The 41,043-nt window shown below is 62.6% G+C and carries 45 protein-coding genes, 1 tRNA gene and 2 pseudogenes; 21 read left to right on the top strand and 27 right to left on the bottom strand.

The annotated features are described in order from the left end of the window. From EI28_RS13355 to EI28_RS03990, 4 genes are all read left to right on the top strand, one after another. Window positions 1-152 (top strand): 4Fe-4S binding protein (locus tag EI28_RS13355; RefSeq protein ID WP_082223076.1); only part of this gene is annotated, 152 nt, incomplete at its 5' end. Between the two features lie 47 nt (window positions 153-199). Further along, window positions 200-1,216: an aspartate-semialdehyde dehydrogenase gene (gene asd, locus EI28_RS04000; protein ID WP_048112847.1), complete on the top strand. Its 1,017-nt coding sequence runs from the start codon at window positions 200-202 to the stop codon at window positions 1,214-1,216. Between the two features lie 13 nt (window positions 1,217-1,229). Then, entirely contained in the window at window positions 1,230-1,505 is a 276-nt protein-coding gene (gene albA / locus EI28_RS03995) for a DNA-binding protein Alba (RefSeq protein WP_011844294.1), read from the top strand. Window positions 1,506-1,700: 195 nt separating this feature from the next. Continuing rightward, window positions 1,701-2,144: a hypothetical protein gene (locus EI28_RS03990; protein WP_048112845.1), complete on the top strand. Its 444-nt coding sequence runs from the start codon at window positions 1,701-1,703 to the stop codon at window positions 2,142-2,144. Between the two features lie 50 nt (window positions 2,145-2,194). Here the strand turns inward: EI28_RS03990 and EI28_RS03985 are convergent, their stop codons facing one another. The 3 genes from EI28_RS03985 to EI28_RS03975 are packed head-to-tail and all read right to left on the bottom strand — an operon-like array spanning window position 2,195 to window position 4,732. Next, a complete protein-coding gene (locus EI28_RS03985) occupies window positions 2,195-2,866 on the bottom strand; it encodes a TIGR04282 family arsenosugar biosynthesis glycosyltransferase (protein ID WP_048112844.1) in 672 nt (223 codons plus the stop codon). Further along, complete coding sequence (locus tag EI28_RS03980) at window positions 2,866-3,651, bottom strand: methyltransferase domain-containing protein (protein ID WP_048112843.1); 786 nt, start codon at window positions 3,649-3,651, stop codon at window positions 2,866-2,868. The genes EI28_RS03985 and EI28_RS03980 overlap by 1 nt, the downstream gene beginning before the upstream one ends. Window positions 3,652-3,658: 7 nt before the next feature. Then, entirely contained in the window at window positions 3,659-4,732 is a 1,074-nt protein-coding gene (locus EI28_RS03975) for a radical SAM/SPASM domain-containing protein (RefSeq protein ID WP_197018462.1), read from the bottom strand. An 87-nt stretch (window positions 4,733-4,819) separates the two neighbouring features. Between EI28_RS03975 and EI28_RS03970 the strand changes: the two genes are divergently transcribed. Next, window positions 4,820-5,512: a TIGR04283 family arsenosugar biosynthesis glycosyltransferase gene (locus EI28_RS03970; protein ID WP_048112841.1), complete on the top strand. Its 693-nt coding sequence runs from the start codon at window positions 4,820-4,822 to the stop codon at window positions 5,510-5,512. A 42-nt stretch (window positions 5,513-5,554) separates the two neighbouring features. Here EI28_RS03970 and EI28_RS03965 read toward each other — a convergent pair whose 3' ends face one another. From EI28_RS03965 to EI28_RS03950, 4 genes are all read right to left on the bottom strand, one after another. Continuing rightward, window positions 5,555-6,679, bottom strand: a complete 1,125-nt coding sequence (locus EI28_RS03965; RefSeq protein ID WP_048112839.1) for a DUF373 family protein — start codon at window positions 6,677-6,679, stop codon at window positions 5,555-5,557. Between the two features lie 55 nt (window positions 6,680-6,734). Further along, entirely contained in the window at window positions 6,735-7,595 is an 861-nt protein-coding gene (locus EI28_RS03960; protein WP_048112837.1) for a coiled-coil protein, read from the bottom strand. 358 nt (window positions 7,596-7,953) lie between these two features. Beyond that, entirely contained in the window at window positions 7,954-9,078 is a 1,125-nt protein-coding gene (gene ftsZ, locus EI28_RS03955) for a cell division protein FtsZ (RefSeq protein ID WP_048112835.1), read from the bottom strand. Window positions 9,079-9,089: 11 nt separating this feature from the next. Further along, window positions 9,090-9,269 carry a type II toxin-antitoxin system ParD family antitoxin gene (locus tag EI28_RS03950; RefSeq protein WP_048063790.1) on the bottom strand — a complete coding sequence of 60 codons (180 nt, stop codon included), beginning with the start codon at window positions 9,267-9,269 and terminating at the stop codon, window positions 9,090-9,092. A gap of 272 nt (window positions 9,270-9,541) precedes the next feature. On the opposite strand from EI28_RS03950, the gene EI28_RS03945 reads away from it, so the two are divergent. The 3 genes from EI28_RS03945 to EI28_RS03935 all read left to right on the top strand — a co-directional run bounded on the left by EI28_RS03945 (window position 9,542) and on the right by EI28_RS03935 (window position 12,373). Then, window positions 9,542-10,465, top strand: a complete 924-nt coding sequence (locus tag EI28_RS03945) for a histidinol-phosphate transaminase (RefSeq protein ID WP_231476572.1) — start codon at window positions 9,542-9,544, stop codon at window positions 10,463-10,465. Further along, window positions 10,453-11,058: an NTP transferase domain-containing protein gene (locus EI28_RS03940; protein ID WP_048112830.1), complete on the top strand. Its 606-nt coding sequence runs from the start codon at window positions 10,453-10,455 to the stop codon at window positions 11,056-11,058. The genes EI28_RS03945 and EI28_RS03940 overlap by 13 nt, the downstream gene beginning before the upstream one ends. 85 nt (window positions 11,059-11,143) lie before the next feature. Next, window positions 11,144-12,373: a TIGR00300 family protein gene (locus EI28_RS03935; protein WP_048112828.1), complete on the top strand. Its 1,230-nt coding sequence runs from the start codon at window positions 11,144-11,146 to the stop codon at window positions 12,371-12,373. Here EI28_RS03935 and EI28_RS03930 read toward each other — a convergent pair. Next, window positions 12,370-13,356 (bottom strand): archaeosine biosynthesis radical SAM protein RaSEA, encoded by a 987-nt coding sequence (locus EI28_RS03930; RefSeq protein ID WP_048112826.1) that lies wholly within the window; start codon window positions 13,354-13,356, stop codon window positions 12,370-12,372. The two genes, EI28_RS03935 and EI28_RS03930, sit on opposite strands and share 4 nt — an antisense overlap. A 28-nt stretch (window positions 13,357-13,384) precedes the next feature. Here EI28_RS03930 and EI28_RS03925 point away from each other — a divergent pair, with 28 nt between their 5' ends. After that, the gene (locus tag EI28_RS03925; RefSeq protein ID WP_048112823.1) at window positions 13,385-14,470 is read left to right on the top strand and encodes a hypothetical protein; all 1,086 of its coding nucleotides are present in this window, start codon (window positions 13,385-13,387) and stop codon (window positions 14,468-14,470) included. 39 nt (window positions 14,471-14,509) lie between these two features. Beyond that, window positions 14,510-14,594, top strand: a tRNA-Ser gene (locus EI28_RS03920). A gap of 52 nt (window positions 14,595-14,646) precedes the next feature. Here EI28_RS03920 and EI28_RS03915 read toward each other — a convergent pair. Then, entirely contained in the window at window positions 14,647-15,321 is a 675-nt protein-coding gene (locus EI28_RS03915; protein WP_048112821.1) for a flavodoxin family protein, read from the bottom strand. 406 nt (window positions 15,322-15,727) lie between these two features. Between EI28_RS03915 and EI28_RS03910 the strand changes: the two genes are divergently transcribed. The 4 genes from EI28_RS03910 to EI28_RS15265 are packed head-to-tail and all read left to right on the top strand — an operon-like array spanning window position 15,728 to window position 18,885. Further along, the gene (locus EI28_RS03910; protein WP_052379658.1) at window positions 15,728-16,855 is read left to right on the top strand and encodes an iron ABC transporter substrate-binding protein; all 1,128 of its coding nucleotides are present in this window, start codon (window positions 15,728-15,730) and stop codon (window positions 16,853-16,855) included. A 28-nt stretch (window positions 16,856-16,883) separates the two neighbouring features. Beyond that, window positions 16,884-17,954: an iron ABC transporter permease gene (locus tag EI28_RS03905; RefSeq protein ID WP_048112817.1), complete on the top strand. Its 1,071-nt coding sequence runs from the start codon at window positions 16,884-16,886 to the stop codon at window positions 17,952-17,954. Next, the gene (locus EI28_RS03900) at window positions 17,951-18,718 is read left to right on the top strand and encodes an ABC transporter ATP-binding protein (protein ID WP_048112816.1); all 768 of its coding nucleotides are present in this window, start codon (window positions 17,951-17,953) and stop codon (window positions 18,716-18,718) included. Before EI28_RS03905 ends, EI28_RS03900 begins: the two co-directional genes overlap by 4 nt. 38 nt (window positions 18,719-18,756) lie before the next feature. Beyond that, on the top strand, window positions 18,757-18,885 hold the full coding sequence (locus tag EI28_RS15265) for a hypothetical protein (RefSeq protein WP_255342064.1): 129 nt from the start codon (window positions 18,757-18,759) through the stop codon (window positions 18,883-18,885). Between the two features lie 26 nt (window positions 18,886-18,911). Here the strand turns inward: EI28_RS15265 and EI28_RS03895 are convergent, their stop codons facing one another. The 4 genes from EI28_RS03895 to recQ form a co-directional block, all read right to left on the bottom strand. Next, a complete protein-coding gene (locus EI28_RS03895; RefSeq protein ID WP_048112814.1) occupies window positions 18,912-19,316 on the bottom strand; it encodes a pyridoxamine 5'-phosphate oxidase family protein in 405 nt (134 codons plus the stop codon). A 93-nt stretch (window positions 19,317-19,409) separates the two neighbouring features. Beyond that, window positions 19,410-19,655 carry a hypothetical protein gene (locus tag EI28_RS14690; RefSeq protein WP_231476571.1) on the bottom strand — a complete coding sequence of 82 codons (246 nt, stop codon included), beginning with the start codon at window positions 19,653-19,655 and terminating at the stop codon, window positions 19,410-19,412. Then, window positions 19,652-20,326, bottom strand: a complete 675-nt coding sequence (locus EI28_RS03890) for an endonuclease/exonuclease/phosphatase family protein (RefSeq protein WP_231476570.1) — start codon at window positions 20,324-20,326, stop codon at window positions 19,652-19,654. Before EI28_RS03890 ends, EI28_RS14690 begins: the two co-directional genes overlap by 4 nt. Before the next feature lie 136 nt (window positions 20,327-20,462). Beyond that, complete coding sequence (gene recQ, locus EI28_RS03885) at window positions 20,463-22,277, bottom strand: DNA helicase RecQ (RefSeq protein WP_048112812.1); 1,815 nt, start codon at window positions 22,275-22,277, stop codon at window positions 20,463-20,465. Between the two features lie 107 nt (window positions 22,278-22,384). Here recQ and EI28_RS03880 point away from each other — a divergent pair, with 107 nt between their 5' ends. Then, a complete protein-coding gene (locus EI28_RS03880; protein WP_048112810.1) occupies window positions 22,385-22,564 on the top strand; it encodes a hypothetical protein in 180 nt (59 codons plus the stop codon). A gap of 812 nt (window positions 22,565-23,376) precedes the next feature. Here EI28_RS03880 and EI28_RS03875 read toward each other — a convergent pair. The 3 genes from EI28_RS03875 to EI28_RS14685 are packed head-to-tail and all read right to left on the bottom strand — an operon-like array spanning window position 23,377 to window position 25,660. Further along, on the bottom strand, window positions 23,377-24,066 hold the full coding sequence (locus tag EI28_RS03875) for an endonuclease III domain-containing protein (protein WP_048112856.1): 690 nt from the start codon (window positions 24,064-24,066) through the stop codon (window positions 23,377-23,379). After that, window positions 24,066-25,451 (bottom strand): NAD+ synthase, encoded by a 1,386-nt coding sequence (locus EI28_RS03870; protein ID WP_231476573.1) that lies wholly within the window; start codon window positions 25,449-25,451, stop codon window positions 24,066-24,068. The genes EI28_RS03875 and EI28_RS03870 overlap by 1 nt, the downstream gene beginning before the upstream one ends. Before the next feature lie 26 nt (window positions 25,452-25,477). Next, complete coding sequence (locus EI28_RS14685; RefSeq protein WP_231476569.1) at window positions 25,478-25,660, bottom strand: nitrilase-related carbon-nitrogen hydrolase; 183 nt, start codon at window positions 25,658-25,660, stop codon at window positions 25,478-25,480. 163 nt (window positions 25,661-25,823) lie between these two features. Between EI28_RS14685 and EI28_RS03865 the strand changes: the two genes are divergently transcribed. Both EI28_RS03865 and EI28_RS15405 read left to right on the top strand, forming a co-directional pair. Then, complete coding sequence (locus EI28_RS03865) at window positions 25,824-27,239, top strand: ATP-binding protein (protein ID WP_048112808.1); 1,416 nt, start codon at window positions 25,824-25,826, stop codon at window positions 27,237-27,239. A gap of 9 nt (window positions 27,240-27,248) precedes the next feature. Continuing rightward, on the top strand, window positions 27,249-28,496 hold the full coding sequence (locus tag EI28_RS15405) for a GNAT family N-acetyltransferase (RefSeq protein WP_082223073.1): 1,248 nt from the start codon (window positions 27,249-27,251) through the stop codon (window positions 28,494-28,496). On the opposite strand, the gene EI28_RS03855 is transcribed toward EI28_RS15405, so the two are convergent. After that, window positions 28,484-28,672, bottom strand: a complete 189-nt coding sequence (locus EI28_RS03855) for a hypothetical protein (protein ID WP_048112806.1) — start codon at window positions 28,670-28,672, stop codon at window positions 28,484-28,486. The two genes, EI28_RS15405 and EI28_RS03855, sit on opposite strands and share 13 nt — an antisense overlap. A gap of 231 nt (window positions 28,673-28,903) precedes the next feature. Between EI28_RS03855 and EI28_RS03850 the strand changes: the two genes are divergently transcribed. Next, window positions 28,904-29,401: a metallophosphoesterase gene (locus tag EI28_RS03850; protein ID WP_048112804.1), complete on the top strand. Its 498-nt coding sequence runs from the start codon at window positions 28,904-28,906 to the stop codon at window positions 29,399-29,401. A 26-nt stretch (window positions 29,402-29,427) separates the two neighbouring features. Here EI28_RS03850 and EI28_RS03845 read toward each other — a convergent pair whose 3' ends face one another. Then, window positions 29,428-30,720, bottom strand: a complete 1,293-nt coding sequence (locus tag EI28_RS03845; RefSeq protein ID WP_231476568.1) for a hypothetical protein — start codon at window positions 30,718-30,720, stop codon at window positions 29,428-29,430. Between the two features lie 13 nt (window positions 30,721-30,733). Beyond that, a complete protein-coding gene (locus EI28_RS13940; RefSeq protein ID WP_155937238.1) occupies window positions 30,734-30,910 on the bottom strand; it encodes a hypothetical protein in 177 nt (58 codons plus the stop codon). Window positions 30,911-30,983: 73 nt separating this feature from the next. Here EI28_RS13940 and EI28_RS03840 point away from each other — a divergent pair. Both EI28_RS03840 and EI28_RS03835 read left to right on the top strand, forming a co-directional pair. Continuing rightward, window positions 30,984-31,459 (top strand): annotated as a pseudogene (locus tag EI28_RS03840) (pyridoxamine 5'-phosphate oxidase family protein). A 66-nt stretch (window positions 31,460-31,525) separates the two neighbouring features. Next, entirely contained in the window at window positions 31,526-32,494 is a 969-nt protein-coding gene (locus EI28_RS03835) for a hypothetical protein (protein ID WP_052379657.1), read from the top strand. 1 nt (window position 32,495) lies between these two features. Here EI28_RS03835 and EI28_RS13105 read toward each other — a convergent pair whose 3' ends face one another. Beyond that, window positions 32,496-33,017, bottom strand: a complete 522-nt coding sequence (locus EI28_RS13105; RefSeq protein ID WP_052379656.1) for a hypothetical protein — start codon at window positions 33,015-33,017, stop codon at window positions 32,496-32,498. Window positions 33,018-33,130: 113 nt separating this feature from the next. Between EI28_RS13105 and EI28_RS03825 the strand changes: the two genes are divergently transcribed. Further along, window positions 33,131-34,063: a Clp1/GlmU family protein gene (locus EI28_RS03825; protein ID WP_048112798.1), complete on the top strand. Its 933-nt coding sequence runs from the start codon at window positions 33,131-33,133 to the stop codon at window positions 34,061-34,063. On the opposite strand, the gene EI28_RS15400 is transcribed toward EI28_RS03825, so the two are convergent. From EI28_RS15400 to EI28_RS03795, 7 genes and pseudogenes are all read right to left on the bottom strand, one after another. After that, window positions 34,008-34,205, bottom strand: a complete 198-nt coding sequence (locus tag EI28_RS15400; RefSeq protein ID WP_369792243.1) for a DUF1646 family protein — start codon at window positions 34,203-34,205, stop codon at window positions 34,008-34,010. The genes EI28_RS03825 and EI28_RS15400 overlap by 56 nt on opposite strands. Next, window positions 34,202-35,260 carry an SLC13 family permease gene (locus EI28_RS03820; protein WP_369792242.1) on the bottom strand — a complete coding sequence of 353 codons (1,059 nt, stop codon included), beginning with the start codon at window positions 35,258-35,260 and terminating at the stop codon, window positions 34,202-34,204. The genes EI28_RS15400 and EI28_RS03820 overlap by 4 nt, the downstream gene beginning before the upstream one ends. An 83-nt stretch (window positions 35,261-35,343) precedes the next feature. Continuing rightward, on the bottom strand, window positions 35,344-36,351 hold the full coding sequence (locus tag EI28_RS03815) for a phosphate uptake regulator PhoU (protein WP_048112795.1): 1,008 nt from the start codon (window positions 36,349-36,351) through the stop codon (window positions 35,344-35,346). 239 nt (window positions 36,352-36,590) lie between these two features. Next, a complete protein-coding gene (locus EI28_RS03810; protein ID WP_048112793.1) occupies window positions 36,591-37,565 on the bottom strand; it encodes a TIGR00341 family protein in 975 nt (324 codons plus the stop codon). A gap of 782 nt (window positions 37,566-38,347) precedes the next feature. Continuing rightward, window positions 38,348-39,310: a sulfurtransferase gene (locus EI28_RS03805; RefSeq protein WP_082223072.1), complete on the bottom strand. Its 963-nt coding sequence runs from the start codon at window positions 39,308-39,310 to the stop codon at window positions 38,348-38,350. An 842-nt stretch (window positions 39,311-40,152) separates the two neighbouring features. Then, window positions 40,153-40,827: a metal-dependent hydrolase gene (locus tag EI28_RS03800; protein WP_048112791.1), complete on the bottom strand. Its 675-nt coding sequence runs from the start codon at window positions 40,825-40,827 to the stop codon at window positions 40,153-40,155. Window positions 40,828-40,890: 63 nt separating this feature from the next. Beyond that, window positions 40,891-41,043, bottom strand: a pseudogene (locus EI28_RS03795) (response regulator receiver protein); the annotation flags it as partial.

Here is a 41,043-nt window from a genome sequence, read left to right as displayed (position 1 = left end):
AGAAGTGTACCGGCTGTGAAACCTGTGTGGACGTCTGTCCGGCTTCCGCCATCACCATGGAAGACGGCAAGGCAAAAGTCGACGTCGACCTCTGTGTTGATTGTGAAACCTGTGTCGACGAGTGCCCGTCGGAAGCAATCTCCATGGAATAAAGAAACCAACTCTTTTAATACCACCAACACTACAGATATTTTTGTCTATGATTAACGTAGGAGTGCTTGGTGCCACAGGAGCGGTGGGACAGCGCTTCGTTCAGTTGCTGGCGGATCATCCCTGGTTTAATCTCCAGACCCTGACCGCATCTGAGCGGAGTGCGGGAAAGCCGTACGGCAAGGTGGTCAACTGGCGCCTCGATGCGCCGTACCCGGACAACGTCAGCGATCTCGTCGTCACTCCCACAACCGTCGAGAGTCTGAAGGACTGCGACCTCGTCTTCTCGGCACTGCCCGCCGAGGTGGCGGCGTCCCTTGAGACGGAGATCGCCGATGCGGGTATCGGTGTCTGCAGCAACGCCCGCTCGCACCGCATGGACGCGGACGTTCCGCTGGTGATCCCGGAAGTCAACCCGGACCACCTCGGCCTGATCGACGTCCAGCGGGATCGCGGACGCGAGGGGTTCATCGTGACGAACCCGAACTGTTCGACGATCGTCCTTGCGCTGGCCCTTGCACCCCTCCGGTCGTTCGAGTTCCACGACGTGCGTGTGGCGACCATGCAGGCAATCTCGGGAGGCGGGTTCGCCGGCGTCTCCGCCATGGACATCTACGATAACGTCGTCCCCTACATCGGCTCCGAAGAGGAGAAGCTGGAGAGCGAGACGGTGAAAATAATGGGGTCGTTCGACGGTTCCGAGGTAACTCCGGCTTCGTTCGGCGTGAGCGCAAGCTGCCACCGGGTCCCCGTCATCGACGGACACACCATTGCGGTCTGGGTCGACGTAAAGGAGCCGGTTGCCGAGGTGAAAAAAGTTTACGCAAACTTTAAGTCCCCCTTCAGCAATCTACCCTTACAGCCGGAGAAGGCCGTTGAGCTCCTCGACCGGCCCGACCGTCCGCAGCCACGGCTCGACCGTAACCGCGGACGGGGCATGACGGTGTCCGTCGGGAGAATCCGCGAAGGGTTACGGTTCGTTGCGCTCGGTCACAACACCATCCGTGGGGCTGCTGGCGCATCCGTCCTCAACGCTGAACTGATATGCTCGAGGAAGTACCTTTAGACGAGGTGGGCTAATGATAAAGGACAACACAGTATTCGTGGGAAACAAACCGGTCATGAACTACGTGCTTGCGGTGGTCACCCAGTTCAATAACGGAGCGGAGGAAGTCGCGATTAAGGCGCGGGGGAAGGCAATTTCACGCGCGGTCGATACGGCGGAGATCGCGCTCAACCGGTTCCTTGCAAACGTGGACAAAAAAGAGATCTTCACGTCGACCGAGATGATCGACACCGATACCGGCAAGACGAACGTATCAAGCATCGAGATTGTCCTCACTCATGCGAAGTGAGATCCCGAAGCACTTTTTTGATACCCGCGAGTAGAGCGTAGCGGCCGGGTGTCGGCGCCCCCTCATCTCGTGGCGGCGCTCCCGGGGAGGAAAAACCTGTCTGACGCGCGTTATCCGGCAGAAGGTCGGTTGTACGGCCGGTTTGGTGCGGCTCAACCATAAAGGCTTTAAGACCCGCACCATATACGCTATACTATGAAGTGGTTGACGGTCGGCATGGCGCTGATGCTGGTAGCTGCTCTCGCTCTTCCCGCCCTGGCGGCGGGTGAGGAGCGACACAGTTACATCACCGTCAAAGACGTCACCGTCCGGCTGGATAAGGCGGATGCCGTCGTCACCATGAACTATACGATAGACGACGGCATCGGGTTCCTCGTTCTCCTCCTTGGAAAATCCGATCTGAAACAGAAGGCACTCGAGATACTGAACTTCGACAACGCCAGCGTCCAGTATCTCGATCTCGAGCGTATCGAGGTGCGCGTGAAGGACGCGTCGAACGACTACGGGCAGGGGTCGTACTGGTTCCCCGCGCACGGTTTCGGCGTGGTCGTGCCCTCGCTCACCGTCATCACTCCCCAGGACGTCAACCACTACAAGAACGTCAGCGAGTTCCCTGACGGACTCGGCTATTTTGCCTGACCGCCGGTAAGCCGGATTGCGGTACCGGTCTTTTTGCCTACCCCGAGGTCCTACGGCAGCCGCCCGAGTTCCGCCAGGGCGCTGCGGGTATGGCGGGCGAAATCGGAGCCTTTCGGGGATGCCGCCACTTCGCGGCAGAGACGAGCCAGGTCGGCCGCCGTGTCGACGTCGTACCAGGGCTTGAGCAGGGAGACAGAGAGGCCCAGGCGTTCGGCGGCTTCGACCGTCCGCTGCGTCACGTGGGCCGAGCTCCAGGGGATGCCCTCAAAGAGGCGGGGAAGACGCTTCCGCATCCCGATCAGGTAGTAGCCGCCGTCGTCGCACGGCCCGATGACGACATCGGCTTCATCGAGTCTCCGGAATGCTTCCGTAATATACCGGCCGGGAAGGGTCGGGCTGTCGCTGTCGCAGAGCACGACCGCCGTTGCCCCCCGCGAAAAGAGTGCGGCCGTAACGTCGTCAAGACGTTCTCCGAGATCCTTTCCGGCCTGGGGGAGCGTGGAGAATCCCGGAGGAACGATCCCGGAGAAAAAGCCGCCCGCAGCAGGAGGCGTGTAGGCCACGAACGGACGGGTCCCCTCAAGAGAGGCGAGGAGCTCGATCGTGTCCAGCAGGAATCCGGTATACAACCGTGCCGCCTCCCATGACGTGAGCGGCGGGACGAGCCTTGTTTTCACCTCTCCCGGAACCGGCATCCGGGCCATAACGGCCGCCGCCCGCATCACACCTTCCTGCCCACGAACCGGCCCCTCCCCACCTTCCCCTCGTCGGCGGCATCCACCCAGAGGCCGATGCCGCGTTCCATAGCCCGGAAGGTATCCGCCCCGAAACGTTCGACGATCCGGCCCTTCAGGCCGCCGTCGAGGGCATCCCGGTAGCGGCGCATGTGCGATGCGAAATCCTCGCTGAGATCCTCGCACTTCCTCACGGCAAACCCGTGCCGACGGAGCAGTCTCGCGTACCCCGGGAGGGTCTCCATGTACGGGAAGAGCATGAAGGCGTTGAGGCTGTGCCGTTCGTCGTCGCTCATGGCCCCGGTCTCTATCCAGTCGGTGAAGGCGATCGTGCCGCCGGGCACCGCCACGCGGCGGCATTCGCGTATCAGCCGGTCCTTATCGGTGACGTAGCACCAGGAGTCCTGGCCCCAGACGACGTCGAAGATCCCCGACCTGAAGGGCATATCGAGAGCGTTACCGAACCGGAAGATGGCGCGGTCGTGAAGGCCGGCGCGCTCCGTGCGTAACACCGCCTCGTTCACCATCCGCCCCGTCGCGTCGAGACCCGTCACCGTCGCGCCGTAGGTGTGTGCCAGGTGGCGTGCCGGCCCTCCGAGACCGGAGAGGACGTCCAGCACCCGTGTGCCTGCGTTCACGCCCGCCACCTCCGCGAGGATATCGGTCTCCCGCTCGCCGCCGACGTGGATCTGCTCCCCCATCAGCATCTCCCAGATGACGCCGACCGCCCCTTCGTAGGCGGCAGTGACGTCGCCGATGTTGATATCGAGCATCTCCCTCTCACCTCCCCGGCGCCGCCCGCCAGCACTTCGGGTCGGGGCCCAGGAGGTCTCCGGTCTCGTAGTATGCCGTCGCCCGGCATCCCCAGCAGACGGCGTTCTGCTCGCACCGGGTGCAGGAGGACGAGTCCGGGCCCGGGTGCCGCATCCCCGAAAAGAGCAGCTCGCTTCGATGCTCTTCGACGATCCGGGGGAGCGGCTGCTCCCTGATGTTCCCGAACCCCTTCCTGATGACCGAGCAGGGCGTAACGTCGCCGTCCACCGTCACGCAGATCACGCTTCCGCAGTAGAACTTGTTGACGTCCATCGTCCCGAACGAGCAGGAGGAACCGGGGTAGCAGATCGCGTCCCGTGCCCGGCAGGCGTCCCGGACTTCCCCGGGCGTCGGCACCCATTCCGGGTGGCGGCACGCCCTGCCGACCGTGCACATCTGCGTCAGGCAGATCGCCGTCCCGACCTCCTCGCAGAAGTAGCGCATCGTCTTCATAAGGTCGTCACCGGCCAGCGGCCGTGCGAACGTGATGCAGTCGACGAGCTCGCCTGCGGGTTTGCCGAAGGCGACAAGGTTCTCGATGCCGCGGCGGATGGCCCGGATCTTCTCCCCGGCATCCCCGTCGTGGAGTTGGGCATAGATACCCGGGTCGAGGGTGTCCAGGTGCACGGAGATGAAACCTCCTTCTGTTACGGCGACAGCGCGCTCCGCGACCTCCGGATCGGCGAGCGGGATGCCGCTCGACCAGATGTTGTTGACAAAACCGAGGTCGCGGGCGTGCTCTGCGAGATCGTACCAGCCCTTGCGGATCAGCGGGTCGCCCCCCAGCCAGTCGACGGCTTTCACGTCCATCTCTGCCGCCGAGGAGAGGGCGGCGGCGATATCGCCGGCGGGGAGATCCCTGACCCGGGCGGCATCGGCCGGAGCGTAGCAGTAGCGGCATCCCTGCGGGCAGGCAAGGGTCGACTCAATCTGCAGCGAGTAGACCCGCTCCTCTTCGAAATACCGCACCGCCTCATCCGTAGCAGGATGAAGGCAGCCCCGGGCGATGACCGTATTGAGATTTTGTCCTCCCGCATCCATGGCAGCAGCCCCAGCACAGCCTACCATAAGCATCATCATATAAGTGGGTGACGGAGATGCGGTCTTTGCGAGAGGAGGTTTTCGCGCATGCTCTCGATCATCACGCCGGTGCTCAACGAGGAAGAGAATATCCCTGCGTTTCTGGCGCATATCGATGATCTCGCGGGTCCGCTCGAGTTAATCGTCGTCGACGGCGGGAGCACGGACGGTACGTGCAGGGCACTCGAAGCGGCAGCGGGGTCGTTCTCCCGTAGACTCGTCGTGCTCTCCTCGCCGCGAGGACGGGCCGTCCAGATGAACGCCGGAGCCCGGCACGCCACGGGAACCGCCCTGCTCTTCCTTCACGCCGACTGCAGGATACCGGCGGATGCCCCGGGCGCGATCGCCCGGGCACTGGAGCGTGAGGGTGTCATCGGCGGGGGCTTTTTACACACGTTCGCGAGCCGCGACCCCCTGCTCTCCCTGACGAGCAGGTTCGGGAACCTGCTGGCGGCGAGGACGCAGACGTTCTTCGGGGATTTCGGTATATTCGTAGAAAAAGGGGCCTTCTTCGAGATCGGCGGATTCGAGCCGCTTCCCTACCTGGAGGACGTGGAATTCTCGCGGGCGGCACGCCGGCACGGGCGGCTTGTCCGGCTCGACCTCCCCATCATCGTATCGCCGCGGCGATACCTCCTGGTGGGGAAATACCGCTTGAGTGCTGTCTATATCCTGGTTATGCTCCTCAATACGGTCGGCATCAGGCCGAAGCGCTTCATCCGCTACGTCGTCGAGAAGTGAGGGGACGAGACGGTCCCGGGTCCGAAGGCCCCTCTCTAGCCTTCAGTGCGACCGGTTCGCGACCGGTTCTCGCTCGTCGACCCACCGGCCCAGGAACGACTGGAGGTAAACGCCGAAAAAGGCGCAGAAAAGACCCCCGATTATCGCGAAGACAATATACAGCGCACCGCTCGCACTCGTTATGGGGAACCCGGAGATCTCGCTGCTGATCGAGAGGATGTAGATGCTTGCCCCGTAGGCGATGGCCCCGATCGCCAGGACGAAGAACGGCAGGGCGACCACCCGCTGGATCGTCTCGCGCTCGTTTAAGAAGACGTCGATGATCTTTCCCACCGACGCCACGAGGCCGGCGGCGGTGAACCAGGCGACGGCACCGTAGATGAACGCGAGCATCTGGATGACGATGCCGAACGGGGAGTAGTATTCGAGGAGGCTTATGAGCCCGAGGATGATCCCGACGATACCGAGCAGTATCGCTGCGATGTAGGATACGAACGTGAACCTCCCGCCGTGGAGCGATGTTTTCAGCGAGGTGATCAGGTACCCGAAGACCTCGTCTATCCCGACGCCCTTGAAGAGCAGGTAGGTGCCGATGACGCCGACGACGACGATGGTCGCGCCCTCGGGGTACCCGAGCAGGTATCCCACGGCATAGAGGAGCATCGCAAGACCGAGCGGGACGAGCACGATCTTCGAGACCTTCGGGTCGTCGAGAAGGCGTCGCAAGATGTAGTACGTCCCCTCGAGGTTCGGCATCTGGTTGACCACGACCCTCCGCACGCTGCTGACCGGCACCCGGGACTGGATGATGGGGAGAACGTACTCGTCCTCGGCACCGTCTGTGACGATGATGCAGGATGTGGAACCCGTTGCGGAGAGGATTGCATCGAGGCCGGACGCCACCCGCCGATCGCCCTCGAGCAGGTTCATGTGGTTGCCGCAGATGACGGCGACGGCGACCTCTTCCCCTTTTTTGGCAAGTTCGTCGTAGAGTTTGATCGTCTCGAAGATCGCGTTGACGTCGGAGTCCTCGGGATCGACCAGGGCGAGCGAGGTCGCCGCATGGAGGCATGCCTCTCTGCCCACGATGGGACCGTCGATCCCGGCTTTGAACCCGAGATCGTCATCGCGATCAACACAGAGGACAAGCGTCCGCTCTTTCGCCATTCAATAGAACATCGCCTCAGATCTATTAAATGATTTGCAGCGCGGTAAAAAAGTATTAGATGAGTTTTGCACGCTGAAGCAGGAGCAGATCGTCGGTGGTGATCTTCTCACCGTCACGGAACTGCTGGAAGACACGCTCCGCCTCTTTCCGGACGGCCTTCTGCTCTTTGGTGACTTTGGTCTTCTTGGTCTTCTTCCGAAGCCCCGAGATAACCTTGTCGTAGTCGCGGAGTTCCTTCTGGCAGGCGATGAACTGCTTGTGCTCCTCGTCCGCAGCCTCCTGGGCTTCGACGAACTGCTGGTGGGACTGATCGGCCTCTTCGCGGGACTTGTCGGCCTTCCTGTAGGACTCCACCATCAGGTCGTGGTGCTGCTGTGCGGCCTCGGCCTTCTCGGTTACTTCCTTGTGGATCTCGGAAGCCAGCCGGCGAAACTCGCGGGCATCGGTGAGTTTCGTCCGCATCTCCTTGTTCTGTTCGAGCTCGGCCTCCTGGTCCTTTGCCGCCGCCTTGAGCTGCTTGATCTTCTCGATCAGTTCGCGCTCCTTATCGGTGCTGTAGACCTCGGTCTGCTGCTTGAACTCCAGGTGCTCGATCTGCTTCTGCAGTTCCTTGATGCCCCGGTTCTGGAGGTTGCCGTGCTCTCTCTTGAAAGACTCGATCTCTTCGAAGAGCGCGTTTGCCTTATCGTTGTATTCGTTCCTCTGGTCTTTCAGCGCCTGGACTTCCTCGTTGATCTTATCCCGCTGCTCCTTGTGCTGCTGCGCCTCCTCGACGAACTCGCGGGTCTGGCCGTTTAAGGTGTTGCGTTCCCGGGCGTTTTTGCTGGCAAGCGCGTTCAACTCGTTGCGCCGGTCTTTGTGTTGTTCAGACTCCGCAAGGACTTTTTTTCTCTTTTCAATCAGATCGTTCAGCATTCTTTACCAATCCTCGACATTCGGTACCTGTCTCATATCCCCGCCAGCAAAAGGCCGCTCCCGTGTGCTGCAGGATGCCGGAGGCTCGTGTAGCGGCTACACCACAAGAAAAGACGTTTCCGGACTCGGCAATCGAGACCGTCGTTCATCTGTCTGCTCATGTGTTCAACCCCGGTACTTTGGCAATCCCAGACCCGGTGGATCTGTGCCCTGCACAATACACCCCGTGCTGGAGGGATTATACAAGAACGTCTATAATTCAAACGTCATCTGTACTCTTAAGTATTTCGTAGGAGCACGGAGCACGCCTCCGTGGAACGATTCCGATTTAAAAAAGGTATAAAGAGGGTAGGGGATTTCAGAGGAAGTCGATGAGGTGCCCGCTCGGGGAGTCCCCTGCTATGCGCCTGCCGGTGGGTGCGCCGGACCGCTTCGAGACCTGTTCGTAGGCGCAGTGGCTTCCGAGGATCTGTGCACTTTTTACGCCGGTCATGACCGCCATGACGCGAACTCTTCCTTCGTACTCGCTGTTCACCCGCGCTCCCCAGATGACGTCCGCGTGGGGGTCGAGTTCGTAGGTCAGGGAGCTTGCGATCTCCTCGGCGTCCTGGAGGGTCAGGTCGTTCCCGCCCGTGATGTGGATGAGGCTTCCCGTGGCTCCGCGGTAGTCGATGTCCAGCAGGGGGTGGTTGAGGCACTCGTGAACGACGCTCTCGGCCTTGTTCTGCTGCTTGCTCTCGCCGACGAGCATCACGGCGACGCCGCCCTTGCTCATGATGGCACGCACGTCGGCGTAGTCGATGTTGATGAGGGAAGGCTCCGTGATCGTCTCGCTGATGCCCTTGACGGTCTCCGCGATGAGCTGGTCCATGACCGAGAACGCCTGGCCGAGCGGGAGGTTCGGCACGTACTTGATGAGGCGGTTGTTGTCGAGCACGATCACCGAGTCGGCAGCGGCCGAGAGCTGTTCAAGCCCCTCTTCCGCACGGAGAAGCCGGGCTTTCTCGACCTGGAAGGGGTAGCTGACCATGCCGACGACGATAGCGCCCTGCTCCTTTGCGATCTGCGCGACGACCGGGGCGGTGCCCGTACCGGTGCCTCCGCCCATGCCTGCGGTGATGAAGACGAGGTCGGCGTCGCAGAGCAGGGCCTCCAGGGTCGGCCGGGCCATCTCGGCCGCACGCCTGCCGACGTCCGGGAACCCGCCGGCTCCAAGGCCTTTGGTGAGCGACTTGCCGACAAGTACCCTCTTGTCCGCCTGGATCATGTCCAGATGCTGCTTGTCGGTGTTGACCGCGATCGTTTCCGCACCGCTGACCTGCATGTGGTACAGCCGGTTGACGGTGTTGTTGCCCGCACCGCCGCATCCTACGATGACAATACGCGGCTGGCCGAGCATGTCTTCTTCACCCTCTGCCATGTCTGTCTTGCGGTACTTCTCTTGTTCTGCGTGTTTTAACGCCTCGTTGATGATCGTCTGCATCAATAATCCTCCTAAACTTTGAATGAAATCTGGTCGGCCTCACGCAGAACACGGTTTCCATGCCTCTCGAGAAGCGCCCTAACTGAATACCGCACAGCCTCCGATACCGTGGGGAATTCGCCGGCTTCCACCAACTTCTCGAGCATCTCAACCTGTTGCCGTGGCAATCTGATTGTAATCCGATCCATCATTTCAATCACTCATATCTGACATGTGACTGCCCCTTGTCGGTCATTTGTCAGACAAGCGTAACCTTTTCGTCTGACTGTATCAGATAAGGCATAATAATATTCGGATGATATATATGTCTATCGATATGCAATCATGTCTGACATAATGGTTTTATGGATAGCAGCCGACAACGTATCCTCAAAGAGTTGCCACGAATATGAGAGATAATCTCCCCAAAAGGGCAGAACATGGCGGCCGGGTGCGCTGGCACCGCACCCGGGAGAGGGGCGAGGTGCTTGATTTCAGTGCCAACATAAATCCGTATCCTCCGGCGTTCCCCTGGATCCCGGACGCTTCGGCGCTGAAAGATTACCCCGACGACCGTTATGAGACGCTCAAAGAGGAAATCGGCAGAACATTCGGGCGCGATGCCGCAGAGGTCGCCGTCGGCAACGGATCCGTCGAATTGATCCGCGCGTTCTGTTCTGCCGTGCTCGGGGCCGGAGATGCCGCCTATGTCGAGTCGCCGACGTTTGCCGAGTACGGGATGGCGGTCCGGCTTGCCGGCGCCCGGTGCACGGCGGATGAGAGCGGGGCTGCCGTCCGGTTCCTCTGCAACCCGAACAACCCCACCGGGAAGTTTTTGACCCGGCCGGAAGTCCTCCGGGTGCTTGATGGGGTCGCCGGGCGGGGGGCCTGCCTCTTCCTCGACGAAGCCTTCATCGAACTCTCCGACCCGGCCCAGAGCGTCGCCGACGTCTCGGACGAGAACCTCTTTGTGCTGCGCTCCCTGACAAAGAGCTTCGCCGTGCCGGGCATCCGGTTCGGCTACGCCTTCGGCACGCCCGAGCTCATCGAAAAAGTGGAGACGGTGCGCCTTCCCTGGACGGTGAACACGTTCGCCGAATCCTTCGCGATCGAGGCCTTCCGGCACTACGACCTGCTCGAGGAGTCGCGGGACCGGATTGCCCGGGAGCGGGCCTGGCTCTGCAGCCGCCTGGACGCTCTCGGTCTCGTCTATGCGCCGCCGTCCGCGAACTACATCCTTATCGAAGTCCCGGTGGAGTCGGAAGTGCTCGTTGAGCGGCTCCTCTCCCGCGGCGTCCTGGTGCGGGACTGCCGGTCGTTCGGGCTTCCCCGCCACATCCGCGTGGCCGTCCGGACCCGTGAGGAGAACAGGCAACTTATCGAGGCGCTCGAAGCATGCTTGCCCTGATCATGGCCGGGGGAGAGGGTACCCGTCTCCGCCTGGGTGAGAAGCCCCTGGTCACCATCTGCGGACGGCCGATGCTCTCCTACGTCACCGACGCCTTCGCGGCCGCAGGCCACGAGGTGGTCGTGGTCGCCTCACATAAGACGCCGTTCACCAAGAACTGGTGCCGGGTGCAGGGGGTCGCCCTGTACGAAGCGGAAGGGCTCGGCTACGTCGAGGACATCAACGCCGCTGCGGCGGACCTGGAGGAAGAAGGAACGCCCTTCTTCACCTGCGTCTCCGACCTCCCCTGCCTTGCACCCGATATCATAGCCGATATCGAGGACGCCTGGCGCCGGGCGGGAACGCCGGCATGCTCGACGTGGGTGCCCCGCGACCTCTGCGAGGAGCACGGCTGCCGCACGCGGTACACGGAAGAGGTCGACGGCGTCCCGGCCTGTCCCGCCGGAATCAACATCCTGACGGCGGGCGGTTCCGGTGCGGCCCAGGACGAGGTGCAACTGCTCCTGCACGACAGGCGGCTTGCCTTCAACGTCAACACCCGCGAGGAACTGGCGCTGGTGCAGGAGTACCTCTGCCGGAAGCGGGGCGAGTAGGGTTCCGTGGGGCAGGAGCCCCGGTGGTGCGCGGCGTCATCCCCCGGGGAAACTGTATTATCGGACAATCACCCATCTTTATAATATGGAATCCTGCCGGGAAATCGAACTAGAAGGCCATATCATCGATTCGGGCGTCATGACCCTTGTGTTTGACAGGATCATGGATATGGGGGGAGAATTCGAGATCCTCACGTTCAACGTCGGAAGACTGAAGACGGACACGAGTTACGCGCGGCTGCGCGTGACGGCGCCCGGCGATCACCAGCTTGACGCCATCCTCTCCGAGCTGCACCGGCTCGGCGCACGGGCCCCCGAGATCGACGACGTCACCCTCGTACCGGCAGAGGGCGACCGGATCCTGCCGAAGGGGTTCTACTCGACCACCAACCACCCGACCTTCGTGAAATACCGGGGCGACTGGCTGCCCGTCGAGCGCATCGAGATGGACTGCCACATCGTGGTCGACGAAAAGGAGAAGCGGGCGATTTGCACGCCGATATCGAAGATCAAGGCCGGGGACGCCGTCGTCGTCAGCGAGGCCGGCGTTCGCGTGGTCTACCCCGAGCGGCCGCGGAAGGTCAGCACGTTCGAGTTCATGCACGGAACCGTCTCGTCAGAGCGGCCGAGCGAGGCGATCATCGCAAAGATTGCCCGCGAGATCCTGAAGTCGAAGCAGAAAGGCGAGAAGATCGCGCTTGTCGGCGGCCCCGCCATCGTCCATACCGGAGCGGCCGACGCCCTTGCGCGGATGATCCGCGCAGGCTGCATCGACGTGCTCTTTGCGGGGAACGCGCTCGCCACCCACGATATCGAGTCCAACCTCTACGGCACGTCGCTCGGGATGGACGTCAAAACGGGCACGCTCGTCACCGGCGGGCACAAGCACCACATCCGCGCCATCAGCGAGATCATGCGGGCGGGCTCCATCAAGAACGCGGTCGACCAGGGGGTCGTCACCGGCGGGATCATGTACGAGTGCGTGAAGAAGGGCATCCCGTTCGTGCTCGCCGGCTCCATCCGGGACGACGGCCCGCTCCCCGACACGATCACGGACGTCGTCGAGGCGCAGGAAACCATGCGCCGCTATATTCACGACCTCGGGATGGTGGTGATGGTGGGAACGCTCCTCCACTCGATCGCCGTTGGGAACTGCCTCCCCTCGTACGTCAAGACCGTCTGTGTCGACATCAACCCCGCATCGGTGACGAAACTGATGGACCGGGGCACGACGCAGGCGATCGGCGTCGTGAGCGACGCAGGGACGTTCCTCCCGCTGCTCTGCGAGCAGCTCGAAGAACAGGAGAAGTGCTAGCGGGTGAGCGGCATACAGAACGGCTCTTCCCGGTCCAGCACGAACTCCCACTCTTCTTTGCACCCGCACTCCGTCTCCGCAAGGGCACGCAGGAGTTCGACATCTTCAGAGAGCGAGTAGTCGATGATCCCCTTCACGATCGGGCCGTCGCATCTTCCGCAGTTGTGCGGCCCCCGCATCTTCCCGCCGCCGACGGGGTCGCAGAGGATGTGCACCGGGGAAGCGATCAGCACGTCGAGGACGCTCCAGAGGTATGGCGGCCGGTATGCGTGCTGCTTCCAGAGGTGTTCGACCTCGGTCCTGCTCTGGACGGTGCAGAGGTTCATGGAGATGCTGTCCACAACGGGGGCGACGTCGTTGATCGAGCGTATCATGTCGTCGCGTGCCTCGCGTTCGGTCAGGAACGGCGGTTTCATCAGCAGGTAGGCCTTCATGCCCGCGCCGCCGGCGTGAGCGGTCTCTGCGGCGCGGAGGAAGTCGGCGTACGAGAACCCCTTGTCGATGCTCCTCTCCCTGATGAGATCGTTCGTGGTCTCGAGGCCCACGGCGACGTGGAGCGGTTTATCCCAGTCGCCGCTATCGATGCCTTCCCGGAACTCGCGGACCGCATCGGCGTCGACGTACTCGGGCCGCGTCTCGGCGATCACGGCTTTGCCCCGGAACGCCTCCGCGACTGCGCGCCTGACGGCAGGGGGAACTTCGTCGGGGTCGAAGAAACTCCCCGACGTGAAGATCTTGAGCAACTGGTAGTCCTCGTCGCGAAAGTTCTCTTTCACCCAGCGGACCTGGCGGATCATCCGTTCGGCGAGTTCGTCCCGGGGGAGGTCCGGGTAGCGCTCGTGCCGGTAGCCGCACATCCGGCACCGGTTCCAGGAACACCCGCCGCTTCGAAAGATAACCGTCAGCGTATCGAGGATCCGCCCTTCATAGCGGTCTTTCCCCCGCCAGGACGCCAGCGGCTTCTCGGTTAATTTGGATACCATTATACCTCATATTCGAGGATGTTATGATATGAAAAGGATCGCATGGCTGACGATCATCGCCGCGATGATGCTCGTCGGTACGGCATCGGCCGCATATATCTCATTCAGTGCCCCGCAGACGGTGAATGTCGGCGATACACTCGAGATCACCGGCACCACGACCGTGGAGGGACTTCCCAAACCGACGGTCAATCCCGGGTTCAGCACGGAGGTTATACTATACCGTGCCCAGTACATGAAGCACGAGATTGCCCGCAAGACGATCGTCGTTCAGGATGACGGGTCGTTCTCCACGTCGTTCGAGACGGACGGCCTCGAACCGGGGCAGTACTCGATCGAGATCGTCGATCCCACGCTCTCCACCTTCGGGAGCAGTTCGAAGAAACAGCAGATCGTCAACCTGGTCGACCGGTCAGGGACGCTCAAGATCGACTCTCCAAGCAACCAGGACTTCGACGGCACGCTCGACCTCCGGGGTTCGATCGCGGATCTCGGTGACGCAGGAGTACAGGTCCGGGTCGAACGAGTCGGCTTTACCGTCTACGGGCCGAAGTTTGTCGCGACCGACAAGAACGGAGCATTCTCCGTTGCGGTGCCCATCTCCGAAGGAGGCTCGTACGAGGTCACCTTCTCCGACAACAAGGGCTACATCGGCGACGCCGTATTCGTGGTAGCCGGGACACCCGGTCCGGCGCCGACGGAGGCGATGATATCCGCGAGTTCCCCCGCCAGCCGATCCGCCCCGGCCTACTTCGAGGTCGACACCAAAAGCGGCACGGTGAAGATCGTGACCTCTGCCGGGATCGACTGGGTGGTCGAATACATCGACGAGGACGACAACCACCGTAAGGTCAACGAGAAAGGCATGCTCGAGCCCGAGACCGTGGAGGTTGCTGCAAAGGGAGGCCCGGTCTACGTCAAGGTCTACCCCATGAGCTACAATGACAGCGGCGCCGTGCAGGTATCGGCAACGAACGCCGACTCGGTCAGGGTGAGCCAGACCGCGCCCGGTCTCTTCGGGGACGCGACCCCCACCCCCGCACAGGCCGCACCGCTCCCGGCGGCCCTGGCACTCCTCGCGCTTCTCGCCGTTGTCTTCGCGCGCAGGGGATGAACAACCTTTTTTTGTCCGGTGACCAATAGGTTAAGGCGAGCCGGGATAGTCTAGTCCGGGAAGGCGGTGGCCTTGAAAGCCACTGGTGCCTGGCACCTCGGGAGTTCAAATCTCCCTCCCGGCGTATTCAATTAAGAACAGATCTGCTCTTTTACGGCGAAGCCTCGCCGGTCACTTCATTCCTCCCCGATCCAGCCCTCACGCACCCACCGCTCGTACTCGTCCGGCCGCCAGTCTCGGTTTTCCCGGACTATCCCGGCGAAGTATTTCCGGTTCTCCGCCATCCGGGCCTCCTGATCGGGATAGCGCGGCCGGTCCCTGACGGCAAGGGCAAGCTGCTTCCCGAGATCGCGTGCCGCCGGTTCAGCCCGGTCGAGCGCCTCCGGGTCGTCATCGAGTGCGACGCTCATCCCCCCGACCGTCGTCACCCCGAGGTAGTTGAGCACGTGGTTCAGGTAGCCGACGACCGCGTCGCCTCCCGAGACCTGCGTGGTCGCGACGCTGCAGCCGTATTTCCCGGCGAACTTCTGGTAGCGCATCGCGTCCGCCAGCCGGTCGATGAAGACCTTCATCTGCCCGCTGACGTTGTCGACGTAGACCGGCGAGGCGAACACCAGCCCGTCGGCATCCCGTATCCGGTCGTACGCGGCGGGGAAGTCGTCGCCAAAGACGCACGTCCCGTCCAGGCTGCAACTCTCGCAGCCGGTGCAGGCGACGATCTGCAGATCGGCGCGGTCGATGATATCGATATCGGCACCGGCCTCTTTTGCCCCGGCGAGCACGAAGGTTACAAGTTTTCTCGTCCTGCTCTGCACTCCCCGCGGGCTTCCCACAACTGCGGCTATCTTCATTTTTTCATCAAATCCTGAGGAAGCATTGGCTCCGCTGCGGGAAAATAGTTTAGAACCGGGAAGGCAGTCCCCTCTGTGAGGCGGTGCGCGAACGTACAGTTTGAATTACAGAGATCCGGGAACGAAAGAGAGATGTCCCCTCTCTACGGCGGCCTGGCGATATTTCCCTCCTGGAGCGGAAATGCGGAGGATCCGGCAGGTAACCCGAAAAAAGGCCCGGGAGGCCGAAAAAAGGGTGAGCAGGTATCGGAAAACTCTTTTGGATCCGGCGAAGCGACCGAACCATGGCTTGTATCGGCAATTTTGCAGAAAAGCAAATTTTTTTTAGTCTTAATCAAATACTTTTTAATTAGTGAAAGTAATTATGATTTGCTCGCCACGCAATACCATTCTGGGACTCGTTGTGATGCTCATCCTCGCAACATGCTTCTGCGGCTGCACCGGAAGCCAGACGACCGCGACGAGAAACGTTACAGGGAACGAACCGGCAGGTGAGATTGTCACCATCACCGATGCCTACGGCCGCGAGGTGACGGTCCCGGTGAACCCCACACGGGTCGTCTGTTCCGGTGCAGGGTGCCTCCGCCTCATCACCTACCTCGAAGGCAGCGATCTTGTCGTCGGTGTCGACAACATCGACAAGGCAGACAACTCCTATAGCGAAAAGGAGTATAATGCGCGAGCGTATTATCTTGCCCACCCTGAATACGCATCGCTGCCTCTCATCGGCAACCACCACAGCGATGACAACCCGGAGAATATCGTCCTCTGCAACCCTGACGTGATCTTCCGGACCAACGGGGCGACAGCCGCGCTCAGTGACGAAGAACTCCAGGAGAAGACCGGCATCCCGGTCGTCGGCCTCAACTACGGGGATCCAACGGCGAACCGCGAGGCGCTGTACGATTCCCTCCGGCTGATGGGTACGGTCATCGGTAAGGAAGATCGTGCGGACGAAGTCGTTGCATTCCTCGAGGCGCAGATCGACGACCTGGCAGGCCGGGTTGCCGGTGTCAACCCCACGAACCCGGTGACGGTCTACGTTGCCGGCATCTCAAGCCGCGGGCCGCAGGGGTTCCAGTCGACCTCGCCGACCTACGCCCCGTTTGAGTATATCAATGCCAACCGGTTCAACGTCGCCAACAACCCCGACAATCCGGCCGCGCAGGTCGACGTCGCAAAGGAGAAGATCCTAGACTGGGATCCCGACGTGATCTTCGTCGAACTCGGCACGGTGCAGATCAATCCCGATGCCATCGACATGATGCGGACCGACGAAAGCCTGCGGATCCTGAAAGCGGTGCAGAACGGTGAGGTGTATGGGCTGGTCCCGTACAACTGGTACAGCTACAACTACGGCACGGCGATCATCAGCGCGTACTACGCCGGCACCCTGATGTATCCCGAGCAATTCAGCGATATCGTCATTGAAGAGAAAGCAGATGAGATCTACACCTTCCTGGTTGGAAAACCGGTCTTTGACGATATCAGCAGGCGTTTCGAAGGTCTGGCTTACTGCCGGATCACCCTCTGACCTCTTTTAGAATCCGGAGCGAACATCCATGCACGTTGCGGACGGAGAGATCTCCCGGGCATACCTTCGGTATACGGGACGAAAAATCGCATTTCTCTGTGCAGGCTGTGTTGTTCTCTTCCTCCTGCTCGTCACCGCCGTCTCGGTCGGCGCGGTGACCATCCCGTTTCTCGACGTCATCCTGATATTTTCCGGGCAGGGCGATACGGTGACATGGCATGCGATCGTCTGGAACATCAGGCTCCCGCAGGCGCTCGCCGCAGTCATCGCCGGAGCCGGCCTTGCCGTGGCGGGCGTGGTGATGCAGTCGATCCTCCGAAACCCGCTCGGCTCGCCTTTCACCCTCGGTATCTCCAACGCCGCCGCTTTTGGTGCTGCCCTCGCGGTCATCGTCTTCGGGGCAGGCGAGATGACGAGCACCCTCACCGACGCCGTCGTCATCAACAACCCTTACCTGACATCGTGTGCCGCCTTCCTCTGCTGCATGGTCGCAACCGCCGTCATCCTGGCCATAGCACACCTTCGCACCGCCTCGCCGGAGGTGATGGTGCTCGCAGGCGTGGCCCTCTCCTCGCTCTTCTCTGCAGGGACGATGTTTTTACAGTACTTCGCCGACGATACCCAGCTTGCGGCCGTCGTCTTCTGGACGTTCGGGGATGTCGGCCGGGCGGGATGGACCGAGATCTGGATCATGGGCATCTTCGTGGCAGCATCCTGCATCTATTTCATCCTCAACGCCTGGAACTACAACGCCGTCGACGTCGGCGATGAGGCGGCAAAGGGGCTGGGTGTCAACGTCAGCCGGCTCCGCCTGGTGGGAATGGTGGTCGCGTCGCTGGTGTCCGCAATGACGGTCGCATTCCTCGGCATCATCGGTTTTGTCGGGCTCGTCTGCCCGCACATGGTCCGGCGGCTCATCGGTGACGACCACCGCTATCTCATCCCCGGCTCCTGTCTTGCAGGAGCTATCCTCCTGCTTGCCGCCGATACTGCCGCCCGGCTCGTTGTCGCACCGAATCTTCTCCCCGTCGCTGTCCTCACTGCGTTTATCGGGGCACCGATGTTCATCTACCTGCTGTTCCGGGGGTATCGACGGTGATCCTCAGCGTAGACGGGCTTGCATTTGACTACCGCAGCACACCTGCTCTCAGCGACGTGCGGTTCGCTCTCGGACGAAACGAGGTGCTCTCCATTCTGGGGCCGAACGGTGTAGGCAAGACCACGCTGCTCAAGTGCATCAACACCATTTTAACGCCGAAAAACGGCGCCATCCTGATAGACGGCAGAGAGGTCCTCGCTCTTAACCGGGTAGAGATCGCCCGGGAGATCGGTTACGTTCCCCAGCGATGCGAGACCGGGAGACTGACCGTGTTTGATGCCATCCTGCTCGGCCGCCGGCCACATATCCGCTGGAATATTTCAGAAAACGACTTGAAGGTCGTCGACGCGGCAATCAGGCGTCTGAACCTGGAAGCGCTCTCCCTCCGTTACATAGACGAGATCAGCGGCGGCGAGTTGCAGAAGGTGAGCGTCGCACGGGCGTTTGTCCAGGAACCGCGTCTTCTCCTGCTTGACGAGCCGACAAGCAGTCTCGACCTGAAGAACCAGCTCGATATCCTGCGCATCGTCCGCGAGGCGGTGCGTGAACAACCGGTCTCGGCGGTCATGACCATGCACGATCTCAACCTTGCGCTGCGTTACTCGGACGGGTTCATCTTCTTAAAAGAGGGCACAATCTTTGCCGCCGGCGGTAGCGAAGTGGTCACCCCCGCCATGCTTCGCGAGGTGTACGGCGTTCATGTTATTGTCGAGCGGCATAAAGGCATTCCTGTCGTCATCCCGCTCGAAGAAGGGAGCGGGTAGGGTACCTTTTTCATACAGCCGTCCCTTTGCGCCGGATTGTGGTGCGGATGCGGAGGGGATTTTCGGGACACGCCGGTTTCGCCCCCGACGAGACCGTCTCACCGATCGCCGCGAGAGAACATCCTCTCCGTGCGTATCTCCTCTCCCACCCCGGCCGGGAGAAATAACCCAGTAAATTCTCTCAAAAAGTGATTCAAATGATCTTCTCTCCGGCCTTCGGCCCGGGGGAGCACTCGTAGATCTCGCGGACCTTCATGATGAGGAGGGTCTTCGCCGGCGCCTTCGCCATCTTCGCCCGGACGGTGAACTGCATCTTCTCGAACTCCGGGCCGCTCGACCGGATCTCGACGTCGCCCTTGACCTGGAAGCAGCCCTTCGTCTCGGGTCCCCAGACGTAGATGGAGACCTTCGGGTTCTCCTGGACGTTTGCGAGCGTCTTCTTCATGAAGTTGTCCGCGATCCAGATCGTCTCGTCGTCGACGATCTCGACGAACGCGATCGGCACCACGTTCGGCCAACCGTCCTTCGAGGCCGTGGCGACCGGGAACGCCTTCATCGTCTGGAAAGCCCTCTTCATCTCTTCAGTAAGTGCAACCATCGTTTTTCACCGATGTATTTTTCTTGGTTTCAGGTATAAATAGGTTCGTATCGAAAAAAGAGTTGCTGAGACGGCGCAGTCCCCGGGGTCAACTCACGGTTCGAAGTCCATCACGACGGCGGAGTGATCGCTCAACCCCTGCCCCCGCAGGTCATGGAGGTACCAGCACGCCGTCGGGTTGAGGCGCACGGACGCGAAGATGTGGTCGTAGCGTTTGCACTTCGGCACATCCTCGGGCCCGCGGTCGGGGCACCAGCTGTACTCCCTCGCCTGGTAGCCGTGAAGTCTGCGGAAGACGTCGGGGAGGTCGTACTCCGCAAGACCCGGAAGGACGTTCATCTCGGCGTTATACCACCACTTTCTCGGGCGGCCGAGGTACTCGTCGCTCTCGGAGATCGTGGTGTTGTAATTTTTGTCCGGGATGATATCGCGGTAGAAGGGAACGATCGTCCGTCGGGGAGTTCCGCCTCCGGGATGTGGAGATCGCCGCAGAGGATCCGCGGTCGTGCCGACTGGACGGCGAGGTGGCGGTAGATCCCGGCCAGCGTCTCGGCCTTGACGATCTCGTTCCTCCTGTTTCCTATGGCCGTCGGCACGTGGACGTTGTGAACCTCGAACTCGCCCGCCGGTGCGCTGACGACGGCGGAGACCACCCGCTGTTTCCACGGGATATCGAAGTCGAGCGGGTTTAACGGCGTGATAGGATACCTGCTCGCGATCAGGCACCCGCAGTTCTTTGCTTCACCGGGAGGCGAATACTGTTCCGAGAGCCGGGAGACGCTGTACGCGAACTGGAACGGATCGTTCGCGCCCCGTGCGCGAAGGTCGTTCAGCCGCTCGGCCATGTAGGCCACCCGCGCGATATCCACCAGCGCGAGGCTGTCGACGGCGTAGAGCAACCCGAACTTCTCCAGTTCTTCCCGGAAGAGCGGCAGCGCCCGGTCCGTCACCTCCTGGAAGGCGACGATGTCAGGCGAGTGCTGGCAGACTGCTTCGACTTTCTTCTCCACGCTCTTGAGACCGGAGCGGAAGAGATCTATGTTCCATGAAATGAGCCGCATATGCCTTGTATATGGCATATTGGCTTTCCTTGTTCATTAATACATCGAGTTGAGGATGAATCCGAGGTGTTTACGCGTGACGGGGTCACCCGCTCCGCTGCTCCGGCCCGATCCCGTGCTCGGCGCAGTGCTTATCGATGGCGTCGAGGAACCTCCTCCCGTAACGCTTCAGTTTCGCCTCGCTGACGCCGTAGATCTCGAGGAAGGCGACGCCGGTGGTCGGGTAAGACGTCGCCATCTCCTTGAGGCTCCGGTCGTGGAAGACGACGAACGGCGGCACGTGGTCGAGGTCGGCGACGACCTTCCGGAGCCGGCGGAGCCGGAGGAAAAGGGCCTCGTCGTAGTCGTTCTCGACCCGTGCCGCGATGACGCCCTCCGGACGCGGCTCTGCAAGCGGCACCGGGATCTTTCCTGCGAGCACCGCCCGGCTCCGGTCGTTTGAAACGAGGACCGGGTACCGGCCGCCGGTCGACGCGACGAACCCCTTCCCGACCATCTCCTGGATGAAGAGGAGCCACTGGTCGCGGGTGTAGCCCCTGCCGGAACCGTAGGCGGCAAGCCGGTCGTGCCCGTTCTCCCGGATCCTCGCGCTCTTCGAACCGGCGAGCACGTCGGCGACATACGATGCGCCGAACCGCTCCCCTGTCTCCCGGATGCAGGAGATGACCGCCGACGCCACCTCCGTGCCATCGAATACCTTCACCGGCGTCTCGCAGCGGTCGCATGCGCCGCACCGCTCCTCCGGGTAGGACTCGCCGAAGTAGGCGAGCAGGAACTTCCTCCGGCACCCGGTGGTCTCGCAGTAGTCGAGCATCGCCCCGGCCTTTCGGTAGGCGATGTCCTTCTGTGTCGCATCGCCGTCCTCCTTCTCGATGATGTAGCGGATCGTGCCGTAGTCGCCCCGGGAGTAGAAGAGGATGCAGTCGCTTTTCTCCCCGTCTCTCCCCGCTCTGCCGGTCTCCTGGTAGTAGGACTCGATATTCTTCGGGAGGTCGGTGTGGATGACGAACCGCACGTCGGGTTTGTCGATGCCCATGCCGAAGGCGACGGTGGCGCAGATGATCGCGGTATCGCCGCGCGAGAAGGCCTCCTGATGCTCCGCGCGGACGCTGTCGGGGAGGCCCGCGTGGTAGGGGAGCGCCGAAAATCCCTTCTCCTGCAGTTTCTTCGCGAGTTCCTCCGTTGCTTTCTGGGAGAAGCAGTAGATGATCCCGGCGTCGTCCGGGTGCTCGCGCAGGTAGGTGACGAGCCGCGGGAAGTAACGGGCCTTCTGCACCACCCGGTAGGTGAGGTTTTCGCGGTTGAAACTCCCGACGAACCGGGCCGGATTCGAAAGATTGAGCTGCACCGCGATGTCGTTTGCGACGGCGGGGATGGCGGTCGCGGTCAGGGCGATGACGGGGACGGCGGGGAACCGCTCCTTGAGCGCCCGGAGCCGGCGGTATTCGGGGCGGAAGTTGTGGCCCCACATGGAGATGCAGTGCGCCTCGTCGACGGCGATGAGCCTGACGTCCGCTTTTGCGATGAGCGAGAGGAAGAACGGCTGCACCGCCCGTTCCGGCGAGACGTAGAGGACCCGGATGCGGCCTTCGAGGATCACCCGCTCGACGATCTTCTGCTCCCCATACCCGAGCGAACTGTTGATCGTCGCCGCCGGGATGCCGTTTGCCCGAAGACCGTCGACCTGGTCTTTCATCAGGGCAATGAGCGGCGAGACGACGACTGTAAGCCCGCCGAAGACGAGGGCGGGGAGCTGGTAGCAGAGCGACTTGCCGCCCCCGGTCGCCATGACGGCGAGGACGTCGCGCCCGGCGAGGACGGCATCGACGATCTCTTCCTGGTGGGGAAGGAACGACGTGTAGCCGAAGTATTTCTCAAGAGCAGTGTGTTTTGCGTCCATTGCGTCACAGAACCTGATGTGCTGGTACGGTTGGACCGGGGGCGGGATAGCGTTTATTGTTCCCGCACCGATGCGCATATCCGCGGGGAACGCACGTACTGAAAGCGATGAAGAACGTCGACATGACGGTTGAGGGAAGCGTCCTCACCATACGCGTGGATCTCGAAAAAGAGTTCGGCGCATCGAAGAGCGGGAAGTCGATCACGATCGCCTCGACCGAGGGCAACGTCGCGGTGCCGGAACACGAGGAGATCAAGATCGGGTTGAACATCTACCGGAAGAAGTGAGCGGGCATTGGTTTTCTCCCGGCGCTGGCGGCCTGGGGAGAGTCATCGCTCATTTTGCGTGAGCCGTATCATCATCCACATTCCGCAAGTTCACGCGAAGGCGCGAAGAACGCGAAGGTAAGGGAGAAGTGTATCAAAGACTCTGTTGAAGCCTTTTTTCGGTCTTCCCCTACCCCGATGAGGTTGGTGCTGGGCCCGGCTTGTCCCTAGGATCGGCCTTTTTCCTCGAGCATGTCCCCATACAGTGGACCGTGGTGGCTATCGCCACTGGGGTGGGGCTGACGGGGAGGGGGGAATGCCCCCCCTCCCCTGTCTCCAATTCGTAAAGATCCACACATCTCATTTGCCCCACCCCACCCGCGCTTCGCGCTCCTCACTCGCACCTTCGGTGCTCAAACTCCTGCCGTTCGCTACGCTCCCGGCAGTCGTTCCGCCCCTCAGGGGCGGGGGCAGTCATGGCGATTGCGGTGGTTCGTTACGCGACTGGCCGAAGGGGCGGGGTTCGAGAAGACCGAAGGTCTTCGAGAACGCGAAGTTCGTGTGATTGTTGACGAGTTCCCGTCGCGCTTTGCCCCCTCGGTGCTCCTGCACCCGTCGTTCCGCTGTGTGTACCCCGCACCTGACGGTGCTCGCGCTCCGGACTCGAAGCCCTTCGGGCTTCTCATGCTCCGGTTCTAGTGAACTGTCGCACCCTTCGGCCCGTCGCAACTCGAAAACGCTTCGCGTTTTCCCAAGCTCCGGACGTTCGCACCTCCGGTGCTCATGCTCCTGCCCTGCGGCCAGTCGCATTCCGTCCGTCGCACCCAGAAGACCTAACTCCCTTCACCCCGCCCCACGGCGCACCGGAGCGTCCCTTGAACCTCGCGGATGGGGCAGCGGTCGCAGAGCGGAGACTTTTTGCAGACGGTCTTTCCCAGGCGCACGATCTGGGCGTGGTAGTCGTTGAAGAGTTCCACGTCCGGGTCCAGGTTCTCGGCAAAGAGCCGTTGCGTCAGGTCGTAGGACGCCCCTTCGGGGAGGAGGCCGTAGCGCGAGAATATCCGCCGGGTGTAGGCGTCGACGACGAAGACCGGTTTTTCGCAGGCGTACAGCAGGATGGTGTCCGCCGTCTCCTTCCCGAAACCCCGGAGGGCGAGCAGCCGCTCGCGGAGTTCGCCGGTCTCCACGGCCGCCATCGCCGCCGGGTCGGCGTGAAACTCCCTGACATAGACCCCGGCGAACTCCCTGATCCGCTCTGCTTTCTGGTTGTAGTACCGGGAAGGGATGATCAGGCGGGCGATTTCGGGGGTATCGGCCGCGGCGAGGAGGCGGGGGTCGAGCATCCCGGCGTCTTCGAGGTTACGGACGGCCTTTGCCGCGTTCGTCCAGGAGACGTTCTGGGTCAGGATCGCGCCGACCATCGTCTCGAACGGCGTCTTTGCAGGCCACCAGTGCTGGTGGCCGAACGCCGCGAAGAGAGCGTCGTAGATGAGAGGAAGGTCGCCGGTGAGGGTCGCCGCCATCACCGCCACCAGGGTTTCGCGGCGATCGGCATATGCCAGTCGGGGCCGAACGCCCTGCCGGTCACCCGGATCCCAGGCGGGGACTGCCGGCGCTTGAACTCCGAGCGCTCGACCATTCCCGCGACCTCCCGGACGGTCTCTTCGGGATACCCGGCGGCGATGATCTCGCCCGGGGACTCGAAGCAGTCGATATGGCGGTGGAGGATCGCGTCGAGAAGGTCGTAGGGGGGGAGGACCTCCTGGTCGGTCTGGCCGGGCCGGAGCTCCGCGGAGGGAGGTTTGTTTAGCACCCTCTCGGGGACGACGGGCTCCTTCGCGTTCAACCACCGGGCAATCCGGTAGACCATCCCCTTCGGGACGTCGCCGATCACCGAGAGCCCCCCCGCCGCATCCCCGTACAGGGTGCAGTAGCCGACCGCGGCTTCCGACTTGTTCCCGGTTGAAAGAAGCATGGAGCCGAACTTGTTCGAGAGGGCCATCAGGACTGTCGCCCGGATCCTGGCCTGCAGGTTCTCTTCGGTGATGTCGGGTGCGAGCCCCGTGAAGACATCCGCGAGGGCGCCGTCGAACGCCTCCATCATCGGAGCGATCGGGATGCATCGCACCCGGATACCGAGGTTCTCCCCAAGTTTTCGGGCATCCTCGATGCTCTCCGCGGAGGTGTGGGGGGAGGGGAGGAGCACCCCGAGGACGTTCTCCGGCCCGAGCGCCCGGGCGGCGACGGCGGCCACGAGCGAGGAGTCGATCCCGCCGGAGAGGCCGAGATGGACGGACGTAAATCCGCACTTACGGACGTAGTCGCGGGTCCCGAGCACCAGCGCCCGCCAGATCTCGGACTCGGGGTCCCGGTCGTCGGGAGCGACCGCCTGCGGGGCGGGGCGGGCGAGATCGACGGTTACGACGTCCTCGGCAAAGGCCGCACCGCGGGCGACGAGGGTTCCGTCGGCGGAGAAAACAGTACTCCGGCCGTCGAAGACCAGGTCGTCGTTCCCGCCGACGAGGTTTGCCGAGACGATTGCGGCCCCATACTCCTTCGCAAGCCCCGAGAGCGCCTCCTCGCGCAGGCGCTGTCTGCCTGCGGCGAACGGCGATGCTGCGAGGTTTACGATCGCGTCCGGCACCTCCCCGCCCCACAGGATCTCCTCGCCGATGGAGACCCCGACCGTTCTCTCGCCGAGGCGAAGCACCCGGGGGTTTTCTGCCGCCGGCTCGAAGTAGCGGTATTCGTCGAAGACGCCGGAGACGGAGGTCTTCCGGAACGTCTCCCGCACCTCCCCCTCCCGGAGGAGGGCGGCGGCGTTGAAGAGCGGCCGGCCGGTCCCGGCGGGGTTCGGTTCGGCGAAACCGACGAGCACCGGCGGGGCATCGGCGAGCCCGGCGGCCAGGTCGTCCAGGACGGCGAGGCTCCGGGTTATGAACCTGCCTGCAGGAGCAGATCCCGGGGCGGGCAGCCGGTCAGGGAGAGTTCCGGGGCGACGATCAGGTCCGGCCGGTGGCGGGACGCTTCCCTGACACCCGCCGCAATCCGGTCGGCGTTGCCGGCCAGGTCGCCGACGACCGTGTTCACCTGGAGGAGCGAGATCTTCATGGTCATTCCCTGATTATCCTGATCAGTAATGGCGGAAAGGATGGCATATGTTTTTGCCTGACCCTGTCCCCGCGGGACGGGAGTTCCCCGGCACCCGGCTCCCCGTCCCCGCCGACCATATTCCTTTTAAAGGCCGAAAGTCAAAGCGCCTTATAACAATGCAGAGAGCATGCCGTGGAGCGATCCTTCCCGTCCGGGGTTCCGGCGGATCGGTTGCGTTGCGCACCAGCGTCAGGGGGCGGGCAGCCTGACCTCGCGCCGCAGCCGATCCGCAAGGCAGGATACCCGGCTCCTCCTGCTTGCGGCATCGGTTCTCGTTGCCTTCATCGCAAACGCCGCCGGCCTCCTTGCCGGCGTTACCGTCGTCCTCCCGCACCTGTTCTACCTGCCGATCATCCTTGCCGCCTACTGGTTCCCCCGCCATGGAACCGTCTTCTCGCTTGCCCTGGCTCTCGGGTACCTGGCGTTGATCCTGCCTTTCGCCGGGGGAGAGGCCGGAGCTGTCGCCTCGGTGCTCTCGCGGGCGGGGGTCTTCGCCGCCGTCGGCGCCGTCGTATCGCTCCTTTCGCTCCGGCTGCGAGAGCAGGAAGAGCGCTACCGGGGGATCTTCGATAACTCGGAGGCGGGAACGTTCATCGTTGCCCCCGGTGAGTCCGGGCCGCGCATCGAGGAGGCGAATTACGTGGGCGCCGCGCTCCTCGGCTTCACGACGAAGGACCTGGCCGGGAAGGATGTCGCCGGGCTCTTCGACGATCCCGGTGCCTGGGAGGCGCTGGCGGCAGATATCGACCGGGATGGGACCGTCTACGAGTACGAGACGACCCTTTGCCGTATCGACGGAACGGCCGTTCTGGTGCTCGTATCGGCCGGCCGGCTTCCGGACGGACGGATCGTCCTCACGCTCGTCGACATCACCGCCCGGAAGAACGCCGAGGACGCACTCCGCCGGACGAACGCCAAGCTGAATATGCTGGGCCACCTCACCCGGAGCGATCTCGCGGCGGCGGTATCGGACCTCCTCGGGCGGATCGCCGAGGGGGCGCGGGAGTTCGACGATCCCGGCGTTCGCCGCTACCTCAGGACCCTGGAAGAGAACGCCCGGGTGGTGCAGCGGCGTGCCGAGATCACCCGGGATTACCAGGATCTCGGCCTCCGGCCCCCGGGCTGGCAGCCGGTTCAGAAGGTGATCCGGGAGGTGACGTCGTGTCTGCTGCTCCCGGGGGTATCGGTTCGCTCCTGGGTTGAGCGGCTCGAGGTCTTCGCCGACCCGATGCTCGACCGGGTTTTTTCGAACCTGATCGAGAACGCCGCCCGACACGGGAAGACCGTATCGTCGGTCGTCATCACCTACCGGATCCTGGACGACGGGCTCTCGATCTTCATCGAGGACGACGGCGTGGGAATCCCCGAATCGGAGAAAGAGCGGATCTTCGATTACGGCGTCGGCATCGAAGGCGGGCTCGGGCTCTTCCTCGTCCGGGAGATCCTCGCCATCACGAACATGACGATCCGGGAGACCGGAACGCCCGGCAGGGGGGCGAGGTTCGAGATACACGTGCCCCCGGGCGGATACCGAATAATCTGAGGCAGAAGAATGTTTGCAAAGGTGCTTATTCCAACGGACCTCTCCGAGGCCTCCTCCACCATGGCGGAGCGGGTCGGCGAGGTTCCGGGCGTCCGCGAGGTCGTCCTCATCCACGCCAGGAGATCAGCCGCCCCCTCGCCCGCCGATGACGATGCGCTCCGCCGGATGCAGGAGGTGGTGCAGCGGCAGGGCCTCCCCGTCGAGTCGGTGGTTGCGGAGGACGACGGGACAGGTGTCCCCGAGAGGATACTCCGGACCGCCGCGGAGATAGGAGCGAACCTGATTGCGATGGGAATCAGGGACCCGGGCCTTCTCCGAAACCTCTTCTCCGGCAACGTTGCGGCCACCGTGCTCCGGGATGCCCGGGTGCCTGTCCTGATCGTACCGCAGTCGGCAGGAGACGGGCCGGCGCTCTTTTCACGGCTGCTGGTGCCGACCGATCTCGCGGACCCGGCACCCGAAGTCCGCTCGCTCCTTAAGGGTGTTGCCGGGGACGGGACGGGGGCACTCCTGCACGTCGTCGAACCCGGGCGTTCGGAGACGGAGCAGGAGACCGGCGGCCGGCTCGCCGCCCTGAAAGACAGTCTGTCGGCCCCCGGGCGGGAACTCGAACCGCTGGTACGGGCCGGGGATCCGGCACGCACCATCTGCGCCGTGGCGGACGAGATCGGCGCATCCCTGGTTGCCATCCCGCGCATAGGGAGGCGTGACGCTGCGGGAGCCGCCCCGCTCGGGAGCGTCACGAGCGCCGTTATCGGGTGCGTAAAACAGCCGGTTCTGGTGCTGGCGGTCTCGATCCGCCTGCAGATCGAGACCCGGGAACTGCGGAGCGAGGAGTTCGGGCTCGCAGAAGAGATCTGGCTCGACTACCACGAGTTGAAGGCGGACCCGAAGACGGATCGGATATTCGGGGTCTTTGCTGACGGCACGCTGGTCTCCGTCGCCCGGTGCCGCCGGCACCCGGACGGCTATGAGGTGGACGGCGTCTTCACCCCGGTCAGGTTCCGGGGGCGGGGATATGCCCGGCGGGCGATGGACGCACTCGTCGAGGCGTGCCAGCACGACACCCTGTACATGCATTCGGTCAGGAACCTCGTCGACTTCTACGGGGAGTACGGATTCATGTCGATACCGGAGAGCGACCTCCCGCCGACGATCCGGGCAAGGTTCGCGTTTGCTCTCGGCGAGATGGAGGGGGCGAACGTCCAGCCGATGCGCCGGGCCGCAGGGTGGTTCCGGCGGTTTCAGTCGTCGTAGAGATCCGATTCCATATCGTCTTCGATCTCGTCGGGGTACGGGACATCAATGACGACCGATCCGTCCTCGAGGATGTCGCCGATCTCGATGTATACCCCCGCAGGAAACTCCCGCTCCTCTGTTCTGCCGTCAGAGTACTTGATGTATGCCCACATGCTGTCCCTCTGCAGATCCATTTTTTTCGGTGCCCCGGCATAATTCTGGGAGCATTCCCCCATTCCAGTATGGGATAATGGTTTTATAAAGATTTTACGCTCTAAAAAGCCGGGTTAGGTGTTAATATTCCGGATTTCCGGGGAGGTTTGTATAAAAGCGCATCTTTGAGGGCCGTAATGGAGGGATATGTTCTCTCTGCCCCTGCGGCGATGGACAGCCATATATATCGTGACGGTGCCCAAGGATGATGCATGCGCATCGGGATCCTCTCCGACACACACGACTGCCTTGAGATGGTGGACGAGGCCGTAAAACACCTGAACGGGGAACGGGTAGATCTGGTGCTTCACGCCGGGGATTACGTCTCGCCGTTCGTCATCCCCCGGCTTGCGAACCTGCAGTCTCCCATGATCGGTGTCCTCGGGAACAACGACGGCGATCACCGTCTCCTTTCGGCCGGATTCGCCGAGCACGACCGGCTCACCCTGCGGGGCAGCTTTGCCGCAGTTACCGCGGCCGGCATGACGATAGGGCTTCTCCACGGCGATGACCGCGAACTCCTGCAGGCGCTCATCGGACGGAAGGCCTTCGACGTCGTGGTTCACGGCCATACCCACCAGGCGCAGGTCCGAACGCTTGGGGGGACGCTGGTCGTCAACCCCGGGGAGGCCTGCGGTTACCTGACCGGGCGGCCGACCGTTGCCGTGCTGGATACGGAAACCCGGAACGTGGAACTGCTCTCCCTCTGAGGGGGTGAAAAAAGAGGCGGTGCGGGTTATACCGCTTCCGCGTCGTCGGGCACTTCGTCCAGTCTCCAGGTCGGAGTGCCGGCATACCCGAGATCCGCCCTGAGCGTCGCCCCGGAGGCCTCGAGTGTCTCCGGGACATCGAAGTAGAGGTAGCCTTTCAGTGATTCGTACCGTTCAAGCGGCTTTTTGTCGAACGATTCTCCGAGCGTGGTGAAGGGCGGGACCGTCAGGGGCGCAAACGTAGTCCCCTCGTAGTCGAGAACGAACGCGTCCCGTGCGGGCGTCTCGATGGTGTAGAGGTCGGAGTCGCCCTTGTGCCCGAGGTTGGTCGACTTGACTGCAACGAGGAGGAACATGCGTCCTTCGCCTGCTTCGACGGTCGGGGTCGACTCATTTCCGGGAACCTCCCGGTATGCCGTTGCGGTTCGGGTGGACTCGGCGAGCACCGAGACCATATTCTCGCCGCCCGGATCGTCGTATGTGTGGCGCTCCAGGAGATGGAGCACCTTTTGTGGAGGTGGCATTACGACGGGCCCGGTTCCTGCCGGGGTGCCGGGTGCTCCGGCGGCGACGTTCACCATGGGTGCACGGGATTGTATTTCGCCGGCTTCGCGGCTGACCGTCTCAAGGTTTTCCGACGCCGCCGCCAGATCGCTGAAGGCCGCCGGAACGGCATCTTCGCCGGGATCGGTCGAGCCGAGAAGTTTCGAGCTTGCCAGGGAGTATGCCTCGAGCGACCTGACGAACTCATCCTTGAAGGGCTGGCGTTCCGGGGAGACCTGGAGCGGCTCCACCTCGCGGAGCAGCCTGACGGAGAATGCATGCAGGTCGTCCGCCGCCGTAGCGGCGGCATCTGCATCCTGCAGGTAGAGGGCGTGAGCGTGCTCCATCGAGAGCCGCATCAGGCGTATGCTGGTGGTCTCGACCAATCCCGCCAGCCGTTCGTCGTCGTAACTGCCGGTTTCACCGGCGGGCATCGTCGGCTCCGTGCCGGCGTCGGCACCGGTCGGGGCGGGAATTGCACCGGTGGCGTTACCCTCGCCGGGGGTCACCGCGGGCATGTCGGGGTCCGCGTCGTCTTCGGTGAAGACCGGGACAGCATCGGGGGTACCGTTCTCGTCCGGGAGTACAGGATCACCGGATGGCTCCGATCCGTTCTCTGCCGCCGGAGGCTCCCTGATCGAGATCGGCAGCAGTTCTCCCGTCTCCAGAACCGCGAGCCCCTGGCCTGAGCCGGCAGCGGCCGGTACGGAGAGGAGGAATCCCGCACAGACGGCAATTCCAAGGAGAATCAGAGCGTTCTGGTGGTGCTTGCTCATGTGCATTTTTCTTTCAGTTGATAAATATAAATATTATTATATTTTCTTTTTGGAAAAAAGGGTTCTCCGGCAAAACCGTTTCCGGCACCGGAACATCTGCGGCATCCGCGACTCTGATCCCGGCAGCGCGGGCTGGCTCGCTGAGGGCCGTGGCCTGGAACAGCCGGCAAAAGACCCGCAGACCGCTCATGGTGCAGCAGAACCCTGCATCTTGTGGAAACTTATATGAACTCTCACGGGTTACCGGCATAGGAGGATGCCCGATGGAGATCGTGAAGATACCGAATATGGACAAGGCGGAGTACGACAAACTCATCGAGGAAGGGTTTCTCAGCCGTATCGCATTCCAGGGGGGGAAATACCCGTATATCGCCCCGTTCCTGTACGTTTTCGACGGAAAATTTCTCTACTTCCTGGCAACCAAGTACGGCAGGAAGAACGACCTCTTCCGGCAGCACCCGTACGTCTCCGTCGAGGTCGAGAGGTATTCCGGCGACCTCTCCTGCTACACCTTCGTGACGATGCAGGGGTACCTGGTGCAGCTTGAGGACGCGATCGAGAAGAAGATCATCAGGGAGAAGTTCGTGAACATGATCAAGCGCACAACCTCTCCAAAAACATCCTTGCGGCGCTCGGCCATAAGCCCGAGGAGCCGATCGAGGCGATCGCCTCCGAAGAGCGTTCAAACATCTGGAAACTGACCGGCGTGACCGATATCGTTGCCTTGAAGAATCTCTAACTTTTTTGGCGGAACCCTTATGGGTCGGGAAGTCACGGGACGGCTATGGCCCCGGGATGCCGTTTGGTGCTCTCCGTTCTTCTTATTGTGCTTCTGGCAACGCCGCCCGCCCTCGCTCATGTCCCGCTCTTCGCCCGGGACGGGTCGTCACCCGACGCGGCGCTCGCCGTCGAAGACCCGACGAAGTCGTGGGTGATCTACGATACCCTGCTAAACGGCCCCGCCGCCCGGTACTACCGGTTCCGGATGGAGGAAGGGGAGCGGATCTACGCAACGCTCCAGGTTCCGCGTCCCGGCGGGTTTGTGCCGGGCATGGTGCTCGCGGGGCCGGGTATCGGGAACCCAGGCACCGTCCCGCCCTACGTCGCTCTCCCGGAGGGCACCGGCGCAATAGCAGTGCCGGGGCGTCTCCCGGAGCACCCGGAGTACGAACCGTTCACGCCGTCGAAACTCTACAGGGTTGCCCGGATCGATATGACGGCGCCAGCGGCCGGCGACTATACCCTCGCGGTCTACACCCGCGGAGAGGGAGGAAACTACGCTCTTGCGCTCGGTTACGTCGAGTCCTACACCCTTGATGAATGGATCCGGGTTCCGATCGACGTCGTCGCCATCCACCGCCACGAGGGGCAGCCCCTCCTTCTGATCTTCGCGCCGATGATCGTCGTCCTCGCGATAGGAGCCGCCCTGCTGTTCCGGCGCCGCCGATCCCTCTCCCCCTTCGCCCTCTCCGGAGTGGTTGCCGGTCTCCTCTTCATCGGGAGCGGCGCGATGACCCTGATGCAGATGGTTATCGCGGCCGTGGGAACGGACGTCGGGGCCGCCCTCTTCCTGACCCTTGTCTTCGCGGTCATCCCCGTTCTCCTCGGGGTCTGGGCACTCCTGGTGGCCTTCCGCAGGCACATCGGGGCCGGGGAGCGCATCGCCATGGCGGCGCTCGGGGCTCTCGCCCTGGTTGCCTGGGCGGGCCTCGTGCTTGGCCCCGTGCTTGCCTTCATCGCCGCTATCCTGCCGGCCCGCCGCCCGCCGGTGTGAGTCACGCGAGAAGCGGTTCGAGCATCGTCCCCGCGGTATCGAGCAGTCCGGCGAGGCCTTCCGGTGTCGCGGTCCCTTTCTCCATCCAGCGGATGATGCCGCGCCCGTCCAGGAGGTAGATGTAGGCGAGCGACGGGTCTTCTATCCCGTAGGCCCGCCGGCACCGTTCGATATCCTCCGGGACGGTCAGCACCAGGTCGTGCTTTGCGGGAGGGGTGCCGCCCGCGAGCCCCTGCCGGATGTGGTCGGCAAGGGACCTGCCGACGAGGCGGTCGCCGACGACTAGAGCGAGGTAGGTCTTCACCCGGGGATTCCCGGTGAACGCACCGGTGAACGGGCCGCTCCATGACTCTTCCATCGGCCCCGCAGACTCGAGGAAGACGAGGACTACGAGCGAGACGTCGCCGCCCGCATCGTCGGGGAGGGTGACGACCCTGCCGGAGAGGGACGTCGCCATGAGGGTGGGAAACGTCCTGCCGAGAGCCGCGGGCACCGGATCGGTGGTTGCTGCCGTTCTGTTCATGGCCGCAGGTAAGGGCACCCTTTAGATAAAACTCTCCCCGGGGGGTGCGGCCTTTCGGCGGGGTGCGTTATATCCCTGGAGCGCAACAGTTTCTCCGGGGAGGCGTACCGGGTTTGATCGACATCGGGGAAGGATGGGAAGGCCTCGCCGCGGCGCTCCGGGGGTCGGATGTCAGGGAGCGCGTCTACGTCGTCGGATCGACGGACAGCGGGAAGACGACGCTCTGCCGTTACCTCGTCGATACGACGGCCGCGCAGACGAGGACGGCATACGTCGACTGCGATACGGGGCAGTCCCGGATCGGCCCGCCGACGACCGAGGGGATGGTCCTCTGTTCCGGTCCCACTTTCCTCCGGTTCGTCGGCTCGACGTCCCCGGGCGGCCACTTCGTCCAGACCATCACGGGGGCAAAACGCCTCGTCGAGAAGGCCGAAGAACTCTCCGCCCGCGCCACCGTCATCGACTCGCCCGGACTCGTCTCCGGCGGGACGGGCATCGAGTTCCAGTTCCAGATGATCGACCTCCTGCGCCCCACCCGCATCGTCGCCCTTCAGCGCGGGCGGGAGCTCGAACGGCTCCTTGCGAACTTCGCCCGCCGCCCGGGGGTTGCAATCCACAGAATCCCCGTATCCCCTGCGGTCGTCGCCAGGACCGCAACCGGGCGGCGGCGCTACCGCGAGGAACGGTTTGCCTCCTATTTTGCCGGCGCAGAACTGCAGGAGATCCCGCTCCGTGGGCTCGGTCTCCAGGGCAGGGTGCCCGACATGAGGAACCCCCGCGGGTCGCCGGGCGGCTGGTCTCCCTCAACGACCCCGAGAACTTTGTTGTCGCCCTCGGCATCGTCGAAGATCTGCACCCCGGAGGACGGCGGCTCGAGGTCTTCGCCCCGCCCTTCGACCCGGCCGCCGTCGCGTCGGTCCGGTTCGGTTCGATATACCTGGATCTCGGGGCGGTTCCGGGGTCGATGGAGTCGTTTGGGCCCTGAGTCCCTCACGCCGGGACGAGCGAGAGCCAGACCACGTACACCACCGCCTGGGCGAGGGTGAGCGGGACGCCGACCCGCGCGAACTCGCAAAACGTCAGTGTCTCGCCTTCCTTCTCCGCACCCTGGATGACGATGACGTTGCTTGCCGCGCCGAGGATCAGCATGTTCCCGGCAATGGTGCTGCCGGCCGCAAGCGCCATCATCCGACCGTGGACGTCCCGAGGTGGGAGAGGACGGGAAGGAAGAGGGCGACGAAGGGGACGTTTGAGATGAACTGGGAGGCGACGACGCCGGTTGCGACGATGACCGGGACGGCGGCGAGATCGAGCGAACTTCCCTCGATGAACGGCTGGAAGAACCCCGACTGCCAGACGCTCGCCATGAGGACGAAGAGGGCGGCGAAGAAGGCAAGTGTCGGCCAATCGATCCGGCGGAGGATCTCGAACCGCCGCCCGCTCCCGGCGAGGATGGGAACGGCCGCAGCGGCCGCGATCCAGGTCAGCGGGATATCGATGCCCGGGACGAGCATCACCGCGGCGACCCTTGCCGCGATCATGAGGACGAGCAGGATGAGCGAGAGGCGGGAGAGGGCCGCGAGCGCGGGATCACAGATCGCCTCCTCGCGGTGAACCAGCGGAACGGTGGAGTTGAGTTCGTCCGGGAACGCCCGGCGGAGGAAGGCGTAGGCGAGCAGGAGGGAGATCGCCGTCGGGACGGCGAGGTAGAGGGGAAACGTGATGAACGGGTTTGCAACGTCGCCCGAGAGCGCGATGAGGAGGTTCTGCGGGTTCCCGATGGGGCTTAGGACGCTTCCCGTCGTGACGGCGAACGCAAGAGCGAGCAGCAGGAGTTTTGAAGAGATGCCGTGCCGCCGGGCGAAGTAGAGCATCAGCGGGGTGCCGACGACCGCGAGCGTGTCGTTCATCAGGAGCGCCGAGAGGACGCCTGCGCCGATGAGGATGAGAACGACCAGGTGCCGGACCGACCCCGCCCGCGAGAAGAGGCGGAAGGAGAGGTGGTAGAGGTAGCCGCTCGACGCAAGCGCCTCCCCGATCACGAACATGAAGAAGAGGAAGAGCATCACGTCGAGGTTGATCGACGCGAGCGCGTCGAGCGGCGCGATCGATCCTGTTGCAAGGACGGCCGCCGCGCCGAGGAGCATCACCTGCCAGATGCGGAAGTCGGTGTTCCCGATCTTTCGGATCGCGATCAGGAGGAAGACGATGACGAGAACGACGAGCGGGATGAGTGTGCCCATGATATCGCCGGTGAAGATACTTGCGCGTTATCGATTGGTTTGCTCTCTACCCGAAAAAAAGAGCTCCCGGGGCCGACGGGCCGTCAGGCCGTCTGCCCGACGGTATAGTTGATGACGCTCTCACAAATGTCGCCGGAATATTCCCCGATCCGCCGGATACTGTCTGCAATCTGCCCCGTTGGGATCGCCGTCACCGCATCGAACCGGAGCACCCGGGTATTGATGTCGCGGGCCATCTCCTCGAGGTCGCGCACCCTCTGAAGCGTCGTGTTCGCCTTTTCGACGTCTCCCGTGTGAAACGCCTCCATGCTCCACGAGAAGATCTGCAGCGCAAGCGCGCTTGATTCGTCCATGAGATCGAGCGTCGCCGCCTCGATATCCCGGTCGATCAGGAGGAGGGCGTTGTGCGCGACCCGGGTGGCGTGGTCGGCAATCCGCTCGATGATCCTGCTTACCTGGAAACAGTACGCCGCCCGGGTTGCCGGGATGCCCATCCGGCGCGCGAGCGTGGCGTCGTTCGCGATGAGATTGTCCTGCCGCGCGATGAGCCAGTGCAGCCGGTCGACCTCCGTGTCCCGCACGACGACATCGCTCGCAAGAGCCGTATCATGCCCTCTTATCGCGGTCATCGCGTCCTGTTGCATCCCCCGCGCCAGAAGGTGCATCCGTTTGATGGTGTTTTCAAACGGCATCTCTGCGGGGTTGAGGAGATCCTTGATCGTTATCGAGGAATCCGTCTCGCCGACCACCTCCTGCCCGATCGCCATCTGCGTGAACTCCCTGACGAGCTGCAGGATGAACGGCGGCAGCCTTCCTTTCGATTCGAGACGGATGGTCGTGAATCCGGCAATGTACGCCCCTACGAGGAGGCGGAGCAGGTAGGTGCGGTCGGTCGCGGCTCCTACCTCGAAGACCCTGGTCCGGTGGGCCGATTCACCGCTGATCTTGGGGGTGACCAGGAGCGAACCGTCGGGCTGCACGACCAGTCCCACCGGATCGTTCTTCTGGATGTTCGCGGACCTGATCCACTGTTTCGGCAGGGATACGATGTACGACGAACCCCCGGTGATCTGGACTTTTCTGATCTCCATGGGTTGGTAGGCGTTGGTGCCGTGAGGATATATGCATTCTCTGTAGTATATACGCTACCGGAGTTTATGGGGGGGTGAATATACTCATATAGTCTCCTTTGGGAACGTCTGTCTGCTCGGGGCACCTGCATGGTAAGCATATGGTCCGGATCGGCGTAGCGCCCCGGGAACGGGCGCGCCAGGAAGAAGCCGGATCCCGGGCCGGTACGCTCCTGGTTACGCTCGGTGCGATGGCGCCGCTAACTCCACATGAGCCACGAGATCCAGAGAAGCAGGACGATCAGCAGCACGATCATCGCGACCGACCACGTCATATATCGCCTTGCGATGGTCTGGTCGCGGGTATCCCTGGGTTTGATCTTCAGCACGGTCACGGCGACGAGCGCCCCCGCTATCAGCCCGACAACCTGCCCGGTCACCAGCAGCGCAGTAGTGATCAGGCTCATGGGCTGGAGCACCAGAATGAGGCCGGCCACTACCGTCGGCGGGATGATGGCGGCAGCGATGGCGACGCCGGCGATCACCTCCGAAGTGCCCCGGTTGAACGCCACCACCGCTGCGAATCCGAGGAGCACCGCCATTATCGTGTAGATGGGGTTCACCACGAGGCGCGTGGCGATCTCGTCGGTCATCGTGAGCGGTATGACGATATTGATGAGAAAGGTGGCGATTGCGGAGAGGACGAGGACACCCAGGAGCAGCGCCGCGAGTACGCCGAGGCAGCGCAGGGCGTTCTCGATCCTGCCGAGAGCGGCATAGACGGAGAACCCGTAGATCGGGCCCATGATCGGGGAGAGGAGCATCGCCCCGATGATGATCGTCTGGTTGTCGAGGAGCAGGCCGGAGAGGGCTACCAGCCCGGCGATGGACGTCAACGACAACTTTTCCAGATCCAGGGTCCCATAATCCTTAACGGTGTCAAGCAGTTTCTCGACCGGTGTCTTCTCTTCCTTTTTTTCGACCTTCTTCTCGGCACGTTTCAGGAGCGACGAGATGACGAACTCCGGTGTCGATACCTCGATTATGTTCTCGTTGTACCGCAGGTCCAGTACGCCCTGGATCTTATCGATCAGGTCGTCGAGGTTCTCCTCCGGCGTGTATATGGTGATCCTGTAGATGTCCTGAACGAGCGATATCGTATAATGGAGGCCTTCGAGAACCTCTTCTACCTTCTCGTGCCCGTCCTCCCGCACGTGAACGACGATCTTCTTCATGTCTCCGCCCACCCGTCGGCTGCTCCGCCGATACGCGTGAGTTCCCACGCCTCCCGGTCCGTTTCATGCCGTGTGCCCGGCCGCAGACTCTCCCCGGGAGCCGTTCCTGCAAAGGCGGATGCTGCACCATAACAGCCGGCAGGCGCACGGAGGCAGTGCTCCGCTACGTAGCAATACGGGTATTCTAGGGTGAGAAATGTCGACAAGGCGTCCCCCATCGTGTGATCGCCGGGATCTTCATCGTCCACGGGAGCGATCCCGGCGACAGTACCATCCACGAAGAATGTAATGGCGGCGGATGTACATAAATGTTGCCTGGATACGGGAGATGTCGGGTTATCAAAGAATCGGCGGTCCTGAAGACGTTCTTGCTCGGTAAAACGCGGCGGTGCGTCGCGGAGACCTGCCTGCCGGTGGACGGTAATCCCGGAAGAAATGCGGTTTCGTGCCTGCGGTGCTCCGGCCCGTCGCAAGTCGCACCTTGACGGTGCTCCTGCTCGGTTCCTGCGGGACCTCGCAACTCGAAAACGCGAAGCGTTTTCTCGAGCTCCGGACTCGAAGGCCTTCGGCCTTCTCATGCTCTGCTCCTAAGGAGCGTCGCACCCTTCGGCCCGTCGCTTTTAGAGAGAAGAGGATACACGAAAAGACGACGTCAAGGGGGGAAGTGTCTTGCGTGGATCCAAATCTCTCTAGGTCTATCTAGTGCAGTCTAATATTTAATGATTTCTGTTTGGGAAATGTAGAAAATAAAGGTTTTGGCCGGTTGCCCGGGCATTTAAGGATTACCGTGCGGGAGCCGTCTCGACTCTCGCTCCTCGGGGCTCCGGCCCTTCTACGACCGGGTTGTCCGGATGGGTAACCCACTCGGTGAATGATCCCTCGTAGATCCGAACGTTCGGGTAGAGGTAGAGCCACTTTAAGAGGACAAACTCGTTCGTGGCTTCCCTCCCGGTTCCGCACGAGCAGATGACCGTCTTGCTCCGGTCGACGCCGTGCTCTTCCAGGATCATGTCGAGTTCGTCGTTGGATTTAAGCCGTGCCGGGTTCGCCTCGTGCATCAGGCTCTTCCAGGGCAGGTTGACGGCACCGGGGATATGCCCGGCCTTCCGCCAGGGCCCCTTCCCTTCATAGACCTTTGCCGGGCGTGCGTCGAGCACGACCACATCGTCGTTGTCCTTGATCCGCACGAACTCCTCGTACCCGATGGGGTAGTCGTCCCGGACCTCGACGGTGAACCTGGACGGCTCGACCGCGGGGTAGTCCTGCGAGAGTTCCCGCCCCTCGCTCTTCCATGCGTCAATTCCCCCGTCGAGGACGTACACGGCGTTGTGGCCGTATTTCGCCAGGGTGTAGGCCATCATCGTCTGTCCGAGTCCGTCGCCCGCGCCGGAGAACGCGCCTTTCCCGGTATAGACGACGACCGGGGAGTCGGCCTCGATACCCGCACGCCGGAACGACTCCTGCAGGCAGGCGTTCGGGCTGTACGACCCCGGGAAGCCGCGGTTTGATACCCGCAGGACGCCTTCGGTCAGGTAGACGGCACCGGGGACGTGCTCCTGGATGTAGTCGTGTATGTTCGGCTGAACGTCGATGACTGTCAGGTTTGTGTCGGTTAAGTGGCGTTCCAGCCACTCCGAGTTCACCAGTTTGACCTTCCCGTCACCACGGGGATACGGGATATTCTCCCGGTCGCTCGTGGCCTGCAGGCGCTCCATGCCGCCGGGAGTAAACATCTTCTCTTCCATTTTCCTCACCTCATGCTGGATACTCTCACCGGGGGCCGGTGAGCCCGCGTCACTCCAGGCGTGAGAGCACATATATCTTTGTGCGGGGTTGGGTGTGCGACTGGCCGAAGGTGCGACGTTCCTCCGGAACGGAGTTGGAGCACCGTTAGGAACGACGTTCCATGGGAACGGAGTTCGAGCACCGAAGGTGTGAGGTGCGGGGGCAGGAGGACGAGAAGAACGAAGTTCTTCGAGGGGACGGGGTCTGGTGAGGAGAAGTATTGCGCTCCGGCGAGCACATTTGCTAGAGCGGTGAGTCCTGGAGGCTGGTGCGCTGGTTCAACAGGCGCCGAAGGGTGGGGGTTTGGGTGTGCGAAGGTTTCCTTTATGGCTGATTCTGTTCCCCTTACGGCTGATTCTTCCTCACGATGTCGCAAAGCCTGTACACGGCTTTCCACTGGATATCGCCATTGGGGGAGGGGCTGACGGGGAGGGGGGCATGCCCCCCTCCCCTGTATCTGCCAGTACGCCGACATCTGTAACCCCACTCGAAGACTTTCGGTTTTCTCAAACTCCTAGAGTTGTCCGTCGCCCTTCCTGAGTTATCGAACACCTCCCTATATTGGCACTCGCAAACCTCTCCTCAAAAACCCCCACCTCCCGCGCTTCGCGCTCCTCCCGCCCCCAAGGGGGCGGGCAGTGCGTGGCGATAGGTGACTGACCGAAGGGCCGGAGCATGAACATCGAAAGTGTACAGTCCCTAGAAAACCGTGCACGGGACTTGAAACGCCCAGAACGTGGCTGGAGGAGTCAAGCATCGAAGATGTGCGTTAACCTTCCATAAAAATTGGGTGTGGGCCCCCTCACTCCCCGCCCCCCTCCGGGCCGACCTCGATGCTCTCTCCCGGCGAGAGCAGCGCGACCCGGATCGACGTCGTGCGCTCGATGGTCCGCTTGAACTCCTCCAGGTTCTGCCGGATGGCGGGGAAGGTGTCGTAGTGCATCGGGATCACGAGCGGCGCGCCGACATACCGCGCCGCTATCATCGCCTCGTCGGGCCCCATCGTAAAGCACCCGCCTACGGGGAGGAGCGCCACGTCCGGCCGGTAGAGGTCGCGGATGAGCTGCATATCGGAGAAGAGCGCCGTGTCGCCGGCGTGGTAGATGCTGACGCCGTCCATCGTGATGACGAACCCGGCGGCCACACCGCCGTAGAACCCCGGTCCCTCATCTTCCAGCCACGATGAGTGGAGCGCGGGTGTCATCGTGAACCGGACGCCGTCGACGGTGATGGTGCCGCCGAGGTTCATCGGTTCGGCGGGAACGCCCTTCGTTTTCAGGTATTTCGCCACCTCGTTGACGGCGACCGTCTTCTTCTTCAGTTGCGCGGCAATGCCCAGGTGGTCGGCGTGGGCATGCGTCACGGCAACGATATCGGGCTCTGCGGGAAGCGATCCCTCCGGGATGAAGGGATCGATGAGGACCGTCTGCGATCCGGAAAGCAAGAAACACGCGTGGCCAAGCCAGGTCAACCTCATGGAGAAGAGATCGATTCGTAATACTAAAAAAGTGTTCAGTGGATTATGAGAATGGACGGGGGTTCAGAACTCCCCCATGTCGATCGCTTCGGTGATGTCGATTGCTTCGCTAAGGCCGTCGTTCACGACACCGCGCGTCATCATCTCGGAGAGGTCGCGGTCCTCCATGACGTCCCTGATCCGTTCCAGGAACGGGTCGAGGGTGGTGTCTCTCTG

The sequence above is a fragment of the Methanoculleus sp. MH98A genome, assembly GCF_000691865.1.
Lineage (GTDB): Archaea > Halobacteriota > Methanomicrobia > Methanomicrobiales > Methanoculleaceae > Methanoculleus.
The sequence above is the reverse complement of the archived record's forward strand: the minus strand, read 5'-3'. Positions and strand labels throughout refer to the sequence as shown.

Bases quoted from the DNA above. Each gene is read 5' to 3' on its own strand.
- asd (WP_048112847.1), top strand. From the start codon at position 200: ATGATTAACGTAGGAGTGCTTGGTGCCACAGGAGCGGTGGGACAGCGC.
- albA (WP_011844294.1), top strand. From the start codon at position 1,230: ATGATAAAGGACAACACAGTATTCGTGGGAAACAAACCGGTCATGAAC.
- EI28_RS03990 (WP_048112845.1), top strand. From the start codon at position 1,701: ATGAAGTGGTTGACGGTCGGCATGGCGCTGATGCTGGTAGCTGCTCTC.
- EI28_RS03985 (WP_048112844.1), bottom strand. From the start codon at position 2,866: ATGCGGGCGGCGGCCGTTATGGCCCGGATGCCGGTTCCGGGAGAGGTG.
- EI28_RS03980 (WP_048112843.1), bottom strand. From the start codon at position 3,651: ATGCTCGATATCAACATCGGCGACGTCACTGCCGCCTACGAAGGGGCG.
- EI28_RS03975 (WP_197018462.1), bottom strand. From the start codon at position 4,732: ATGGATGCGGGAGGACAAAATCTCAATACGGTCATCGCCCGGGGCTGC.
- EI28_RS03970 (WP_048112841.1), top strand. From the start codon at position 4,820: ATGCTCTCGATCATCACGCCGGTGCTCAACGAGGAAGAGAATATCCCT.
- EI28_RS03965 (WP_048112839.1), bottom strand. From the start codon at position 6,679: ATGGCGAAAGAGCGGACGCTTGTCCTCTGTGTTGATCGCGATGACGAT.
- EI28_RS03960 (WP_048112837.1), bottom strand. From the start codon at position 7,595: ATGCTGAACGATCTGATTGAAAAGAGAAAAAAAGTCCTTGCGGAGTCT.
- ftsZ (WP_048112835.1), bottom strand. From the start codon at position 9,078: ATGCAGACGATCATCAACGAGGCGTTAAAACACGCAGAACAAGAGAAG.
- EI28_RS03950 (WP_048063790.1), bottom strand. From the start codon at position 9,269: ATGATGGATCGGATTACAATCAGATTGCCACGGCAACAGGTTGAGATG.
- EI28_RS03940 (WP_048112830.1), top strand. From the start codon at position 10,453: ATGCTTGCCCTGATCATGGCCGGGGGAGAGGGTACCCGTCTCCGCCTG.
- EI28_RS03935 (WP_048112828.1), top strand. From the start codon at position 11,144: ATGGAATCCTGCCGGGAAATCGAACTAGAAGGCCATATCATCGATTCG.
- EI28_RS03930 (WP_048112826.1), bottom strand. From the start codon at position 13,356: ATGGTATCCAAATTAACCGAGAAGCCGCTGGCGTCCTGGCGGGGGAAA.
- EI28_RS03925 (WP_048112823.1), top strand. From the start codon at position 13,385: ATGAAAAGGATCGCATGGCTGACGATCATCGCCGCGATGATGCTCGTC.
- EI28_RS03915 (WP_048112821.1), bottom strand. From the start codon at position 15,321: ATGAAGATAGCCGCAGTTGTGGGAAGCCCGCGGGGAGTGCAGAGCAGG.
- EI28_RS03910 (WP_052379658.1), top strand. From the start codon at position 15,728: ATGCTCATCCTCGCAACATGCTTCTGCGGCTGCACCGGAAGCCAGACG.
- EI28_RS03905 (WP_048112817.1), top strand. From the start codon at position 16,884: ATGCACGTTGCGGACGGAGAGATCTCCCGGGCATACCTTCGGTATACG.
- EI28_RS03895 (WP_048112814.1), bottom strand. From the start codon at position 19,316: ATGGTTGCACTTACTGAAGAGATGAAGAGGGCTTTCCAGACGATGAAG.
- EI28_RS14690 (WP_231476571.1), bottom strand. From the start codon at position 19,655: ATGAACGTCCTTCCGGGTCTTGCGGAGTACGACCTCCCCGACGTCTTC.
- recQ (WP_048112812.1), bottom strand. From the start codon at position 22,277: ATGGACGCAAAACACACTGCTCTTGAGAAATACTTCGGCTACACGTCG.
- EI28_RS03880 (WP_048112810.1), top strand. From the start codon at position 22,385: ATGAAGAACGTCGACATGACGGTTGAGGGAAGCGTCCTCACCATACGC.
- EI28_RS03875 (WP_048112856.1), bottom strand. From the start codon at position 24,066: ATGGCGGCGACCCTCACCGGCGACCTTCCTCTCATCTACGACGCTCTC.
- EI28_RS14685 (WP_231476569.1), bottom strand. From the start codon at position 25,660: ATGACCATGAAGATCTCGCTCCTCCAGGTGAACACGGTCGTCGGCGAC.
- EI28_RS03865 (WP_048112808.1), top strand. From the start codon at position 25,824: ATGCCGTGGAGCGATCCTTCCCGTCCGGGGTTCCGGCGGATCGGTTGC.
- EI28_RS15405 (WP_082223073.1), top strand. From the start codon at position 27,249: ATGTTTGCAAAGGTGCTTATTCCAACGGACCTCTCCGAGGCCTCCTCC.
- EI28_RS03855 (WP_048112806.1), bottom strand. From the start codon at position 28,672: ATGGATCTGCAGAGGGACAGCATGTGGGCATACATCAAGTACTCTGAC.
- EI28_RS03850 (WP_048112804.1), top strand. From the start codon at position 28,904: ATGCGCATCGGGATCCTCTCCGACACACACGACTGCCTTGAGATGGTG.
- EI28_RS03845 (WP_231476568.1), bottom strand. From the start codon at position 30,720: ATGAGCAAGCACCACCAGAACGCTCTGATTCTCCTTGGAATTGCCGTC.
- EI28_RS13940 (WP_155937238.1), bottom strand. From the start codon at position 30,910: ATGAGCGGTCTGCGGGTCTTTTGCCGGCTGTTCCAGGCCACGGCCCTC.
- EI28_RS13105 (WP_052379656.1), bottom strand. From the start codon at position 33,017: ATGAACAGAACGGCAGCAACCACCGATCCGGTGCCCGCGGCTCTCGGC.
- EI28_RS15400 (WP_369792243.1), bottom strand. From the start codon at position 34,205: ATGATGGCGCTTGCGGCCGGCAGCACCATTGCCGGGAACATGCTGATC.
- EI28_RS03820 (WP_369792242.1), bottom strand. From the start codon at position 35,260: ATGGGCACACTCATCCCGCTCGTCGTTCTCGTCATCGTCTTCCTCCTG.
- EI28_RS03815 (WP_048112795.1), bottom strand. From the start codon at position 36,351: ATGGAGATCAGAAAAGTCCAGATCACCGGGGGTTCGTCGTACATCGTA.
- EI28_RS03810 (WP_048112793.1), bottom strand. From the start codon at position 37,565: ATGAAGAAGATCGTCGTTCACGTGCGGGAGGACGGGCACGAGAAGGTA.
- EI28_RS03805 (WP_082223072.1), bottom strand. From the start codon at position 39,310: ATGGAAGAGAAGATGTTTACTCCCGGCGGCATGGAGCGCCTGCAGGCC.
- EI28_RS03800 (WP_048112791.1), bottom strand. From the start codon at position 40,827: ATGAGGTTGACCTGGCTTGGCCACGCGTGTTTCTTGCTTTCCGGATCG.